This is a genomic window from Mesorhizobium sp. 113-1-2 (assembly GCF_016756475.1).
GTDB lineage: Bacteria > Pseudomonadota > Alphaproteobacteria > Rhizobiales > Rhizobiaceae > Mesorhizobium > Mesorhizobium loti_C.
In genome coordinates this window covers 7,454,350-7,512,020 of the sequence record NZ_AP023242.1, presented here as the reverse complement: position 1 = coordinate 7,512,020, position 57,671 = coordinate 7,454,350, and the positions used below count along the sequence as shown (strand labels likewise).

Sequence of the window (57,671 nt, the reverse complement as noted above, 5' to 3'; positions counted from 1 at the left end):
CGGCTCTCGCCGTGACTACACTCAGCTTACCTGGTACCGCCGGGGACCATATGGCGCTGCAAGTGGAAGGTTCGCTCCTCACCTCTCGCGCGTGAGTCCATGAGGATGGCGATCTATGACGGGCTGCGCTTCACGGCGATGTCTTCCGAGATCAAGGCGGCGATCGCGCGCGGAACCCTCTTTGGCTTGGCCAGCATCGCCATACTCGCGCTGCTGCCGCTGGTTGTCCGTGATCAGTTGGGGGGAGGACCACTCGCCTATGGCACCCTCATGGCTGGCTTCGGGACAGGCGCTGTCTTCGTCGGCATCTCCAATAGCCTGTTCAGACAGAGCTTGTCACAAGAACGGCTGATGACGCTGACGTGCATCGCCTGCGCGGCATGCTCTCTTTCCCTCGCGCTGACCTCCCCGCTGACAGTGGCCGCAATTGCGCCCGCCTTAGGCGGCGCGGGTTGGGTCACTGCCTGGTCCGGGGTTGGCGTGAGCGTGCAGCTGGCGAGCCCTCGTTGGGTCGCGGGCCGCACAATCTCGATCTACTATCCCTTGGTAGACGGCGGGATCGCGGCCAGCAGCTGGGTGTGGGGTACCATGGCTGAGAACCACTGCTGCGGATTCCGAGATCATCGCGCGCACCGTTCCGATTTGATCGCGCGCGGCATTCCGAACTGATGGCGCGCAGCATTCCGAGAATTACCCGCGCGGGATTCCGACACGATCGCGCGCAGTTCGGAGTTAGGAGAACGTGATCCTTGGGGCATGTTCCGGTCGGGCAACGACCGGAGGAATGGATGCCGACGAGGAGGGTTAGGATGCGCCACGTGCGCGAGATTTTACGTCTGAGCTTGGAAGCGGGGCTATCGACGCGGATGGCTGGCGAGCGTGCCGGGGTCGGGCCGACGACGGTCCGGGATATGCTGAAGCGGTTTGCACGCTCCGGGCTGAACTGGCCGGTCCCGGCCGAGATGAGCGATGCCGACCTGGAAGCTTGCCTATACGGCTTACCTGGGATGAAGCCCGGCCGGCGCAAACAGCCGGAACCGGACTGGTCGGCGGTAGCACGTGAGCTGAAGCGCAAGCATGTGACGCTGCAGGTTCTGTGGGAAGAGTATGTCGCCGCCCACCCGGATGGCTATCGCTACAGCCGTTGGTGTGACCTGTTCCGGCGCTGGGAGGGCCGCCTGCCTCTGACGATGCGGCAGAGCCACGCGGGCGGTGAGAAGATGTTTGTCGATTACGCCGGCGACACGGTGCCGGTTGTGGTCGACCGCCGGACCGGTGAGGTGCGCGATGCCCATCTGTTTGTGGCGGTGCTCGGCGGATCGAGCTTGTCATTTGCCTGCGCGACGTGGACCGAGCAGTTCGCGGACTGGATCGAGGCGCACAATGGCGCCTTCGCCTTCTTCGGCGGCGTGGCCCATCTTCTGGTCCCGGACAACGCGAAGGTCGCGGTGATTAAGGCGTGTCACTTCGATCCGATGGTCAACCGCAGCTACACCGACATGGCGCGTCATTACGGCACGGCGGTGCTCCCGGCAAGACCGAGGAAGCCACGCGATAAGGCGAAAGTCGAGGCCTGTGTCGGCATTGTCGAACGCTGGGTCCTGGGCCGCTTGCGCAACCGGATCTTCTACAGCCTGGCCGAGGTGAACGCGGCGGTCGCCGAATGCATCACCGATCTCAACGACACACGGGTGCTTCGCCAGTTCAGCAAAACGCGGCGCCAGCTGTTCGAGGAGATCGACGCGCCGAACCTCAAGCCGCTGCCGGCGGAACGGTGGGTCCACGCTGAGTGGAAGCGTTGCCGAGTCGGACTCGATTATCACATCGCGATTGAGCACCACCATTACTCGGTGCCCTGGCGCTTCGCCCGCCGCGAGGTCGAGGCTCGAATTACCACACGCACCGTCGAAATCTTCCTCGATGGCGAACGCATCGCCGCGCACATGCGTGGCAGCGGCAACGGGCGGCATACGACGATCCCCGAACATATGCCCTCGAGCCATCGGCGCTACCGTGAATGGACGCCCGTGAAGATCCGGGAGGAAGCGGCGCGGATCGGGCCGATGCTGTCGTTGCTGGTTGAAAAGATCATCGAGGATCGGCCGCATCCCGAGCAGGGTTACCGTTCATGCCTCGGCATCATCGGGCTAGCGAAGCGCTTCGGCGCCGAACGCCTGGAAGCGGCCGCGCGGCGCGCGCTGGAGATCCAGGCGCGCAACTATCCCTCGGTCAAATCGATCCTCGAGAAGGGGCTCGACAAGGTTCCGGCGCGCGAAGCCTCGGACCACACGCCGATCTTCCACACCAACATCCGGGGCTCCGGATATTACAACTGAAAGGACTACAATGCTCAAACATCCGACACTCGAACTGCTGGGGCAACTCGGCCTGGCCGGCATGGCCCATGCGTTCATCGAATTGGAAAGCAACAGCGATGCCGACAACCTCAGCCACGCCGAATGGCTTGCCCTGCTGCTCGATCACGAGGCGACATACCGTAATGACCGGCGCCTTGCGCTCCGCCTTCGTCATGCGCGGCTACGCCACCATGCCGTGCCCGAGGATGTCGATTACCGTGCTGCGCGCGGTCTCGATCGCCGGCTGTTCGACAAGCTGCTCAAGGGCGACTGGATCGCCGCCCATGAGAGCTTGGCCATCGTCGGGCCGGCCGGGGTCGGGAAGAGCTGGTTGGCCTGCGCCATCGGTCACAAGGCCTGCCGTGACAACCGTTCGGTCCTCTACACCCGACTGCCGCGGCTCATCGATGACCTGTCCCTGGCCAAGGGCGACGGCCGCATCGCCGCGCGCATGAAAAGCCTGGCCAGGGTCGATCTCCTTATCCTCGACGATTGGGGCCTCGAACCGCTCGACGGCAATGCCCGTCACCACCTGCTCGAAATCCTCGAAGACCGGTACGGGCGTCGCTCAACGCTGGTGACCAGCCAACTCCCGGTGGCCCGCTGGTTCGATCTGATCGGAGATCCCACCTACGCCGATGCCATCCTCGACCGCCTCGTACACAACGCTCACCGGCTCGAACTCAACGGCGAATCCATGCGCAGATCCATCATCTCCGCTGCCGCTTGACCGAACCGCAAATGCAGTGACATCTTCCCCGACGATCAGGTGCTCCACCTGCGCGCGATCAGATCGGAACGCTGCGCGGCATCAGATCGGAATACATGCGCGCCATCGTCGGAATCCGCAAACCACTGCCTCACCTTGGCGCTGGCGGGCTCCGCTGGAAGCCTACTTCTGGTCGCTGCAGCCGGGGTGCTGTTTCCTCTTCGCGAGCGCCGTTCCGAGCCCGATTCTTTGGAAGAATTCAACGCCCCGGCAGTCGCCCTCAATCTCACTCCAAGAAGCGGGCCCATCGTCGTCAAGGTCGAATATCTGATACCTGAAGAGAAGGTTGAGGCGTTCCTGGACCTCATGCGCGGGCGCCGGCATGTACAAAGCCGCGTCGGTGCTCGCAGTTGGACGCTGCAGCACAACCTGCCTGATCTATCATCTCACGGAAGCGGACAAGGAGCTGGGCGAACGTGTCCTCGAAATTACTCGCGCACCTCAAATGACGCTTTGGATTGAGCGACCGACAAGCTCCGCTCGCAAACCGAGCGATCGGCGCCTTATTTTCTCCGCCATTGACCTGTTCACGATCCGGCTAGTTCGAGTGTTGGCGCTATCAAACCGACGAACCGGTCCTTTCCTGAACGGTTTGCCACATGCCCAAATCTCTCCGATCGCCCCGTCAGCAGCGGTTTGGGGCCTAGCTATTTCGCTACGCAGGACAAAGGCCTGACCCAGGCGCATGTGGCTCAGAAGCTTGGTTGTCCGCAATCCTTCGTGGCCGCTTGACGCTGAGATTCTGTCCAGCCTTCGGTCGTAGCGAGCGCCCCCGCGCCTAAGGCCCGCGCTGGGTGCTCGTGAACTGAGCCCGCTTTTTCTTCGGCAAGCTCAGGCGGTCTCGGCCATTCGGCTTCGCCCCCTGTTGCGCCTTCCCGGCGGGCACGGGGTGGGCGGCACTCCGTTCTAGGCCCGCCGCGGCATCCCGTAACCCCTTCGCGGTCGCGCCGGATTCTCCTCTTCTTCCGGTCCTTCGGATGCGGTCCGCCTTCGACGGCGCCGGCACCCGAGCGCGAGCCTTATCAGGACCACCGACCGCATTGCTGAGCTGGAGCGTGGCACCGTGCAATCGGTCAAGCCTGGGCAGGCAAAGGCCGGCCTTGGGCTGCCCGAGGAATGCGGCCACCGGGCCTGATCCCCTGGGGCGCTGTCATCGAGAGCTCATACCACAGCCAAGCTGACGTTTCGGCGGGCGCTTATCCTTGGCGACAATGTCAGGAAAGGCAAGCGCGGCACGACGATCGTGCATGCCAACCGCTTTGTTCCGAAAGACGAGAAGGAACGCGCCAAGGCAGATGGCGAGAACCGCAGGAGGCGAACTCCTGGTCGGACACAATTATTCCCGGCTTGCCGCGATGGCCGACAGCTCCGTCAGTTCCCGGCAACCCGTCGCCCCGAGATCGACGTATCCGGGATCGCTGCCAGGCATTTACGCGTCACGTCGTCGACGATCTTGAGCACGCGAAACCTCCGGCCACAGGCGGACTGGTCATAGACGAAATTCAGCGACTATCGCGCATTCGTTCATAAGCCGGCCCCAGAATTGCCTTGTTCGTTTCAATTGCCGGAACGAATTGCAATAAACGTTGTGAAAATTCATGCGAATGTTAAAATCCTTAAGCGGTTATTTTAACCCTTCAAAATAGCGGCATCACGCAGTGGACGACCTAGACCGAAGGATCCTTACGGCGCTACAGAAGAGCAACCGGCTCTCCTTTGCCGAACTCGCGGCGCTTGTCGGTTCTTCGGCCGCCTCATGCATGCGTCGGGTGAACAAGCTGCGTTCTGATAGCGTGATCGTTGCGGACATCTCGCTGGTGGATCCGAAAGCTGTCGGCAAATCGCTCACCGTTGTTGTCACGGTTGAGTTGGACCGTGAGCGTCTTGATCTCGTCGACGATTTCAAGCGCGCGATGCGCGCGGCCAAAGAGGTTACCCAATGCTACATGGTTACGGGCGATGCCGATTTTGTGCTGATCGTGGCCATTGAAGACGTTGAGGCCTTTGATGTCTTCGTCAAGACAAAGCTCTACACCAACCCCAATGTCCGAAAATTCCGGAGCATGATTTCGCTCGATCGTGTCAAGTTTGAGCCCCGAGTTGCGGTCTAGCGGTTTAGCGTGGGTCGTTTGCGCTGAAGCCATCACTCCAGCCGCGTTTTGAAACCGCCGTTGCGCGTCCAGCGTCAGATTGAGCTTTTCGGCTAAGCAACTGTGCGATGTAGAGGGCGCAGTTGATCCTGCGTGAGGACGGTGTGAGTTGCCCGGACCGTTCGCCGCAGGCAAAGCAACCGTCGCCGACATTCAGCCGCGATCCGCGCCATGCGGAGAATCGCTTCATCGCGTTAGCTGTCCCTTTTGGATCGGTCGCCAACAAGGAGCAACTGGAAAGAGGCTTGCACGTCGCGATCAGCGAGACCGTCCGCATCCCGCCTAAATCGGTCGATCCCGCAATCAAGAACTATCATTGGCTCGATCTCGCGAAGGGTCTATTCGATGCCTATGACACGGGAGCGGAGGCAGCGCTGGTCCTGGATGCGAACGGGCACATTGCGGAGGAGCCCGGCTTCAATGTGTTCGTTGTAAAGGACGGATCCCTGAAGACGCCCGCTTATGGGGTTTTACCGGGCATCACGCGCCGAACTGTCTTCGATATTTGCGTCGAGATCGGGCTGTCGGCCACGGCTGCTTTAGTCGTGCTGAGATCAAAGGGGCTGACGAGGTGTTCATCACCTCGACTGCCGGCGGGATTATGCCCGTGACGCGGATCGACCAAGCCCCCATCGCCAATGGGCAGGTCGGACCCGTCACTAGACGGCTCATTGACCTCTACTGGCAAAAGCACACCGATCCGCAATGGTCGACTGCTGGGAATATCCGTGAGCGGAAATGAACCAAGCGACAGCAGCTTGGCGAGCGGCGTCGCGACGATGTCAATGAGCTGTCGTCACCCAAACTCGTGAAAGTCGAGCAGGCGCACCTATGATCTGGTGGCGCGGCGCCGTTACCACTCAATGATGAGCGTCCAGTCCTCACCGGTCATGTACTTGAGTAGGGCTTACTTCATGCCATTCCTGCGGAGTTGTCGATGAAGAATGTTTTATTCCCTATTTCTCGTCGGAACTGGCTGGGTTGAAGTCAGCCGGGCTATACAAATCCGAGCGCGTCATCACCTCGACGCAGTCGTACGAGATCGAACTCGCGGATGGCAGCAAGGTCCTGAATTTCTGCACCGACAACTATCACGGTCTCGCCGACAATGAAGATCTGGGGGACGCGGCTAAGGCTGCGCTCGACCACTATGGATACGGCATGGCGTCGGTTCATTTCATCTGCGGCACGCAGGAAGAGCACAAGCAACTCGAGGCGCGCGTCTCCTCATTTCTCAAGGTGGAAAATACGATCCTTTGTTCATCCTGTTTTGACGCCAATGCCGGTTTGTTCGAGACGCTACTCGGCGAGGAAGACGCCATCATTTCCGATGCGCTGAACCACGCTTCGATCATAGACGGCATTCGCCTCTCCAAGGCCAGGCGCTTCCGCTACGCCACCAACGACATGGCCTCGCTGGAGGAACTGAAGAAGGCCGAGGGCAGCCGCTTCAAGCTGATCGCGACCGATGGCGTGTTTTCAATGGACGGCATCATCGCCAACCTTGGCGGGGTCTGTGATTTCGCCGAGAAGTATGATGCGATGGTCATGGAATGGTCGACGACAGCCATGCGGTCGGCTTGGTCGGCAGACATGGGCGCGGCTCGGCGGAGCATTGCGGCGTCGAGGGCAGGGTGGACATCATCACCGGCACGCTGGGCAAGGCGCTCGGAGGCGCGTCGGGCGGCTACACGTCAGGCAAGCTCATCGACTGGCTTCGCCAGCGCTCGCCGCCCTACCTCTTCTCCAATACGCTGATGCCGGCATTGCAGGGGCTTCGCTAAAGGTGTTCGATCTCGTCGAACAAGGCGATGCGCTGCGCGAAAAGCTCTACGCCAATGCCGACCGCTTCCGCTCGAAGATGTCGAAGGCGGGCTTCACGGTGGCTGGCGCGGACCATCCGATCATCCCTTAATATTGGGCGATGCGAGCCTCGCGCAGCAGATGGCCGTGAAAATGCTCCAGCGAGGGATCTATGTGATCCTTCCCCGCGGTGCCGAAGGGCCAGGCGCGCATCCGCACGCAAATGTCCGCCGCACATTCGAGTACGGATGTTGACCGTGCGGTCGAGGCCTTCACGGAGGTGAGCGGGGAATTGGAAGTCATCTGATGCCAACATGATTGGAGCGTTCGGCGATGTCCGCGAGGAAGTAATCTCGGGACGGACCCTAGTCTATTAGTCTAGCATCAGGAAGAAGACCATGTCGGGTCACAGCGTGCAAACGCAGAGGCTATTGACGTTTCAGAGCGCGCTGGTTTCTGCAGCCCATGTTTCAGCAGCCAACGCTTTTTGGCGCAAACTCTCATTCTCTAACTACTACAGTTCGCAAATGCAAATCTTATCCGACAACGTATCAACTCACGGCAAGGTTATAAACATCCATCATTCCTTCTTGCCCCCTTCAAGGGCGCGCAAAGTCCTATCATCGGGCGTACGAACGCGGAGTAAAGCTTATCGGTGCGACCGCGCATTACGTGGCGCCCGACCTCGATGACGGCCCCATTATAGATCAGGAGACTGAGCGCAAGCTATGACTGCGGAAGATTTTCTAGCGCGGGTCGCGACATCGAAAGCCGCGTCCTTGCAGGGGCCGCCAAACCGCATCTCGAGCGGCGGATTATGCTCAACCGAAATAAAACAATCGTATCTTCTCAGCTTAGCTGGGAACGCCGCGATGTGAAAACTGTATCTTCCACCAAAGCCAAAATGGAGAATGAACATGGCACGCCCCCCAAGCCCCGGCAATCCGGGCCACACCCCGCCTGGGCCGCCCGACTGGGTCCCAGGGCCGCAAGAGGGCGTTCCGGGTCGTCCGCCCGGCGTTCCGCCTGGTCCTAAGGATCCACCTCAGCCACCGGACCGTCCTGTAGGATGACCTGGGTAGGCTATCCCGATCTGAAGGCAGGTATGCTCCCCCACTGGGAGCATACCTGCGCAGGACGATTCGATTTTGAACTCCGCGATCTCGTATTCTTCGCCCGAGACTCGCTGCGAATCGACGAAGAGCAACTGAAAAACGGGGTGCTCAGCGTCGAGTTCGAATGGCCGCTGGCATCCGGGGAAAGCCGCGCGCTTCGCGCAGTGTTCCCAGACAGCTATCCCTTCGTCCGCCCGCAAGTTGCCCTTCGAGGGAAACGGGAAACCTTTCCGCACAGGCACTGCTCGCCGACTGACGGCAACCTTTGCTTGTTGGGCCGCGACACGGGGCTCTGGTCCATCAAGTGGACGTTGGCGAAGCTTCTTGAGAAACAGCTTGCCAACGCCTTGAATGGGACGGGCGTGGAGGATCCGCAGGGCGAACCGATGGAATTCTGGTGGAACGCCATTGCCCCAGAATTCCCTGGCTATTCCGAAGGAAGCTACATGCTGATCGACAGCAAGTGGGACCTCGGTGGTGCCGTTGGCGGAACGATCAAAGCTTCGTGTTCGCTATTGAGGATTGGAGAGAAGCTCCAGTTTCGAGGCGTCGTTGATGAGGTTAGGGCGCACGACCAGACTGTGCTCGCGAGTCGAACGTTTCCGCTGCCTCCGCACCTACGAACCAAGAAGACTATCCGCACCTTCCCTTGGACCCGTGTGGGACGTTTCGCCCCTCCGCCGGCAAACGGCTGGCAAGAGAAGAAAGTCAAGGATCAGATTGCCTTCAAGATGCATGCCTTCACCGACGGCTCTCCAGCTTTTTCGATGTCTGTGACCGTTCAGTCGACGGAACTCAGCCACAATAAGAGTGGAGATACATGGCTTTTCCCTTTGCTTTACGGGCCAGCGAAATCCTTCCGGACGGCGAAACCTGGTAAGAAGTCAACTGCACCATCGGTCTTGATCATACCGACTTACCGCGCCGGGGCTACGGACATCGGTGACCGAGTTGCATCGGTGTGCATTTTGAAGAACAAGGTGATTGCCATCTTCGGAATGGGGGCCATTGGTGCCCCAGTTGCGATCGAGCTTGCCCGCAACGGCTGTTCTCATCTCACCGTCATCGACCATGACATCGTCGAGCCAGGAAACTCCATCCGATGGCCGCTTGGTGCGACGGCCTGGGGAATGCGAAAGACCACTGCCGTCAAGCAGCATGTGGAATCCGAATACACGGGGGTCGAAGTTGAGGCGATCCATCACCACGTGGGGATAGCCACGTCGGCGGACGGGAACGGGGGAGACCATTCAGTTCTACCGCGGATCTTTGGGAAGGCCGACATCGTCATCGACGCAACGGCTTCCTCCGGGATCTCACGATTGCTAGCCGATCACTGCAAGTCCGCAGGGAAACCGATGATCTCTCTTTTCGGAACGCTATCATTGAAAGGAGGGGTCGTTGCCGCCTACCACCCGAAATCCGGCTGCCCAACCTGCCGCGAATTCGCCTATGCGAAAGGTTTGATCAAGAAAGCTCCTGGGTCGGGAGAAACTTCCGGGCTGAATCAACCGGCTGGATGCGCGGAGCTGACCTTCACTGGGGCTTCATTCGATCTCAACGAATTATCCTTGGAAGCCATCCGCTTGACCGTGGACATTCTTTCCCGTCCAGACGACTTCAAGGAATCCTTGGTTCACACCCTCACACTGCATGACGGCATCAGGCGGGTGCCGCCGTCTTGGCAGGTCGATGGGTTGCCTCCGATGAGGGAATGCGGATGCAACCCGTAGTCTGGCTGCCTCAAGCGATCAAGCAAGACATGCAGACCGAAGCCGACCTCTGGTTTGATCGGGAAACGGGTGGGACCTTCATGGGGTACTGGGCCGAAAACAACGTTGCCGTCGTAACAGCTATGATTCCAGCCGGCCCGCAAGCATCTCACGAGCGAAGTAGCTTTCTCCCTGATCAAAGCTGGCAACAGGCGGAAATTGCAAAGCACTACGAACGTTCGCGCAGGTTGGACACATATCTCGGGGACTGGCACACCCACCCGAATGCCGTTTCGAACCGCCTGAGCTGGACTGATCGAGCATGCCTGAAAACAATCATCAGGACACCGACAGCGTGTACTCGAAAGCCCCTCATGGTCCTCATGTGCGGCAAGCCAAATGAATGGTTCTTGCATCCATGGCTCTGCCAATTGCGGACCTGGTTATTTCTCTTTGAAGTATTAGACGAGAAAGAGGCAACCATTTTAATCTACGCGAGTCGCGGTTCTGAGGCGAGGAATCGCGAAGCATGACTGTCTTAATACGGACAGCAGAATGAGGGCAAAATGAATCTCACGCACTACGATCTGCGGCAGTGTCGTCGTGGCCAAACTATCGAGGCCACGCTCACATCGGGCGCGATCGCCCGATTGCTTGATTTGACAAATTTGAGCAGCTACCGGCACGGGCAACGACATCAGTCAATTGCAAAAAAATATCCAGTCCGTGTACCGCACGCTCCTGGTAGCGCATCTCCTCGCCCGCACGGTGGATATTCATTTAATGACGTCGCGGAAAGGAAGTCATCCGCCTGCATTGCGCTGCTTGCAAATGTCTCGATGTGTCTTTGTTCGAGCAGGCACAAGGTCAGCGCGACGTGGTGCGGACTTCGCGGGTCTGCTTTTATGACGTGCTGCATTCCCGGCGAGTTAGGGCCGCTTGTCTACCCGCCGTTTGCCCGGCGGTATTCGCCGTTGCAGCCCTTCGCTGCCTGTGGATCGGGGGTGGGTTCAAGGTAGGGGCCAGATACGTGCAAGCTGTCTTCGAGAGATTTTTGGAACGGCTTTCAGCAAGCGTCGATGAGGCAGATCTCCGCAGCGCTTTGGCCGATGTCGCCTCTGGATTCGATCTACTCGCTTTTGCCTACCTCTCCTTGCCACCCCGTCCTAATGGAAAGCCCACGCTGATCTCAAATTATCCGGCGCCTTGGACAGCGCGCTATCTCGCGAACCGGTATGAGAGTGTCGACCCCGTCATTGTGCGTGCACGCGGTGGCGGATGCACCTTTCAATGGGGATCCGATCTGAGCGGTGCGGAAGGGGCTTCAGGGGCTCAGGTGTTCGAAGAAGCGGCGCAGTTTGGCATCTGCTGCGGTGTGACATTTCCGATTATCGATGGCCGAGGCAATTTCGCGGCGATGACGTTTGCCGGTGAAAAGCCTGTTCCTGCATTTTTCCGCGCGGCAGAGCGCTATGAAAAAGGTCTGTCGTATATCGCGACTTGTTTTCATGTGTTCGTTCGCCGCAAACTGACCGCCAATCGAATGATAGACGGTGTCTTGCTGACACCGCGCGAATACGAGTGCCTGCAGTGGGCAGCACAAGGCAAATCCGATTGGGAGATCGGCTGCATCCTGGGGATCACGCGGCGCACGGCCGCCTTTCATCTGGGCAACGTTCGCCGCAAGCTTGGGGTGACGACCACTAGGCAGGCAATTGGGCGCCTCGCGCGTTCGGATTTTTCGGTTCCCTGACAAGTTAGCTTCACCTGTGCAACTGCACAGGCTGCCCTGGCGCGAATGTTCGCCTCCAATGGCCGGGAATTCCCCGCGAGGAGGCCACGCACGGGCGCTCGAGTGCCTCAATGCCCTTTATGTTTGCCGCGGATTGCCTGCCCGCTTTTTTTCCGCCGGAAATACGCGGCCCGCGAGTGAACTTCGTTCTTCGCGCCCTCGACGGATCGCTCGCCGGAGCGTCACATCGCGAGATACTGAAGTGCTAATGGGGCAAAGGCCGCGTCCACACCCGACTGGACGAATCCTCTCGATCACCTCCGCGACGCATCGGCCACGCCGTCTCTCGCGGCCGTGCGCTCACGAATGGGGCTATAGTCAGTTCGTTGCCTGAAAAAATGACAGTCCGCGCCGCGCGTCAGCTGGCGAAGAGTTCCTTGTAGCCGGTTGTCACTATCCAGTTCGCCCGATCGATATGGCTGCGAACAGCCTGTCGAGCGCGCACTGGTTCAAGAGCCGGGTCGATGCCGAGAATGAGATCTGCCATCTCCTCTAGGCTAGCATTGTCGGCGCAGGCGTCGAGGATCCTCAGATAGACCTTGAAATGCTCCCGGTCATAGCTCGTGAGGCTCTCCGACCAGGGGACCTCGTCGCGCAGTGTTGAGCTTTGGGTCCCATCTGTTCCCGTTGATCGATTCATGTCTGCCGCGAACCTCGCATGTTGATCGCTGGATTCAAGACAGCATATCCCAAAATGGGATAATCCGGAACCGGGATTAGTGGCTGAGCCGGTCTTTACCTGACGGGTTCGCCTACATGCCCAAATCCCTTCGATCTCCCCGCCACCAGCGGTTTCTGGCCCAGCTGGTATCGCTGCGCAAGGCAAAAGGCATGACCCAGGCGCAGGTGGCTGAGAAGCTTGGTCGGCCGCAATCCTTCGTGGCCAAGTATGAGGGTGGAGAGCGGCGTCTCGATGTCATTGAGTTTCTCGACGTCACCGCGGTGCTTGATGCTGATGCGTGCGAGATTCTGTTGAGCCTACGGTCATAGCTTTCGCCGGCGCGCCTTGCGGAGCGCACCGGCTACCGCGGACCAGCCCGCTTTTCGTCGGGAAGCTCAGGCCTCTCGCCAATTCGGCTCCCAGCTTGGCGCGGGTCGTCAGACCCGCCCAGCTCTTCTCTGTTTCGCCTTTCCCGCCGCGCAGGGTAGGCGGCACTCCCTCCTAGGGCCGCCGCGTCATCCCGCAACCCTTCGCTCTCGCTCGGCCCTTCTCTTCGTTCCGGTTCTTCGGATGCGGTCTGCCTGGACGGCGGCCCTTGCGGTCGCAACTCGCCGCCCCCCGCTTCCGGGGAAAGCCGCGATCGGCGAGCGAAGATTAAACGATGCAGACAGAAGCGAACCGCTAGCGGAGACACAGGTGAGGGGCGGGCGCTCGGGTGTCAGGCTCTACCAGGAGATCACAGGCCGCATCATTGCCGAGCTGGAGCCCGACACCGTACCGTGTGTGCATGGGGCAGGGCGAAGGGCGGCCCTGGCTGTCGAGGAATGCTTCCCTGGCGCCAGGCAGGCGGCAGCAGCCAAACCTTGCCGATATTCCCCAGCCCGCCGATCGAGCCTTGGCCTGTGATGTTGGCATAGGTGCTGTTTTACCCCGGCGGATCATTCTGCCTCTGACCGTTGACAGGCCGGGATCATCGCGGCTCGTAGCGGAGCAGTTGGCCCATGGTCTCGGCCATCCACATCTCGGCCTCGAATGCGATGTCTCGCGAAAAGAAGATATCCTCGCGCTTTACGGCCGGGTCGAAGCGCAGTTCGCGCACATCGGCGTCCTCATCAATAATGCTGGGTGGGACCCACCATGGCCGCGACTGCCGATACCGGTGTCGATGGCTTCCGACGCGGCCTGGCGGTAAACCTGATTGGGCCGTTCGTCATGGATCGAGGCGGCGCGGCGGATGCAGCCGGGTGGTGTCATCGTCAGCCTCGCTTCGGTGGCCGGCGTGGTCGGCAATCCCAAACGCAACGCCTACGCAGCCTCGAAAGCGGGCTTGATCTCGTTGACGAAGTCGCTTGCACGCGAGTGGGCTTCCCGCGACATCCGCGTGACGGCGGTAGCCCCGGGCTACGTGCGCACGCCGATGGCGGCAGAACTGGAACGCGCGGGCAAAATAGACCTCTCGCGGCGGTACGCCGCCGCATGCCGATGGCGAGCAGAGATGAGCCGTGTTGCTTCGGGCGCGAGCTGTTCACGTTCTGTTGAAGACCCCGCGCGTTTCGGCTTCGAGACGTTCCGGAAACTCGCCGAGGCCGGCACGCCGGCGATGCGGTCGCGGCCATCGAAGCGCGTCCCGACATGGCGCGGGCGTAAGAAAACCGGCTTGCGAGGAAGGGGATCATGTCAGACCTTGAGCTGTTGCAGAAGAAGGTCCGCAAGCTGCAGTCGCGCGCGGGAGCCGCCAAGATGGAATTGCACGACCTTGCCGAGGACCTGCCGGTCAACTGGACCGAGATCAAGGCGGTGGCCAGGAAAGCCTTCGAGGTTTTTGCCGAGTTGGATGCGGCAAAGGAAGAACTCGCGGCGTTGGAGAATTCACAATGACGGGCGCTTTTGTCACCCGCGACGGCTCGCCATGGACGCCGCACTATCTGACGGCGATCGATGGCGCGACCTGCATCGGCTGCGGCCGCTGCTTCAAGGTCTGCTCGCGCGAGGTCATGCACCTTCATGGCGTCGATGACGCAGGCGAAATCCTCGGCATCTGCGCGGGCGAGGACGACGACTTCGACGGCGAGCTCAACCGCATGGTCATGATCGTCGACCATGCCGGCCGGTGCATCGGCTGCGGCGCCTGCGGCCGCGTCTGTCCGAAGAACTGCCAGACCCACCTTGCGGCCGACAAGCTTGCTGCATGACCTGGGGACAAGACCAGGAGAACGGCATTGCCTTGTAGAATCTTTTGTCGCGTCCTGTCGCTGGTCCTGTGCGCCAACGCTGTGATTGTTTACGTTGCCTCCTATTCCATCGGCAGAGCAATCGTGATCACGCTGGCTTCTTCACTGCTTCTTCAGCTGGCCTATTTCGCAAGCGTGCTCTTTCTGGTCTGGCAGTCTGGCTGCGCCCGCAAAGCTGGCAAAAGCGCAGATGCTAGTCTTTGGTTTCCTAGGCGATGGTCGCCTCATCGCAGCATGCCGACATGTGGATCGCTTCGTCTCAATCGCAAGGAAAGCGCTGGAAATCCCCAGGGCTCTGATGGGAGGTCGGAGAGCGCGGCCGACCAATCCAAGCAGCGCTTATGGAACGAGTTTTGCGTGGCTATTTCAGCTGAATGATCATCGCCGGAGAGAATATGCTGGAAAAATTCGAACGTTACCCGCTCACCTTTGGACCCACACCCATTGAGAAGCTCGACCGGCTCGGCAAGCATCTGGGCGGAAAGGTCGAAATCTATGCCAAACGCGAGGACTGCAACTCCGGTCTGGCGTTGGGCGGCAACAAGCTGCGCAAGCTCGAATACATCATCCCCGACGCGATCGCGTCAGATGCCGATACCCTCGTCACCATCGGCGGCGTGCAGTCCAACCACACGCGGATGGTCGCCGCCGTTGCCGCCAAGATCGGCATGAAATGTCTCCTGGTTCAGGAGAGCTGGGTTCCCCATGAGGATGCCGTCTACGACCGGGTCGGCAACATTCTCTTGAGCCGCATCTTGGGCGCGGAGGTGCGCCTGGTCGACGAAGGCTTTGACATCGGCATCCGCCACAGTTGGGAAAAAGCGCTCTATGAGGTCAAGGCAAGGGGCGGCAGACCCTATGCGATACCGGCCGGGGCGTCTGTTCACCCGAATGGAGGCCTCGGCTATGTGGGGTTCGCGGAGGAAGTGCGCGCCCAGGAGGAACAGCTTGGGTTTGCCTTCGACTACATGGTCGTTTGCACGGTCACCGGTTCAACGCATGCCGGCATGCTCGTCGGATTCGCCAAGGACGGTCGGCAGCGCAACGTGATCGGTATCGATGCCTCTGCTACCCCGGCCAAGACCAAGGCGCAGGTGCTAAGCATTGCCCGACATACAGCGACCCTCGTCGAGCTTGGATCGGAACTTGCCGAGGATGACGTGGTGTTGCTCAAGGACTACGCGCACCCGCGGTACGGCATTCCATCCGAGGAAACCAAGGAGGCGATCCGTCTGTGTGCGCGGCTTGAGGGTATGATTACCGATCCCGTCTATGAGGGCAAATCGATGCAAGGGATGATTGACCTCGTCCAGAAAGGCTTCTTTCCAGAAGGGTCGAGGGTCCTCTACGCGCATCTCGGCGGCGCGCCAGCGATCAACGGTTACGGCTACACCTTTCGCAATGGCTGACGCACGACAGCCCGCGTTGCGCCGCCCTGGCGTGCCGGCGATGCCAGTATTTGCCTATGCTCAACGTGTCCTGGAGCCGCATAATAGATCGCTTGGTGCGCTGCATCGATCGACTCGATTATAAGGCGGACGTTGTGGCGCGCCACAAGCCGCGCAAATCGGCACGGACGGCCGCAGAAGCAGCCTAATCATTGGCGGAAGCGTGGGGTCCAGCTCTCGAGAAGATCGTCTTCCTCGGAGATTTCCATCTCCTCGTCCTCCTGGCCTATTTCGGTGGATACGAGGATCATGAGTGCCGAACTGCCCTTTGCCCCCCAGTTTTCCTCCAGGAAACGGTCGTCGCTTCGCCGCGGTACGGATGACCTTATCCGGACGACGTTGGCTCTTCCGATTCTTAAGTCCAAATGCTCTCTGGCGTGAGGATCTCGAACGGAACAATCCGCTGTTCGATTAACCGTGTGTCTGTGCGTTCGATCATGCGCAGCATCACATCGATGAGTTCTTCAGGCATCCTGTCGACGGGATGGCACAAGGAAGCAGTAATCAAGCCTTCGCTCAATCCCTTGCGTGTCTCGGGCCCGATGTCGCGGCAGACGACCCGGATTTTGCACTGGTGCTCCGCAGCGAGCTCGCGCATGGCGAGCAGGACGCCGGAAATGCCGCCGCCATTGACGAAGATGCCCCTGAGCTCCGGTTCCTCCGCTATCAGCCTGCGAACGACTGCATAGGCGTTCTTCGGCGCCTCATGGGTCACGAGCGTTTCGCTGACGTGGAACTCGGGCGCGTGCTCGCGCATGTAGCAGCGAAAGCTCGCATCCGAGATGTCTTGGAACTGATAACGGCTGCTGCCGATGAGAGGAAACACCTTGCCGGGTTGACCGGACATCTGGCTGATAAACCATGCGGCGGTGCGGCCGGCCTTCCAATTGTCGGTTCCCACAAAACCGGCCCGGCTGGCGGCGGACAGGTCGGTGACGTAGGCGATCACCGGAACGCCTTTGACACGCAACTCGTCAATCGCCTGGCCGACGAGCGGGTGATCGGCCGAGATCACCGCGATTGCATGGGCGCTTTCGCCTATCTTGAGCAGATTGGCAGCGACCGCTTCGGGGGAAGGGTCGTCCTCGAAGAGCACTGGCTCAATAACCACATCTGTGCGTCGCGCGAAGGCACCTAGAAGCGCCTCGGCCCAGATCTGACAGAGCGGCCGGTGCGTTGCTGCATGAGAAAGCTCAAGCGCCGATGCGGGAAGATTGTCCCGCCTGCGTTCGTGCAGCGGTCCTGAACTGTGGAAGCCGATTTGCTGCGCTACGCCCAGGATGAGGTCGGCCGTCTGCGGTCGCAGTGTGCCAGTTCCGTGCAAGAGCCTATTGACCGTGGAAACACTTACGCCCGCGGCTTTCGCCAGATCGGCGATCGTTGGCCTGTTCATCAGCCGCCTCCCATATGCAATTCGTGAATGACGTCTTCCAAGTGCAAATGCCATGTCAGCGGCGAAAGAGGCGTAGGTCTCCGGCCTTCGAGGAGAGGCCTGACATGTTGCGCGAAATTCTCCGCGCCGCCTGACGCCCAATCGGCAAGATTGTTCGCCCGCGGCCGTTTTTCCCGATGGCACCACGCGCGCTGCGGCTGTGCGATCCGAAGCCGCGCGGCGCGGCGCAACGCGAAGGCGCCAATCTGGCTGACGTCAATGGGCACTGCTTTCTGGACCTCAACAATACTTTCGCCATTCTGACAAGACGCTGCCCAGTTCCCGACCCGCGCCAGGCTTGCTCGACCGCCAACGCAAGCTCCCGCGCGGTGGCAAAATGTCTGCCACCGGGGCCATCTACCCCAACGAAATCGGTGTCGCAAAATCCGCAGAATGCTCTTTCCCGGTCGCCTTCACGTCCCGACCAAAGGTTACAGCCGGCGAAACGACAAAATACGGCAGCCCGCCCGGCGTTTCGTCCTTCACCTTGAAGGGTGTAGAAAATTTCCTTGACCGCATATGGCATTGCTTACGCGGCCTTCGACTGAGCAAGGGAGCGCCTCTGCTGGCCTACGAGACGCGGCAAAAGGTGGGAAATGTCCCACTGCACGTTTTGCAGCTCGTTACACCATCGAGGCTCGTTGCCGAAAACCCACTCGCTCGAACTCCACGCAGAATTAGGTTTGAGCGGGGGAAGGCTGCGGGGAGGGGCCTCTCGCTCCTCGAAGCCTATCATCACCTCGAGAAACACCTCGATCACGTCGCTCATGGCGATGATGCCTTGACGAGGACGAGGCGTGAGAATCCTGGCGTCTCCTCGAAAGCCTGCCTCACAGCACGGAAGAACTCGCTCATCAGCCGCAAGCCGCGCTCCAGTATGAGGCGGTCGAGCGATGAGTATGTCGTGTGCGGCGGCAGGGCGCCGAGAAAATCCGCTATGTCCTGATCGGTGATCTGAAGGGCTTCATCGATGGTCATGCCGACGATAAATTCGGTAAACGTCGAGGAAGCGGTTATGGCCGAGCCGCGGCCGAAGGTCTGGAACGTTGCGGCGGTGATCGTCTCGGTCTTAGGGTCGAAACCCATCATCAGTTTAAGCCCATCGCCGCAGGCGATGGCACCGACCTCGCCGGCCGCATTGGGGGTTTCCAAAGCGCCGACATTGTTCGGGTTGATGAAATAGAGCTTGTCACTGAAGAGGTAGACGTTGTCGGTGTCGTCCCGCATGGGCGCCGATCCTTGTGATGGCGGCTAGCCGAAGGACTTGCCGCAGGCGCATTTGTCCCGCGCGTTGGGATTGTCGAAGACAAAGCCGGAGGACTCCAGGTCCGTGACGAAGTCAACGGTCATGCCGGCGAGATGGGGCTGGGAGCTTGCGTCGACGAATACCTTGACCCCGTCCGTCTCCATGACGGCATCCCCCTCGCGCGAGACGCTTTCCAGACCCATCAGGTATTTTAGGCCGGCGCAGCCGCCCGCCTCTACCATGATGCGAAAGCCCTCCGCCGGTTCGTCGGCGCGAGAAAGCGCGTGCTTGACGGCGGCGATGGCGTTTTCAGTGAGGGTGATCATGGGACTATTTTCTTGCTGATGCGTTTGCAAGCCACGCAGCACAGAACGTGCCAGAGAAGAAATTCGATTAAAACACCGGGTTTGCGGATTTGGCGCCCTGTCTCATATCCAACAATTGTCGGATGTCGGACAGAGTGAAACCTTGCGTACAAAAAGCGGCATTAGACACATCGCTAGTGTCGTCGCCTGAGCCAGCGTTCTCGATCATATGAATGTTGACCAGTGTAAGGGTGGAACTCTTAAGTCGAGCTGCGCTCCAAAAGCCGCGCCATCGTCACCACACAGTGCGATGGCGAATGCCGGGTGGTCGATAGCCGCATCGATCGCGCCTTCTCGAAGCAGGCGCGGTCGATTTCTGCGTCGGCCTGTGGGTGCCGAACACCACTAGCGTGATCGGCCCCGTGGCCTGTAGTGCGGCCGCCACTCGCGAGGGCCGACTGAGGCATTGTATATGCCGTGAAGCCAGGAGTTGGGCCAAAGCGCCGCCCAGGGAACAGCGCAATCACTGCCACTGCGCACGGCCGCTTTCCACTTGGACATGCTAAGTACAAGCTCGGTGTGCGCACCAAAAATCAGGTGGTGATGCTGCTGGCCTCCTCACGATCATCAATTCTCTGAGAAACAGAATCCCTCTTTAATCTACCTGTGCAAATGCACAGGTAGTCGCGGCATGAAGGTTCGCCTCCAATGGCAGGGTCATATCTGCGAGAAGACCATCATGATTGAGCTTATTGCGCCCGGCTGGTACGGCGCCTTTGCCGAAGAACTTCACGAAATGCACCGCCTGCGCTACCGCGTCTTCAAGGAGCGGCTCGACTGGAACGTGCGCACGACCGGCGGCTTCGAGATCGATTCATTCGATTCCCTAAAACCGCACTATCTATTGTTGCGCGATTCCGCCGGTCGCGTCGGGGGCGGTGTACGCCTTCTGCCCTCGACGGGGTCGACGATGTTGCGACATGTCTTTTCGAGGCTGTTGGAGGGGAGAACGGCACCCGAGGAACCGAGTGTCTGGGAAAGCAGCCGTTTCGCCCTTGATCTCCCACCGTCTGCACCGAAGGGCAGTGGGAGTATTGCTGTTGCTACCTATGAACTCCTTGCTGGCATGATCGAGTTCGGTTTGTCACGGCAGCTTACCCATATAGTCACGGTTACGGATTTGCGCATGGAGCGAATCCTGCGTCGCGCCGGATGGCCGCTGGCCCGGATCGGGCAGCCCCAGACAATCGGCACCACGCGCGCCATTGCCGGCTTCTTGGATGTCTCAGAGGAGAGCCTTGCTACGGTCCGCCACAATGGCGGTCTTGGCGGTCCCGTGCTGTGGGCGCCGGTACTCTGCACGGGCGCCTGACATGGTTATGATAGGTAATGACGCCGACTGGCCGGACTGGCAGGATGAGAAATCCTATCGCTACACGCAGCACCTGACGCGACGCGGCTGGGCTTGGGAGTTTCTGCGGCGCAATCCGGCCTTCCAGCGTGACTTGGGGCACGCGCTTGAGCAGGCAGAATTTGCAGAAAGGTGGTTCGACGTAGAAGTGGTGAGATCGTCGCTCGATCTGACGCGGTGGGGGCTCCTGTTTTGCAAGCTCGTTGAGGTGTGATGCGGCTGTGTTCTGGTACTCCCGCCAATGCCCTCATGTTCTGCCGGTCATTGCGGAAAAGGCATTGTCGCCCGAAACGCTTTCGTTTGATCTCGCTGCATTGCCATGTCGGGCCGCACTCGTGATCACGGCGGATGGTCGCCAACACGTCATGCTGCGAGATGCTCACCGGGACCTCCAGCTTGTCGTGGAGGGCGCGGATGTTTTGCGCCCCGTTCGGCTTTTCGTCGACGCGATCTGGCTCGCCGATCGAACGAGGCAGCACCTGAATGCGCTCGAATGCCTCAATGCTCTTTACGCGACTGGACAGCTTCCCCACAGGCTGTTTCCGCCCGAAGCGCGCGCCAGCCGTCTGCGGTTTGTCCTCCAGGCGCTCGACGGCTCGCTAGGCGGGGCGTCGCACCGTGAAATCGCAACGGCCCTGTTGGGCCAACAACGCGTCCAGGCCGACTGGACGGATCCGCGCAACCACCTTCGCGATCGCATCCGCCGTGCCGTCTGGCGCGGTCACATGCTCATGGATCGTGGCTATCGGGATTTCCTCGCCTGAAAGTAATGGAATAGCTCACCTGGAGCCGGTCAGCGCGCAAACAGTTCTTTGTATCCAGTCGTAACCATCCAGTTTGCCCGATCGAGATGGCTGCGAACCGCCATTCGGGCGCAGATGATTCGGGCAAATCGATGACAATGTGGCCCGTGATCCGCTGACCATCCGCGCATGGATATGCGCAAGTTGGTCGGACGAAATGCACGCAGGATCAGGGAGACGGCCGGCTTGACGCAGGAGCAGCTTGCCGAGATCTCCGGCTTCAGCCAGCAGTACATCAGCGGGCTGGAGAAGGGTAAAAGGAACCCCACCATCGTCACGCTTTATGAACTGGCACAAGCCCTCCGTGTCAGTCATATCGATCTGGTGCGACCTGACTGACCAGGATCAAGCGCAATTTGGAAATGACCGACGCGCCGCGGACATTGCGACCGCATCCACCATGTAGATGATGCTGCGCACACTCGGATAGGCGAACAGGCACGACGTGGTGCCAGTCGCGCCGCCAGCTTTGAGTGATCGCCGGGTATCGCCGGCCCAGTCCCCGGCCTCGAAGTCTTCCAGATCCTGCATGCCGGCTTGGAGTTCGCGCCACGGCAGATGACGCTGAGCATCGGCACGACGGCTTTGCAATCCTTCTGTGACATGAAATCAAGCAAATGGCGGATCAGGTGCACCATGCAGGTTAGCAATGTCGCCTGGGGAAAGGTGGCGCCTATCGCCTCCCGCTTGGCCAAGCAGTTCGCCAGCTTGCCGTCTTACCGGGACCTCGCCAATCTCGTTGCGTTCTTGTTTAGGCGTTGCAACAGATCCTTCAAGGAAATTCACGCAATCTTTGCGACCGCAAATCGCTGTCAATGGTACGCTCACCACAACTTTCGAGTTCAGTGGCGGCAGAAATCTGGTGTCGTTTTATGTTCCGCCGCCGAACAGCATTTTGCGGAGAGCCCGAAATGGCAAAGCCAGCAGGACGAGGGGTTCGGTTCTTCTATTTGGCGTCGTTCTGACCAATGATGAAACTTGTCGATCGCCTAATGACAGCAGCACATCTTGATCGCCTTCGGATCCTGGGCCTTTGCGCACATGCGGACCTAACGATCTGCGAGCTGGCGGAGATTCTCGATCTTCGCCGGGAGCGCGTTGCGCGACACGTCCAGATGCTGGCCAGAGCTGACTTTCTTTGCCGCAATCGACAAGGTCCTTGGTGCTCATATCATCTCAATGCAGGAGGCAAGGACGGAGGGTTGGTTCAATTCCTGGTCGATCTCCTGCCCCACGACGATGGGTATCATAAGCGGGACCTGGAGCGACTCGAGGCGGTACAAGACGCGCGGTCCAAGGGGACCTCCTCCTTGTCTTGAAATAGGATCAGTCCAATTGGAGCGCGAAACTGCCATGGACAATTCGGCCGGCGGCGCCATCACGGAGCCCGACACTTACAGGCGGCCTCATCTTGCGGCCGTAGATTTTCGCGTTCACGAATTGCTTCTAAGACAGGAGCGCCAGGAGCGGACAACTCTCAAACTTATCGCCTCCGAGAACTTTGCCTCCTCGGCGGTGTTGGAAGCGACCGGGTCGATTTTCACCAACAAGTATGCCGAGGGATACCCCGGTGCACGCTACTACGCCGGAAACGAGATCGTCGATGAGCTTGAGACCCTCGCGATCGAGCGCCTGAAAGCGCTATTTGGCAGTGAGCACGCCAACGTCCAGCCTTATTCGGGCTCACCAGCCAACCAGGCTGTCTATCGCGCGCTTTTGAGCCCCCATGACAAAGTCATGGGGCTGCCGTTGCCCGAAGGGGGCCATCTGACTCATGGGTGGTCCGTCAACTTTTCCGGCACTGATTATAAACGCGTCCCCTATGGGCTGCACGATAAGACGCAGCAAATTGACTATGACCGCTTGCGCGAGACCGCCAGGCGGGAACGGCCGAAACTCATTTGGGTCGGCGGAACTGCCTACCCGCGTGTCTTTGACTACGCGGCAATGGCAGAAATCGCTCTGGAGGCGAACTCTTATCTCGTGGCCGACATCGCCCACATCAGCGGCCTGATTGTCGCTGGAGCGCATCCGAATCCCGTGGTTCATTGCGACGTCGTCACCAGCACATCTCACAAGTCGATCCGCGGCCCCCGTGGAGGCTTTATTTTGTCGAAGAATGAAGATCGTTATCAGGCGCTCTATCATTCCACGAGCAAACACAATCTCGCCAAACGGATTGATCGCGCGGTGTTTCCTCAACTGCAAGGTGGGCCGCACATGAATACCATCGCCGCGCTCGCTGTTGCTTTGCAGGAAGCCGCGACCCCCTCTTTCCGCACCTACGGTCACCAGATCGTCAAGAATGCCAAGGCGCTGGCCGAGGCGCTTCTGGGTCGTGGTTATTATCTGGTCACCGGCGGGACTGACAATCACATGCTGATCCTTGATCTTCGGGACCGGCCGCTATCAGGCAAAGCCTATGCCGAGCGCCTGGCAAAGGCAGGCATCATTACGAACTTTAGTATGGTGCCGGGCGACCCGCGCGACCCGACGGTCACAAGCGGAATCCGCTTGGGGTCGCCGGCAGTGACGTCCATGGGCATGCGTGAAGGGGAAATGGTGCAGATCGCCGCTTTCATTGATTTGGTCTGCCGCCAGCCCGACGACGAGGAAGTTCATGTGAACGTGCGAAGAGACGTTGCCGACTTCTGCGCTGCGTTCGATGTTCCCGGCATCAGCGACCGGTAAGCCACCTCAATCCAGAAACTTCCCACCTTCCAACACTTGCAGCGAGGACATTCCATGACCAGGCAGTTCGTGTTCTCTTCCGAATCCGTCGGCGCGGGACACCCCGACAAGATGGCAGACAACATCTCGGATGCCATCCTCGATGCCATCCTCCGCACCGACCCGAAGGCGCGCGTCGCCTGTGAAACGTTGGTGAAGACAGGGATGGTCGTTCTGGCTGGCGAGATCACCAGCCACGCGGAGATCGATTACAGCCAAGTTGCCCGCGATACGATCCTCGATATTGGGTACGACGACGATGCCATCGGCTTTGATGGTCGACGTTGCGCCGTCGTTCTGGCTCTCTCCGAGCAGTCGCCCGACATAAGCCAGGGCGTTGATGAAGGACGAGGGCAGGACCTCGAGCAGGGGGCGGGGGATCAGGGCCTCATGTTTGGATTCGCATGCAACGAGACGGATACATTGATGCCCTTGCCGATCCAACTCGCTCACCACTTGACGAAAAGACAGGCAGAGGTCCGGAAAACGGGACAGCTTGGCTGGCTGCGTCCGGACGTGAAATCTCAAGTGTCCGTACGCTACGAGGGTCTCCGCCCGGTGGCGCTGGAGACTATAGTCCTGTCAACGCAGCATGACGAGGCGGTCTCCCAAGATACAGTCCGCGAAGGCGTCATTGAGGAGATCATAAAACCGGTCCTGCCAACCCATCTGGATACTTCGGAGATCAGATTTCTGGTCAACCCAACAGGGCGGTTCGTGGTCGGTGGGCCTGCTGGCGATTGCGGGCTCACTGGACGTAAGATCATCGTCGATACCTACGGTGGAACGGGGCGTCACGGCGGCGGCGCCTTTTCGGGCAAGGACCCATCTAAGGTTGACCGCTCGGCCGCCTATGCGGCGCGGTATGTCGCAAAGAATATCGTTGCCAGCGGACTTGCGGAGGTCTGCGAGGTTCAGCTTGCCTACGCGATCGGCGTGGCCAGTCCGGTTTCTGTCATGGTCAATACCTTCGGAACCGCAAGGATTGACGAAAAAAGGATCGAGTGCCTTGTTCTTGAGCTGTTCGATCTCCGGCCGAAAGGCATCATCAAGATGCTTGATCTCTTACGCCCGATATACCGCCCGACGGCGACATACGGACACTTCGGCCGTGAAGAGCCTGAATTCACCTGGGAGAAGACGGACAGAGCCGATGACTTGCTGCGTGAAGCAGGACCGGCAGCTGCGTGAGGGCCGCTGGGTCAAGCGCATGCGGCAACCCATTTCAACTCGCTAGACCCGCGCCCGGGCGGCATAGCAGCAAGCCGGTGGGTAGTTGGCGGAGACATTGATGCCGGATTATGACGTGCTTTGCATCGGCAATGCCATTGTCGACATCATCGCCCAGTGCGACGAGGACTTCCTCGAGACCAACGGCATCATCAAGGGCGCGATGAACCTCATCGACACCCAGCGCGCCGAACTGCTCTACAGCCGCATGGGCCCGGCGATCGAGGCGTCCGGCGGCAGCGCCGGCAACACGGCGGCCGGTGTTGCCTCCTTCGGCGGCCGCGCCGCCTTCTTCGGCAAGGTCTCCAACGATGCGCTGGGCGAAATCTACGCCCATGACATTCATGCGCAGGGTGTCGCCTTCGACACAAAGCCACTCAAGGGCGAGCCGCCGACGGCGCGCTCGATGATCTTCGTCACCCCCGACGGCGAACGCTCGATGAACACCTATCTCGGCGCCTGCGTCGAACTCGGGCCGGAAGATGTCGAGGCCGACAAGGCGTCGGGTGCGGCGGTCACCTATTTCGAAGGCTATCTCTGGGACCCGCCGCGCGCCAAAGAGGCGATCCGGCAGACGGCGAAGCTGGCGCACGCAGCCGGCCGCGAGGTCTCGATGACCCTCTCGGATTCGTTCTGCGTCGACCGCTACCGCGACGAGTTCCTCGACCTGATGCGCTCGGGCACCGTCGACATCGGCTTCGCCAACAGCCACGAGATCAAGTCGCTCTACCAGACATCGTCGTTCGACGAGGCGCTGGCGCAGATCCGCAAGGATTGCCGGATCGCCGCCGTCACCCGCTCAGAAAAGGGCTCGGTCATCGTGCGCGGCAACGAGACCGTGGTCATCCAAGCGACGGCGATCCGGGAACTGGTCGACACGACCGGCGCCGGCGATCTCTACGCCGCCGGTTTCCTGCATGGCTATACGCAGGGCCGCGACCTCAAGACCTGCGGCGACCTTGGCTCACTGGCGGCCGGATTGGTGATCCAGCAGATCGGCCCCAGGCCACGGCAGAATTTGCGCCGCGAGGCTGAGCAGGCGGGGTTGATCTAGCCGGACGACTCAACGACAAGCTGCCCGTCTCCCTCCTGCAGGCTGTGCGGGTAAATTGCGCGTAAATCGAAATGTCGGATGCGCATCCGCGTGAGGCGGCAGCCCGGGGCGTGTCACGATCGAAACGGTTGATCGCGGTGCCGCCCTTCAGCGCGACCCTTTTGCCGTGCGATATGGGGAACGCGTTCGGATCAGCAGGTCGACCTGTCGCATATTGCTCATCCGCCATCGTCGACTTCGTGTGGCAACAGGTCGGCCGGGATCGTGATGCGATAGAGCGGGTGAAGCGGCCAACTGGTGAATTGACATCAATGCATCGCCCGATTGAGATTATCCTGCCGGGAGGCGCAATGAGGTGTTCAGCCGAGTCGAGACGATCATGGGAAAATATAAAGACCATCGTGAGCCACGCCGGCATCGTCATGACGATGACCCGGTTTCTTTTGCGGAACGGCCTTCCGAGCTAAGCTACTTTCAGCGTTCGTCCACTGTAACCGCGGATCCTGTCGACGCCGAAGTGGTGTGGTTCAACACCAGCAAGGGTTTTGGCTTTGTCAAATTGCCGGAGGGCATCGAGGCCTATCTGCACATCCGGGTGCTGGAGGCGGCCGGGAGCCGCGGTGTTTCCGAGGGAACGCGTCTCAAGGTCACAACGGAAGAAAGTCCAAGAGGTCATCAGGTCGCGCAAGTGCTGGAGGTAGGCGGTCAGACCGCGAAACCTCAGGTGCATACGCGTTGCGCTGGAGAGTCCACCGCCGGGACGAGCGCCCAGTTGGAGAGCGAGGCCACGGTCAAATGGTACAATCCCCAAAAGGGCTTCGGCTTCATTGCACCTGAAAACGGTGAGAAGGACATCTTCGTTCATGCCACCGCGCTGACCCGCTCAGGACTCAGCATGCTGATGGAGGGTCAGAAGGTGTTTGTCCAATGCGGGCAGGGCAAGAAAGGCCTGGAAGTTCGGAGCATTCGCCTCGCTTAGAGCCAAATGCGTTGGCCTACCGAAATCGCGCCTCAGACAAAGAAAAAGCCCGCTACCGGGAGGAGGTGGCAGCGGGCTCGATTTAGAATGAGACGCGGGAGGAGGTGCGCCTCATTCAGCGTCGGCACCACATCTGGGAGGAGTAGATGGCCGACACCATGATCATACCGATCGCCCCGGATATTGCAACGCACAAATTTTATCTCGCGAGTGCGAAATCATGCCTGATCCGCCTAGCCCATCCTGAAAAATTGCGGTCAGGCTGCGGCTTTCTTGCGGGCACGCTTGGCAGGTGCCGGCGCTCCCGGTTCCTTCGGCTTGCGGCCCAGACCCATGGTCTTGGCCAATGCCGAGCGCGCCGCAGCGTAGTTCGGCGCCACCATGGGATAGTCCGCCGGCAGCTCCCATTTTGCGCGATATTCGTCGGGCGTAAGGCCATAGTGGGTAGCCAGGTGACGCTTGAGCGACTTGAACTTCTTACCGTCCTCAAGGCTGACAATATAATCGGGTGTAACCGATTTTCTGATCGGTACGGCAGGCTTGAGAGCTTCCGATTTTTCTGGTGCGGCACCACCAGCAGTGCCTTTCAATGCGATGTGGATCTGGCCGATAAGCCCAGGCAGTTCACCGACGGGAACCGGATTGTTCGAAACATAGGCTGAGACGACATGGGCGGTGAGTTCGATGAGGTTGTCGGCTTTGCTCTCGGTTTCTTCGGTCATGAAAACGCTCCTGCGGAATTAGAGTAGCCGGGTAAGAATCATCTCGTAGCTTAATAGTGACGACCGCGTTTGATGGCAACCAAAGCCATTGCATGATGTGTTGGCGGATCGCTGCACGCCCGGTCGCCGTCGCGGATCTTCCTCTTGAACCGTCATCGCCCTGACAACACATTGTGTCAGGGTCGCCTCGCGTCGATGCGGCGCCTCTTCACACAAATTGGCTATTTGGAAGGTTGGAGGAACGAATGAACGCTGAGGCTTTCAGCAGCCCGCTTTTCGTGAGGCGCGCAACGCACATCATCCAAGAGATCGCCGGCCTTGCGGATGCAATCGATTTTCTCAATGAATGGCCGGAAGATCGCAGAGACATGATCCACGAAGCCGCCCTGAGGGCATGCTACGATGCGTACGATGGGCGCAAGCCGGTAAGCACGGCGCGCAATGCCTTTTTCGGCTTTGCGAAGCGGGTCGCCATCTTGGAAGATTCAACCTCCGCGATGCAGTGGATCGCCGCCTGCAGATCGGGCAGTGGAAAAGTGCAGGTGTAGACTTCGACGGCATGTTTGAGACTGGCGCGAGACGCGTCAAACAGTGCAGTATGTCCAGGTTTCACAGCTAGACCACGCGAGTGAGAAGCAGTTCCTCACCACCGACTACAAAACCGCAGATCGCACGCAACCTGACCATGGCCAGACGCAGCTCATGGCGATCGCTTGGTCGGCAATGGCCAGGTTCGGCGGCGCAGATGCAGCGGTGGCGTTCGGCTGAGTAAATAAATGCGACCCGGGGCTGTTTGCCGCATAGTGGCTGTGGAGGAGGGGAGAGATGACCGGCTTGATCAGATTTGAGAGGCCAGTCGTTGTTCAGGTTAGCCGCCGCAGCTCGGAGCGTATCGTGTTCGACGTCAACGACGCGGCCGCTATATTGCTGCGGGATCTGCATCATAAGACCGATAAGCGCAGAATTGCGATGGACACCTGTCTGCAGGTGTTACGCGGTAAGACCCATCCACCAGCCGCTCGACGAGCTTTCGTCGCAGCCGCGCTCGAAGCACGCATTCTACGCAGCGATTGAGATTTAGGGCGCCGCTCATGAATTTCGGCCATCTGCACATCGCTATTGAGCGCGCTCCGAATACCCCTGCCGGCATCGCCAGGTGCAAGCCAACCCCTCTCCTTCCGCGACGGCTTTCCTGGTCCGGCGCCTGATCTTCCACCATCGAAGCACAAGGGTCCGCCAGCCAGCTGCGGCCGCTCGGCTTCGCCGTCGCGGTGATCGTGATTGCAGCCAGAGGCAGACGGAGCCATCAAGCGGGAATTGGCCCGCTGCAGATGGCGGAGCCTCGATGCCGCCTCAACAGTCTCCACAAGTGCCGTTTGAACCTTCCCCAGCTTGGCCCTGTATCCGGTTCCCGGAACACGCTCCGCGGACCAGCGCGTGATCGCCGATGCTTCTCCCGATGGTCGGGACTGGGGTTTCGGCGACCAAGGGCGGGGAGACGATAGTGATTTCGATTATCCCAATACGGAATAATCCGAAACGGGCTGGCGGAGAGCCGTCTCGTTTCTGGCCGGCTCATTTGAGGCCCAAGCCTCCTCGATCGCCCGCCAACGGAGGCCTCTGGAACAGCTGACTTCAACGCGCCGTAACAAGGGCCGCGGCCAGGCCAAGCTTGCCGAGGCGTTTCGTCACCGGCAGCTCGATTGCCTTGGGTGCGCCGGATAGACTCCCCCTCGATGCCCGGTGTGGCGTTGCCGCTCACCGCCGGCGAGGGGCACCGAGCCCTACGCGGTCTGCGCTTTTTCCCGAATTGCGCGTGCTGCAGCCACCATGTTCACCAGGGCAGGGCGGACCTCCTCCCATCTGCGCGTTTTGAGACCGCAGTCGGGATTCACCCACAGTTGGCCATCCGACAATCGATCGCGCGCAAGCATGATGAGGTTGGAAATCTCGCCCACTTCCGGGACCCGCGGCGAGTGAATGTCATAGACACCAGGACCGATCTCGTTCGGATACTTGAAGGTTCGCAGCGTATCGAGCAGTTCCATCTGCGAGCGCGAGGTTTCAATGGAGATCACATCGGCATCCATTGCAGCAATCGCGTCCACGATGTCGCCGAACTCGGAGTAGCACATATGGGTGTGAATCTGGGTCGCATCGCCAACCGCCGTTGAAGCCAGCCGGAAGCATTCGACGGCCCAGTCGAGATAGGTTTCCCAGTCGGCCTCACGAAGCGGCAAGCCCTCGCGCAGTGCGGCTTCGTCGATCTGGATCATCTTGGCGCCGGCCTTTTCGAGGTCGCTCACTTCATCGCGAATGGCGAGCGCGACCTGGCGGCAGACGGCTGAGCGGGCAAGGTCGTCTCGGACGAAGGACCAGTTGAGGATCGTCACCGGGCCGGTAAGCATGCCCTTCACCGGCTTTAGCGTCAGCGACTGGGCGTATCGCCACCAGTGTAGTGTCATCGGATTTTGTCGCGACACATCGCCAATGATGATCGGGGGTCGCACAAAGCGCGAGCCATAGCTCTGCACCCACCCATGCTGCGTGAAGGCAAAGCCGCGGAGCTGCTCGGCGAAATACTGCACCATATCGTTGCGCTCGAATTCGCCGTGGACCAGCACGTCGAGTCCGATCTCTTCTTGCCAGCGAACGGCGGCTTCTATCTCTTTCTTCAGGAACGCCTCATAGTCGACGTAACTCAGCTCGCCTTTGGCATGGGCTGCCCGCGCCTTGCGAACCTCGGCTGTTTGCGGGAAGGAGCCAATCGTCGTGGTGGGGAAGGATGGCAAGCCAAACGTGTCGGCCTGAAGCTTGGAGCGCACGTCGAATGCGCTCTTCCGGCGCGTCATGGCGACCTTGATGCTGGCGACCCGACCTTCGACGAGCGGATCATGCACCTTAGCGGATGTCGCGCGAGCGGCGGCAGCCTCAGCCGACGCCTCTAGTTCGGCGGCGACCGCGTCCCGGCCTTCAGCCAGGGCACGGGCGAGCACGACCAGCTCGTCGGTTTTTTGCGCCGCGAAGGCGAGCCACGATTTCACGTCCGCATCGAGTGTCGTCTCCATGTCCAGGTCGATCGGCACATGCAGCATCGAGCAGGACGGGGCGATCTCCACGCGGTCCAACGGCCAGTCGGCGACGATCGGCTTGATGCGGTCAAGTATGGCAGGCAGGTTCGCGCGCCAGACGTTGCGGCCGTCGATCAGCCCGAGCGAGAGCACAAGTTCCTTCTGCGCGAGCCGGCCGACGGTCTCCAACTGCTCTGGAGCGCGCACGAGATCGACGTGCAGTCCCGCCACGGGCAGAGAAATTGCGGTCTCGAGATTGTCTCCCAGCGATCCGAAATAGGTAGCGACCATGATCTTCAACTCGGGTGCTGCTTTCGCCAGCCGGCAGTAGGCGAATTGGAGCGCATCCCGTTCGTTGGGAATCAGATCCAGCACGAGCGCCGGCTCATCGATCTGTACCCAATCGGCTCCCGCGAGCTTCAGCCTCCGCAGGAGCTCCTCGTAGACGGGCAGCAGCCGTGGCAGGAGCGCGATAGGGTTGAAACCTTCCTCAGGTGACTTCGCCAACTTGAGAAAGGTAACCGGTCCAAGCAGGACCGGGCGCGTGTGGATGCCGAGCGCCTTGGCCTCGAGGAAATGATCGACCGGTTTCGCCGACGAGAGGGCAAAGCTCTGATCGTCGGTAAGTTCCGGCACAATGTAGTGATAGTTGGTGTCGAACCATTTGGTCATTTCCATCGCGGCAAGGCCATGCCCGTTGGCCGCATGCTCGTCACCGGCATGTCCGCAATCAGCGGCCTGATCTTGGTTGCCGCGCGCCATGGCGAAATAGGTATCGAGTGGGACCTCGCCGTCAGTCCAGGTGTATCGTGCCGGCACGGCGCCGACCATGGCGACGGTGTCGAGCACATGGTCATAAAGCGAGAAATCGTTGGACGGGATTTTCGACACGCCGCGATCGTGCTGCTCCCTCCAGCTGGCGGCGCGTAGCGCCTTCGCCGTCGCGAGCAGGTCGGCAGCGGGAGATTTTCCGGACCAGTAGCTTTCAAGCGCGAATTTGAGTTCCCGCCGTCGACCGATACGCGGCACGCCGAGCGTTGCCACTGGAATTTGTTGAGAGACAGTCATGCCATACCCCGATGGTTGGGGCGTGGGGACAAGGAACGCGCGAGTAGGCGGCACGAAGCCAGGCTACCGCGGCCACCGAGACACCCCGCCCGTGGACGTTGTTCGTCGTGGCAGGTCTCCTGGCTCGCGGGTCAAAGCCTCTGCCCGTCTTCCCGAGGCCGTTCGCCTCAGTGACACCAATGGGCTTGGCTCGCCGCTAACAGTTGCGGGGGCAGCGCCGGCATCGCACCGGCTTCCCTCTTAGCTCCGCTACGGCAGTGCCGCGCGGAGAACCACGACATGCGCACAATCACAGCAGCTTCGCTCCTTGTCAATACATATAACGAGATGTTTATGTGATGATGCGAATAATGCCCTTGCGCTGATCGGTCTCTTTCGCCCAAAGCCGCTTACGATGCCGCCTCTTATCAGTGCAGGCTCGGAGAGGTCTTTGTCCCATCGGCACGAAAAGAGCGTGTCGCAACAGGCGTTGTCGCATGCGGCCGACGTTGCCAATGCCGCTGATGTGCGAGCCTTCCAACTATCTCAACGAGAAAAGGAAAAGCTCCGGCCTCACCGAGGCCACCAAGAACGAAGCGCCGTGGATCGGCGCTGATCCGCAAGACTTTGCAACCGTCAGATATGCAGCGGGCGGTTCTTACGCGAGGCCGCGAACGCGGCTTTGGGAACCCAATCGCGGGCGAGGATTGGTTGGAGCGGGTTCGTGCCGATAGTGAATTTCCTACCCTTCGCCCACATTATTGAGCATGTGCCCGAGCGAGCACACAAGGCCGCATCAAGAGAAAGCCCGGTCAACTGTAGGGCTTCTTCATTCTTGATTTCATTGGATACGCCCGGCCGCCCTGAGTTTCTTGATTCGACTATTTTTCAGCTCAGGAGGCAAAAAGTTAACGCGATTGTCCAGTTTAGTCATGAATTGCTCGAAATCCATATTGATCTGATTTATAAACAGTCGATTCGAGTACATCTTCCGAACCTGATGATCATCTCTTGGAAAGACAGTGTACCAAGGGATGCCTCGGTTTTTCTGCCTGATTGAGTATAATTCAGCACCAATGTCCATATCACTGAAAGAATATCCAATGAGTAGGACGCAGCTGTTCTCAAATCCGCCCATGGCTTTTGATATCATCTTTCGATACGATGATATCATTTCAAAATAATCGAATTGAGTTATAACCAAGCCACCTTTACCGACCGGCTCGTGGGCGTAGGTTAAACTTCCGTGCGGCTTGTAGAGCGGCATGCGACCGCTCAAAGCTTGCCTATCATCATAAATTATGTCCGGGGGGAGAGAGCTACTCGATTTGTAGCCAAGCTCAACTAGCTCATCGTAGTTGGTCGTGAATATCGACCGCGCTCCCAGATTGGCCAGTGCAACATGCTGCCACAATGGCAGGAAGCAGGTAAAATGTTCGACCAAGAACTCAGACATCGGCGTTCGGCCGGTCTTGGTTTCGATTATCGCGGCGGCATGCTCTAGGCTCATGAGCTTTAGGCTCTCCGGGTCAAACGCAGTCGAGCCGTCATGCTTGAAACGCTGCCATAGCGTGTTTCGCAGAGCATATGCGTTGGGAAGATCCTCGCCCAATTTGTTCTTGGCGCCTATCGAAGCTCCTGCGCCTAGAAAAATTGTCAACCGTCCGCGAAACAAATCCCAATTGGACACGAAGTCTTCGAAGTTGTCGTCGATTTTGCCCGGCACGCGTTAGAACCTTATGTGGGGAAGTGATTTTGTGTACTAGACGCGGAGTGCGACTCATAGTCTTAAAGCAACATGGTCACAAAAATATTAGGCGGACGTTACGTCCTCAAAAGGAAGCTGCTGCCGGGTAGTGTCGAGCGGGGCGAGCCTGAGTTATGGCAAGCACAGGACGCCGGTGACGTGTACTATGTCAAATTGTGGCCTCGTCGCAGCGGCGACGAAATGGACATCCGGGCCTTGTGGAATCGAGAGGTTAGAGGCCTCAGGCGGCTTCAAAGCTATCCTGGAGCCAGCCAGAGGTTCATGACCCTCCAAGATCTCGGCATCACTGACGATTATTTTTTTATCGCGCTGGAAGGCGGGCGACGCGGAATCCTATCGGAATTGCTTGAGCGAAGGCAGAACGTCCACTGGCTGCTTAACTTGACAGTGGCATCGAGGAGACGACCGCTGTGGGAGGGGCTTTTACGCATATCCGAAGCCTTACGCCTTTTACATGACGGCGGCACGATCCACCGGACGCTTTCCTCGGCTTCAATTTTCGTTGGCCCTGACGGCAGCAACGACTTTCGATTGAGTGGTTTCGAATGGTCGCTGCGAATTGCAGGTAACGACGGTGCTTCAGCAAATCCGGCCAAGCAACGCGTCGCGAGGCCACCGGAACTTGAGCGCGGTCCTGGTGAGTTCTCGACAGCCACCGATTGGTTCGACTTCGGACTACTAGCTGCGGAGATGTTTGGTGCGCCGGTCAGAACTGTAAGAAAACTCAGTGCGCTAAAAAAAGCGATTACCGATCTCCCAACTCTGCGAGAGCGAGAAAAGACGCTTCTCCTGTCGTTACTTGAGGAAGAAGCAGATCGCCGTTTGGTGGATGGTGAGTCCGTGGAGCGGGCCATCCGCGATATTGTTGTCGGCCTAGAAGCTGTTGCATCCGCGTCCAGCAATCCAATTGTTGTTGCGGTGCGCTTAGGGCCCCTTACGGACCTGTCTCGCGCCATAGAGCGTATCGCGGGAGACCAGGCCCGCGCCGACGCCGTCGAGAATCAAAGAAAATGGATCGAAAATGACTTACGGGGTGACATCCGCGTGATCGCTCGGAGCTACCCGAGGCGTCGATTTATCCTGAAAGGCTCGAAGCTTGAGTATCGAGTATCTCAGTGGGATTTGCCTCAGGGGGGCGCAACTTGGGATGTAGGATATTGCGATTCAGTTGAAGAATATCCGAAGTCTTTCCAAGGGGACGACATTCTTAACACTGGTGAACGAAAATTACAGATTCGCCTATACCCCCACGTACGCAACAACATTAACTCGATCCGGGACAAAAGTCTTCCTTGGGATAAGGCATTTCCGCCTAGGGTGGTTGACGCAACCGTAGAACCACACCTTCAAGATGTCCACGATTTCTTCAGGGTCACCCAGCAGATAGACACTCTTTTGATTGCTGCTCAGATTTGCCCCGTTCGAGTGATAGAAGTCGATACGATGGGGGGCATCACCTATATCTCGGTGACCCCCGTCAAGGAAGTCGAACGTAATGAGCTGTGTACGTTCCTCAAGCTTTCGCCGCCTGCCGATCAAGTTGCAGACTGGTTTGGCTTGGGTGCTGAAGAAATTTCAGATGATGACGAACAAGAGCCGAGCAGAGATACCTACTATCTTCTTGATAGAAGGACGATCTCGCGTGACCCGCAGGGGGCCGTGCAATGGTCATTTGACCGCAGAGAGATGAATTCTGGAGGCCCCCGCTACCATTTTGTTACGGAGCAAGGCGCCGTAACACGTGCTGGTGCAACGCTCTACTTGGCTCGGAACTTCGGTGGAACCATTGCGCAGATTCGGAGGCGTCACAAAGCCATTGAAGATTTGCGCCAGCACACTTCGTTGTTGCGACTAATCGCGGACCCCTACATTGCGAGCAGGCGCGGGTTAGACCGGGCACCGGCAGGAAGAGCAGCAATCGATCTTGACGAATCGAAAAGAAAAACAATCGAGCAACTTTGGCAGGTTTATCCATCCTTTGCAGTCCAAGGGCCGCCGGGGACTGGCAAGACAACTCTAATCCAAGCGTTCTCTGATCGCCTGCTTACTGACGACCCAACGGCGCAGGTTCTTCTTACGGCCCATTCTCATCACACCGTTGACGATGTGCTCCAGAAGACCTCAAAGCTTTTCAATGAGCTGCCCCCAAACAGTCGCCCAATCCTTCTCAGGCTGGGCGCCCGGCAAGGGTCTGATTTCGATATTGATGCCACGACCAACGTCATTTTGGATTCCCTCGCGGCTAGTGAAATGGCGCAGGCCGCGCCAGGGTTTCTTAAGGAGAAGCTGGCGGAGGCCATATCGTCTCCGGATGAACACATGAGCCCAAGCGTTGAACGGAAGGCAATGCAACTGCTCATCCAAGATGCGGCGAATCTAACGTTTGCCACGTCCAACGCGCCTGACTTAGCCGAGCTTTCCAACAGGGGGCGGCGGTTTGATTGGTCTGTAATTGAAGAAGCGGGCAAGGCGCATGGCTTCGATATGGCGGCGGCGTTGCAGGCAAGCCATCGCATTTTGCTGATTGGAGATCACCATCAGCTCCCTCCCTACAACGCAGAGACATTTGAGGACCTTTTAGGGGAACCTCTTCGAGTACAAAAGGCTGTGCAATTGGGTGCTCAGTTCGCTCCCGGACTGGTTGACCCCGCTCTCGTCGATGAGGATCCTAGCAAAGATAGCTTTGCCGACCGCTGCACCAAGTGGAGATCAATGGTTCGCTTTTTCGGCCGCTTCTTCGAGCAAAGCATGGGAGAAGGCATAGGATTAGACGGGCCAGCCTCCACGCTGACCGATCAGCACAGGATGCATCCAGACATCGCGGACTTGGTGGGCCGAATATTTTATCCAGATGACAGCGGCACTCTCCTGAAAACTCCTGACGAGGCGAAGGTGAAATTTGAAGGCCTACCTCCATACGACATAACCGGCTCTTCTTGGATGCCGGAGGCGCGGATAATTTGGCGTGACGTTCCCTGGATACAGAAGGAAAAGTTTTCGGTCGGCGAGCAAACGGGACTTTTTGTTTCGGACAGCGAAGCCGAAGCGGTTGTTGACACTCTTCAACAGTTTCGGCCGCGCGGAAGCCAAAAGTGTCACATCCAGATTTTGTCGCCATACAACGATCAGTTGAAGCTTATCCGAAAAAAGATCGAGGCTGCGAGGGGGGCTGGGACACTTGACTTGATGTTCCAATCGCCTTTCGATCTTACGGTCGACAAACGGCTTGGTGCGACGGTTGATGAATTCCAAGGAAGTGAGGCTGATATTGTCATAGTAAGTCTCGTGCGGAACAATGCGTTGGTTCCGTGGAAGAGCCTTGGGTTTCTTAAGCAAGAGACGAGAATGAACGTTTTGCTTAGTAGGGCAAAACAGAAGCTTGTAATTGTAGGAAGCTGGGATTTTTTTTCGAGCAGATGCAACGATTTCACCCCAGAAGAGGCTGATTACGCCTACATCGGACGAATGATGGCGTTCATGGAGAGAGCGCAGGTAAATAGAACGTTGGTTCGGACAGGAGGCCACTCGTGACCTCACTCTACGTTCCAGTCTTCCGCGTTGCGGTGAACTATGTGGTGAATTTTGGCCGGCGGTGGAGTGTTCTTGAGCAGATGTTGCTGCTCGAATTGGCTTCTGGGCGACACTCTGTGCGTGAGTTAGCCCGAAAATCTCTGGTTCCGGACCGTCTTGTCGTGGAGGGCTTGATCAATCTAATGCGGGTGGGTTGGATTGAAGTTCGATCCACATCAGCAGGGAATTTTTTCACGGCTACCACCGCCGGCAAAAGACGGGCCGCCGACGAAAGTCTGCCTGCCCAGCTACAGCGCGGCGGGCGTTGGATATCGCTATGTTTTGATCGATTGTCGGGAAGCTGGCTTAGAGCAGACGATCTTGATCTGGTGTATGAAAAAGACCTGCCGGAGAACCCAAACCTCCTTGAGCCGATTGAACAAAATTACGATCCGAACGACGCGACCATTCGCGATCTTCTATATTTAGGCGTTGACGAGGATCTGGAGGACGAAGAGCCGAAGTTACGGACACCGTCCAGGCCCTACGCTCGGATTTATCTTGACATGGGGGAGCTCACAGGTCTCCCCGACTACGCCCCTATGCGTCTCAGGGAAAAGCTACGCGCACAACTCATTAAACTTGGGGCCGTCCCAATGAAGCGGGCCGCCAAGATCAGCACCGGCATGGGCGAGGGAGTCGGGCGTGCGTCCTTGGATTCAAGTAACTTTATCGTTGGTGGGGAGGAACACTTTGAATTTCTTCAGAGTGCTCTGAGATCTACAAAATCATACATTGCGTTCCACTCTTGCTTCGTTCATCCAGAGACAGTCAAAAGACTTCTGCCATCATTTTCAGAGGCGGCTAGGCGCGGCGTAAAAGTTGATCTGTTGTGGGGATTGCGCGTAGACGCTGAAGACCCGAAGCCTGCTGCCCCCATCGGGGAAGTGCAACAGTTGCTTGCAATGCTGCCCCAATCTGCAAACCAACGTATACAGCTATCTCCAAATTCATCAGGTTCTCACGCCAAGATCATCATCTTTGACGACAAAGAGCTCGGCTGGACTACCGTCGTGGGATCCTGCAACTATTTGTCTTCATGGTACAGCGCCAAGGACGTGTCGCTTCGGACCACCTCGCGAGTAGTTGGGCGCGAGGTGGTGGGTCAACTCATCAGCGCCCAGGTTCCCTCAGCGGGGAGTTGGCCCGCTGTAGCTAGAAGACTGCGCAGTGTTTGGCAGGCAATTCGCAGTTTCGATCCGCAAACAGAGGCAGGCGAGTACTCTATTGAACTCTTGGTTGACGAGGACCATTACGCGTGCATTACGCGAGCGCGGGATGAGGCCAAGTCCCGAATATTGATTGGGTGTGATCTCTTCGGCTTGGCAGCCGAAACCTCGGTGGTGGTTCCGATGGAGGTTGCGGCTCGAGACGGTTGCCGAGTAGAACTCATGTACAATCGGCCCAGCAAGACTATGACAGAGCAGGGCCGGGCACCCAGTGTGAACGAACTTGCCGCACGCGGCTTGGAATTGCACCGCGATCCGTCACTGCACGGCAAGTTCCTTATCGTTGATAACGACACCGTGGCGGTGACGAGCTTCAACTGGCTCTCCACTTCGGTTTCCGGCGCCCGATCGCGCGGCGCCGAGCTTGGTTTGCACGTACGAGGGCCGGGGGTTGGCTCGTGGTTGGCAGAGAAGTTGACTGCTGAGCAAAGCGCCGGATCAGAACGGGCTCCCTAAACAATTCGGGATCCCACTTCGTGGCACGGTCTATATGCAGACACGCGGTGCCGTCAATGCGCTCGGGTTTGACCCGGAGGCAGATCGAAGTGGGGCCGAATGGTTCAAGCGTTCAGCGGGTGGCGGAGAGGTGGTTGCGGGGGCGCGCTGCAGACCCAAAGACCGGCCATCCCGTGGACATTGCTCCCGAGGAAGCAGAATCCGCGTACGGGCTTTGGCGCATCTGGCGCCCTGTGGCGGCGAGAAAGACGCGCGGTAGTTGCGGCGCCGACGGCACGCGCGACCACAAGGCTCGTCCGGGACGATTTCGGCTTGTGCCCACAGGTGCGCCACCGCGTCGGCCTTATAGATCGAGTTCCAATGGACGATCGCCGCGGTGAGGAGGTTTCAAGCCCGACGCCCGGTATTGCTGGGCCTCATGCCGCCAGCGTCTCGAACAACTGCGCGGCGGTCGCCTCGACCTGCTGCGCGAGCAACTTCACCCTGCGGTTGCCGAAGGCCAGCGCGTAACTGGGCATGCTCGCCCCCCTCGCGCGAGCGAGCCGAGATCCGGGGTGAATGCCGCACTCTCTAAGCGACGGAAGGGCGGAAGGTGACCGGCAGGCGCTGCGGGCAGCGAATGACGTAAGACGGCATGTAGACGACGTCCTCCGCGGCGATGGCCAGCGCCAGATCCTCCAGCCGCCCGAACAGCGCGGGGAAGGCGCAGCGCAATTCCAGGCGCGCCAGCGCAGCGCCCAGGCAGGAATGCGGCCCCTCGCCGAACGACAAATGCGGGTTGTGCCGCCGGGTGACATCGAATCTGTCGGCGCCGGGACCGAAGGCCTTTTCGTCCCGGTTCGCCGCATGGAACGCCATCAGGACGGCATCGCCGCGGCGGACCAGGCATCCGTCGATCTCCACGTCCTGGGTGGCATAGCGGAACGGCAGATTGGCCGCTGAGCTGCCCCAGCGCAGGATCTCCTCGATCGCCTGTGACCACGGAACTTGGCCGCTGCGCACCAAGTGCAGTTGCTGCGGATGCGTCAGCAATGCCAGCACGCCATTGCCGATGACGCCGGCGGTGGTCACGAAGCCCGCAGAGAGCACCATGAACAGCATGTCGATGAGCTCGGTGTCGGAAACGAGCTCGCCTTTGTCACGCGCGACGATCAGGGCCGAAGCCAGATCATCGCCGAGCTGGCCCCGCTTGAGCGCGATCAGGCGACGGAAGAACTCCGGGATGCGCTGCCGCGTCTGTCGCACCTCTTCGGCTGTGGCGGAGGTGTTGGCCAGGCTGTAGGTGAGCGCGACGATCTCTTCGCGCTGTTCGTCCGGCAAACCGAACAGTTCGGCGATCACGTTGGTGGGCAGCGGAGCGGCGAACTCGCACATCAGATCGGCACTGCCGCCGCGCTGCGCTATCTCGGCCAGGAGTCGATCGACGCATTGTTCGACCCGTGGCGCCAGCAAGGCGATACGACTGGGCGCGAAGCTGCTGGACAGCAGGCCGCGCAAGCGCCGGTGATCGGCGCCGTGCGCCGTGGTCATGTTGTCCACTTTGCATATCCCGATCAGCGGATGATCCTCGGGAATCTCGCCGTCCTGCAGCGCCCGCCACTGTCGCCAGTCCTTGTTGAAACGCTGGTCGGAAAGCATCTGCCTGAGCGTCTGGTGACGGGCTGCCGCCCAGGTCACCACATCGCCTGGCAGCGACACTCGCGCCATCCCCCCCTGCCGCAGAATCGCAGAAGAAAGACGATCAAGTTGCGTGGGAGCGGCCGGCACACCGATCACGTCGCAATGATCGTTTTCTACGCGCATGCCAACAACTCCTTTAAGAACCATCGCGGGTCCACTTCTCGGCACGGATGATCCGCGCGCGGACTTCGAAAAGTGCCCCGTGCTTCGTCCTCAGAAGCGGTAGGTGAGACCTGCGCCTATCACCCAGGGATCGAGCTTGGCCTTGCCCGTGAGCTTGGCGCCGGCGACAGTGACGTCGAAGTCGGGCTTGAGGAAAAGCTTCTTCACGTCGAAGTTGACGCCCCAGTGCTGGTCCACCATGTAGTCGAATCCGACCTGCAGCGCGGCGCCGAATGTGTTCTTGACCTTGAGATCATCGGCGCTGCCGGCTTGCTGATGATAGAAGATCGTATAGTTCACGCCGGCGCCGATATAGGGCTCGAAGGCGCCGAAATCGGTAAAATGATACTGCAATGTCACCGTTGGCGGCAGCAGCCAAACCTTGCCGACCTCGCCCAGCCCGCCGATCGCACCTTGGCCATCGATGTTGGCATAGGTGGTGCCGAGTATGAGTTCGGCGGCGATGTTGTCCGTGAAGAAATATGAGATATCGAGTTCCGGCGTCACGGTGTCCGAATACGAAAGACCGGAGCCGGGCACCGCATTGACATAGCCCGAATCCTCGGTGATCACCCCCAACGCACGCAGGCGGATCTGCCAGGGGCTTGGCGCTTCCGCGACGCAGGCTTCTGCCTGCGGGAGGCTCGCGGCTTGCCCAACATCTGCCGCGCCGGCCTGTCCCGCAACGATGAGGACGACAGCCGCTGTCATTGCCCGCGCCACGCCAATTCGCGCTCTCGCCATACTTTTCTCTCCTTGATCTTCAGAAGCGACGCACTGCGCCTTGATTGAATCCTGCTCGCATCAATCGAGATTGACGGAGCGCTCATGCGGGATAGCCCCCGCATATGTCGTGCCAAATGAGAAAATCATTGGAAAACAATGCGGTCACTCCGATAGCGCTGTGTCTCATGTCCGACTTCGTCGAAGATCCGACAATGAGTGCAGCCGTAGCCGCCCCTGGTAGCCGTTCGTCAACATCGGCCGGCAGTTCGTTGGCATGCTCGTACTCGGCTTCGAGTTTTGGCGTATTCTGCGTTCAGCGCTTTGATCGGCGCCTGCTGCTTCGCCGTCAGGCCGGGGAACGTTCCAGCCAGTTGGCGCAGTTCGTGGGCATGTCCGTAAGGCGTCTCGACCGCGACCGATATGGGCGGGAAATCCTTTGGCAGCATGCGCCAGCCGCCATCTGATCGGGCCATGTAGCGGATCGCGTTCAAGACCTCGCGCAGGTCCGTCACCACGCGCCGCCCGGTCTTGGCCGCGCCCGGCAGGAACGGTTTATCCGCGACCATTCCTCATGCGTCAGATCGGAGGGGATAGCGCTTGGTCTTCTTCTTGATATCGGCCACACGGCCACGCGTCGCTCGGGTCCACATCCCAAGCTTGAAACACGATTAATCCCGCCAATCCGCTGCCCGCCCTGCAGCAGGCCCCTCTTCGGGCGGCAATTAATCCTGCTTCGGTTTGAAATTCGCTACGAGAGCACGATATCGTTGTGACGACCGACCTGGATTGATCATCAAGTGGCCGATACCGCCATAGAATGCGACGAAAAGGCGCGTGGCCGTTCTGAACCCCCGGGGCGGCCGCCGCGCAATCGTGCGGTGATGAAGCACTCCGATGTCCTTGGCGGGCTCGATTACCTGGCGGCGGATTATCACCGGCAGGATTTCTCCAAGCATGTCCACAACGAGTATCTGATCGGGCTGATCGAGCGAGGCGTCCATGATGTTTGGTGCCGAGGTGAGGTTTGGCACGCCGGTAGCGGCACCGTCGCGACCTTCGCGCCCGGGGAACCGCATTTCGGGGGTGCTGGTGACGATCTTGGCTGGAGCCAGAAGATCTTTTACATGCCCGAAGTCCTTATCCGGCAAGTCCTTGAGGACAGCGGCCAAAACGAACCCGGAACGATCGACTTCAAAAGCCCGTTCCAGGAGAATGCCCCAGTTGCACACGGCCTCAGCGCGTTTTGGCGTCTGCTTGAACATGAGCACAGCTCGGCACTGGAGATCGAGGAGTATCTGTTCCGTTTCCTGCCCCACGTCTTCGCACAGGCCGGCAGGTCGCGCGTTGCTGAGCGAAAATTCGTGCCGCCGAGGTTCCGCGACGTATGTGACTTCATCCATGCCCACTTTGACGAAGTTCTGCAGCTCCCCGCCCTGGCCGCCCTCGCCGGATGCTCCAAGGCGACGTTGATCGATGGCTTCAAGGCGCATTTCGGGTTGCCCCCCACCCGCTACCTGATCCAGGTCCGCATCGACGAGGCGCGACGGCTGCTGAGGCGAGGTCAGCAGGTCGCCGAGGTCGCCGTCGCGGTAGGGTTCGCGGACCAGAGCCACCTGACCCGGCACTTCAAGGCGGTGTTGGGGGTGACGCCGGCGCGCTACCTCTCGGTTTGAATATCGTTCAATAAAGCGCGCGGCGAACCGTCTAGCTTGGACGCTCAATGGATGAAACGAGCGTCAAGACCATGAACGAAAGCAAGCAGACCCGCCCCCGCGACTTCACCAGCGACAACATCGCCGGCGTCTCCCCCGAGGTGATCGCAGCCATCACCGCATGCGCGTCAGGTCAGGCGCTTCCCTACGGCAACGATGAGCTGACGCATACCGTCGAGCGCCAGCTCGCCGAGGTGTTCGAGCATGCGGTCGACGTGTTCCTCGTTTCGACGGGGTCGGCGGCGAACGCGCTGGCGCTCGCGGCGATTACGCCGCCATGGGGCAGCATCCTCTCGCACGCCGACGCGCACATCAACCGCGACGAGTGCGGCGCGCCGGAGTTCTACACCGCCGGTGCGAAGTTGGTGCAGCTTCCAGGCGAGGCGGGCAAAATCGACATCGACGCCTTGGCGGCCAATGCAACGCGCATGGTGGGCGATATCCACTCGGTCCAGCCCTCCAGCGTCAGCATCACGCAGGCGACCGAGATGGGATCGGTCTACGCGCTCGACGAAATCAAGGCGATCGGACATATCTGCCGGTCAGCGAACCTGCCGCTGCACATGGACGGTGCTCGCTTCGCCAACGCCCTCGTCACTCTGCGCTGCTCGCCGGCCGAGATGACGTGGAAGGCCGGCGTCGAACTTGTGTCATTTGGCGCCACGAAGAATGGAACGTTTGGGGTCGATGCGGTCGTCTCGTTTCGCAGAGATCTCGCGAGCACGATCGCCTTTCGCCGCAAGCGGGCCGGCCAGTTGAGTTCCAAGATGCGCTTCATGGCGGCGCAAATGGACGGCTATCTGAGGGACGGTGTCTGGCTTCGCAACGCGACCCATGCCAATTCGATGGCATCGGCGCTCGCGCAGGGGTTGGCCCTGGTGCCAGGCGTGAAAATCCAGCAGCGTCCCGAGGCCAACATCCTGTTCTGCCGACTTCCCACGTCCCTGATCCGAGGGCTGCTCGACATGGGATTCCGCTTCTACCATGACCGGTGGGAGCCCGGAATCGTGAGGTTCGTCACCTCTTTCGCGACGACCGGGGCCGACGTGTCCGACTTGATCGGCGCGGCAACCAGCCTCTGCGCACCGGTCGGCTCGGCTCGTGTTCCGGCTGGTGCCGAATGAGTGTGGCGACCGTCGAGCGCTCTCGCCGCCCGTCACGGATGTCCTCTTTGCTCGACTGCATTGTCCTAGCGTACTGGCCGCACGGGCATCTCAGGCTGTATCGTTTGTCCTAGGCCCTTTTAGACCTGCAACTTCATCTTACCTCGGCAAGGCGGCTTCACCGTGCGGTCACGAAGTAACCAGGTTGATTTGCAGGCCCCCCTATCTGCGCAATTCACCTCAAGTCATCGGTATCCTGTTGCTTGTAATATTTATTTTGCAATTTTTTATCATATTTTTGATGAAAAATGCTGTTCACTCGTCCGAGTTACTTAAAAGAGTGAGTCGGATCTGCGTGGGGTGGCAGCATCAATCGGGATTTTGACCACTAGCAGGAGAAAATATGCCTTCCATATCTACGCGCCGCGCCAACGCAACGGACGCAGGGACGGTCGTCCGTTTTATTCACGCGCTACTCGATGCACTGGCGGGAAAGCGCCCGCGCCCGACGACGTGAGACAAAGCGCGCAGATAATGCTTGCCGACGCTGGCGTGGTCGCAGTGATCGCAAGTGCAGATGACGAGCCGGTCGGCATCATGGTGCTGAATGAATGCACGGCGATCTATGCAGGAGGTAAGTTCGGCTATATTTCGGAGCTGTATGTTCGACCCGAAAAGCGCTCCAAAGGGATTGCCCCTCAACTGCTTGAGGTCGCCTCGCGGGAAGGCCGTGCGCGTGGTTGGAAGCGACTTGAGCTTGCAGCGCCCAGGCAACCAAAATGGAAGCGCACGCTCGATTTCTACCTGCGCAACGGGTTCGAGGAACTCGGCCCTCGGCTCTTTCGGATTATCTAGACTAGAGAGTTTGCTATGGGCTGCTCAAAGCAACCTGCACGATCTCAGCGGATTGAGGTCCGGCGTGGTCGCTGCCTGCCGCTGCAATCGAACCAGCATCGTCGTCGTAAATGTGTGTCTCGGATAATGCAGGGTTCCCGTCACGCCGGCCGCCCGGAACGCATCGGCAAAAACCGCCGTCAATCGGGTCACGCTAACGGCGTTTCCTTGAGTGTTGAGGAACAGAGCCGAGGGCGGCAATTTTGCCAACCTACAGGGGCGCTGCATGGACGACCGCACGTGACGTGCACCCGGCACGCTGCGTATAGCCGAATGGCGGATGATTCCCATGAGGGTAGTCCTATGAAATTGTACGCGAAAGTCTTTGGTGGAGCGGCAGCGTTGCTCGCTGCCTGGCCGGCGATGGCCAGCGACGCGGTGGCGAGCGAACCGGCGCCCTACAATCCCAATTTCTCTTTCGTTGGCGGCGTCGGCGTCATCGACATCGAGGCCAACGAGCTGGTCTATCAGGCTCCCGGCAGCGGCTCGAAGCTGAGCCACCTTATCTGGGAAAGCACCTCTGCGGTCATTTCAGCCGAGATGACGGCGCGCAGCGAGGCCGGCTGGACCGCCAAGCTTTCCGGCCAGATCGCCTTCAGCGGCGACAGCTACATGGAAGACTATGACTGGAACCCGTCATTCTCGACCAATGATGGCTGGAACGACTGGAGCAACCGTTCGCGCCATTGCGACACCGATCTTGATTACTTCTATTCGGCAACCGTCGCGCTCGGCCACGATTTCCAGTTCAGTGACCAGCTGCTGATCAACGTCAACGGTGGTTTCAAGTACACCTCGGTCAAGTGGACTGCCTATGGCGGCTCCTATGTCTACAGCGTTGCCGGCTTCCGGGATTCGGTTGGCGACTTCCCAGGAGACGCAAAGGCCATCAGCTACCAGCAGAAATTGCCGGTCGCCTTCGCCGGCATCGATGCGACCTATGTCCAGGATCGCTGGAACTTCGGCTTTGCGCTGAAGGGCGGCACGACCTTCTCGGCCGGCGCTACCGATCATCACTGGATGCGTGACCTGCGCTTCGAGGATGATTTCGAATCGGCGCCGGTTCTGATGGTCGGCGGCAGCGTCGGCTACCAGTACAACGAGCGGACCAGCTTCTTCGTCTCCGGTTCCTACGAAAAGGTTTTCACCGCTCGCGGCGACTACAACACCTATGACATTGCGACCGGCGCAGAGACTGGCGGCGAAGACGACTGGATCGGCGGCGATTTTGCCGCGGCGACGGTGATGGTCGGCATCAAGACCTCGTTCTGATTGAACGAGTGCGACCGGAACGCCAAACCGATGTCCGCACGGCGCAGAAATCTGACGCGCCCGCGCGCCTGACGGCGCGTGCCGGGTGCTCGTGAACCGAGCCCGCTTTTTCTTCGCCGGCTCAGGCGGTCTCGGCCATCCGGCTTCGCCCCCTGGCGCGGGCAGCCTGTCGGCTGCTGACGGTCGCCGCCCTGCCGGCCGGCGCGGTTTGTCTGTTGGCCTTTCCCGGCGGCGCGGGGTGGGCGGCACTCCCTTCTAGGCCCGCCGCGGCGTCCCGCAACCCTTCGCTTGCGCTTCGGGTCCTCCTCTTCGTTCCGGTCCTTCGGATGCGGTCCGCCTCCGACGGCGGGCCTTTCCGGTCGCGTCTCGCCGCCCACCCCACTTGCGGGGAAAGGCGCGGGATTGAAGAGCGGAGGACCAGACGATGCGTGCAAAACACCAGCGTTCCGACAGCCGAGAGGCTGGCGCGGGCAGGGGCGGGCGCCCGGGCGCCAGCCTTTATCAGGAGATCACGGACCGCATCATTGCCGAACTGGAGCGCGGCACCGTGCCATGGGTCAAGCCATGGGGCAGCGCAAAGGCCGACCTCGGCCTGCCCAGCAACGCGGCCACCGGGCGCCGCTATTCCGGCATCAACATCCTCATCCTGTGGGGCGCCGTCGTCGAGCGCAGCTATCCCGGCCAGAACTGGCTGACCTTCCGGCAGGCGCTTGCCCTTGGCGGCAATGTCAGGAAGGGCGAGCGCGGCACCACAATCGTTCATGCCGACCGCTTTGTCCCAAAGGGCGAGCAGGAGCGCGCCAAGGCCGATGGCGACGAACCGCAGGCGGTCCCTTTCCTGAAGCGCTTCACCGTCTTCAACGTCGCGCAGTGCGACGGCCTGCCCGAGCACCTTTACCGCAACGCAGAACCGCTGCCCGAACGCGAGATCGTCCCGCAGGCCGAGGCGCTTATTCGAGCAAGCGGCGCGGATTTCCGCATCGGCGGCGATCGCGCTTTCTACATGCCGGGCAGTGACTCCATTCAGGTGCCGCCGCAGCCGGCATTCTTTCAGCAGATCGACTATTACCGCACCTGCTTCCACGAACTTGGCCACTGGACCGGCCACCCGGCGCGGCTGGCGCGCGACCTCTTCGGCGCCTTCGGTTCCAAGACCTATGCGCGCGAGGAATTGGTTGCCGAAATCACCGCAGCCTTTGTCTGCTCGACCCTCGGCATCGAGCCGACCGTGCGCCATGCCGACTATATCGGCACATGGCTGAAGGTGCTGCGCGATGACAATCGCGCCATCTTCCGCGCCGCCAGCCTTGCCTCCAAGGCCACCGATTTTCTTCTGGGCTTCAACGCCGAGGCCGAAGGCGCGCAACAAGACGAGATCGCGGCATGAGCGCGCGCGATCCCGACACCCTGCGGACCGAGCCAACGCCGCAAGGCGAGCAGACGCTCATTCCCGGTGTCCAGCCACCACGCGCGACCGCCTCGCCCTTTTGGCCGACGCGCCGATGCGCCCACGCGCGGCGCAAAAGCCGCTCGATATCGGGCTGTTCGATGACGCCAGAAATCAACTCGACCTGTTTTGTGAGGAGTTTTCCCATGATCCTGATCACCGACGAGCTTTGCGCCCTGCTGCTCGCCAATGGCGCAACCGACACCGAAACCGACCATGTCCCGGTGGTCAAACTGTTCGATCCTACCGGCCTAGCGACCTGGCTTCTCACCGAACTCGACACCGACGGCGACACCCTTTTCGGCCTTTGCGACCTCGGCTTCGGCTTCCCCGAACTCGGCAGCGTCAGTCTTGCCGAGCTTGCAAGCGTCAAGGGGCGGCTTGGCCTCGGCATCGAGCGCGACCTTGGATTCAAGGCGCGCTTTCCGCTCTCCGTCTACGCCCAGGCAGCGTACAGCGCCGGCCACATCACCGAAGCCGACCGGCTGCTGCGACAGGCGGCAGAAGCCCTTGGCAACGCCGATTCCAAGCTTCCGCCCGACACGGCGGAACAGACGCGCCGCTAGGGCGCGAAAACCGTCCCGCCGCGCCGGCTTGCAGCCTCTGCGGCGGGGCAATCCCACCCCGCAACGAAGGAGACAAACCATGCAACTTGCCCACATTCCGCTTGATAAGCTCAACATTTCCGCGCTCAACATGCGCCATTCCAAACGCGCGCCCGACGTGTCGGACATCCTGCCGTCGGTTCGCGCGCGCGGCGTCCTGGTGCCGCTTTTGGTGCGGCCCAACGGCACGCCGGAAAGCTTCGAGATCGTCGCCGGCCGGCGCCGCTATTTCGCCGCCAAATCGCTCGCCGACGAGCGCGGCCAGGGCAATGCCTTGCCCTGCGCCATCATGGAAGACGGCGACGACGCCGACGCGCTCGAGGCCTCGCTGATCGAAAACTTCGCCCGGCTCGATCCCGACGAGGTGTCGCAGTGGGAGACGTTTTCGCGGCTGATCAAGGAGCGCCGCGGCGTTGCCGACATCGCCGCCACCTTCGGCATCACCGAGCTTCTGGTCAAACGCATTCTGGCGCTCGGCGATCTTCTGCCCAAAATCCGCGAGGCCTATCGGCGCGCCGACATCGACGCCGAGACGGCGCGCCATCTGACCATGGCCTCCAAGGCGCAGCAGAAGGATTGGCTGGCGCTTTATGCCGACCCCGAGCAATACGCTCCGCGCGGCCACCAATTGAAACAATGGCTGTTCGGCGGCCAGTCGATTTCTACCAAGGTGGCGCTGTTCCCCATCGAGGACTATCCGGGCCTGATCGTCTGCGACCTGTTCGGCGAGGACAGCTATTTCGCCGATGCCGACCTGTTCTGGCAAAAGCAGAACGAGGCGATTGCCGCCAAACGCGATGCCTATCTGGAAGCCGGCTGGCCCGAGGTCGCCGTGCTGGAACCGGGGCAGCATTTCCAGTCATGGGACCATGAAAAGACGCCGAGGAAGAAGGGCGGCAAGGTCTTCATATCGGTCTCGCATCGCGGCGCGGTCGAATGCCACGAGGGCTGGCTGTCGCGCAAGGAAGCCCGCCGCGCCCGCGCGCAAGGCGAGGGCGGCGCGCACGACGAAACGCCCGCCAAGCCGTCGCGACCGGAACTCACCGGGCCGATGCAGAACTATGTCGATCTGCACCGCCACGGTGCCGTGCGTACCGCCATGCTCGACCATCCGTGTGTCGCGCTGCGCCTGATGGTGGCGCATGCCATCGCAGGCTCGGGCCTGTGGCAGGTTCGCCGCGAGCCGCAGCGCACCGCCAATGAAGCGGTGGCGGCAAGCATTGCTGCGTCCAGGGCCGAAGCCGCATTCGCCGAAAAACGGCGCGCGGTGCTGGCGCTGCTTGGGCAGGCCGACGAGGAGGGCGCGATAGCCGGCGGCAATGGCGACGCCTTTGCGCTTGCCGCAGTCTTTGCCCGTTTGCTGGCACTTTGCGACGACGACGTCATGCGCGTTCTCAGCCTTGTCATGGCCGAGACGCTCGAAGCCGGCAGCGCCGTCGTCGAGGCGCTCGGCAACCATCTGGGCATCGACATGGGCGCGTGGTGGCAAGCGGACGACGCCTTCTTCGACCTGCTGCGCGACAAGGAGATCGCCAATGCGATGCTGGCCGACCTCGCCGGCAAGCCTGTCGCCGACGGCAATGTCGCCGAGAAGGTCAAGACGCAAAAGAAGATCATCCGCGATTGCCTGTCGGGCGAGAACGGCCGCGAGAAAACCGACAACTGGATGCCCAACTGGATGAAATTCCCGGTCGAAAGCTACACGAAACGCGGCGGCTTCCGCACCGCCGATCAATGGGCGAGCGTGCAGCCGCTGTTCGTCCGCCAATAGGTGCCAAGCCGGGCGGCGGCTCTTTTTAAGCGCCGCCGCCCCGTTTGCCTGCCGCTGGAATATTGGCTGATGCGCACGGCGATCCGAACAGCATGTGCCACGCGCAAGGCTATTGTGCGTTGCACAAAAACCGACGCGCGGCTACACGTCCTTCCGTTGCGGGAATCGGGCTTGGACCAGCGGCGAGGCAGTGAGAACCGATGCTTCGTCGATATCATATTGCATTCATAGCTGAGGACCCTTCATGACCCTTTCGAGCCCTGACAAATCCGGCGCCGCCAGTCTCGAGGCCATCGCGCGAAACGGCGGGCGTGCTGCGCCGCATCGCCGTGCGCATTCCGACCTATCTGTCGGACATTCGCGAGAACCCAGCATGGCTGCCGATGTTCGTGCTCGCCCGCACCATGCCGGCGCGCCGGATGCACTGGCGTGGGGCAAAGCCGGTTCGCGTGTCGCAAAAAGCCCACGACACGATGTTTGCCGGCGTCGATCGCCAGGAAATTGTCGAGGCGCTGCGGTCGGACGGGTTGTTTTGCGGGCTCGTCCTGCCGACTTCCATCCATAAGGAGATCGCCGCCTTCGCCCGCTACACGCCTTGTTTCGGCAATTTCGATCGCCGTCTCGAATTCATGGCTGAGGACCATGCCGAGGCCGAGAAGCGTTTCGGCCGCCCCTTGCTCAGCGGCCACTTATTCGAACACATCCTCGGCTGCAAGGCAGCGGTCGCCATCCAGAACGATCCGCTGCTGCTCGACATCGCCGCGCATTATCTGGGCGCTCAGGCGAAATTGATCACCACACGCGTGTGGTGGAGCTTCCCGACCAGCGAGGCTTCCGACGCCGACAAGAACCGTGCCTCGCTCGGCAAGTATCATTTCGACCTCGATGACTGGCGGATGCTGAAATTCTTCTTCTACCTGACGCCGGTCGACGAAGGCACCGGCCCGCATGTCTATGTCCGTGGCAGTCATAACCGCCGCGCCATCAAGCATCAGCTGACGCTGCTTGTCGGCCATCCGGCGCAGGAGGTTCTCAAGGTCTATGGCGACGACAGTCCCGTCACGCTGACCGGCGAAGCCGGCCTCGGCTTCGTCGAGGATCCGTTCGGCTTCCATATGGGCACCGTGCCTTCGCGCACGCCACGGCTGATGATGGAAGTCGGCTTCGGCGTCTCGCCGCCCTCGCGCCGGCGCTTCCATGGCGAGCCGGTTATTCGCTGATCTCGCAAAAAGTCCTTAATAGCCTTCCCCAGATCAGACGCCTGGTTCTCCCTTGGGCTGGCTGGTGCCATGGCGTCGTCATGGGATCAGCTGGCACGACTGGATTGGATCGATGTCATCTGACGCCGGTTCCGCCTCGACTGACCCAGATCAAGGCCACGCCCTTGTCGGCGTGGTTTGATCGCCCAGTCCTTCACGGGAAAACGCATGGGCTGACCGACAGCCTGGTCGTCGCTCCCATCATCTTGACAATCCAGATCATACAGCAGGCAAATGACGCTTCACCAGCCAGGAACCGACGTGAGAACCGCGCTTGAGGCGATGCGGGCAATAGATCACAGCGCAATCGATGCACGACCTGCGGCTCGACTCCCCCAACATCTCACGAAGAGAACCGACGCGCTGGCGGCACGCTGATGGCCGGCTGTGACGACAGCTTCGACATTATTGTCGTGGGCGCCGGGCCGGTCGGACTTTCCTTCGCCGCATCGCTTGCCTATAGCCAGCTCAAACTGGCGGTTGTGGAAGGGCAGGCCCTGGAAAGACTGGCAAGTCCGGCTTTCGACGGCCGCGAGATCGCGCTCACCCACGCCTCGATTGGAATCCTTCGCGAGCTCGGAGCCTGGGATGTTATCTCCGCTTCGGACAAGTCACCGCTTCAAGGCGCACGCGTCCTCAACGGATCGAGCCCGTTTGCGTTGTGTTTCGATTCCCCCGGCGGATCCGCGGAACCACTGGGCGTTCTGGTCCCGAATTGCCAGATCCGCGATGCCCTGTTCAAGATCATCCGCTTGCGGGGCCATGCCCGGCTGCTGTGCGGCCACTCGGTCGTGCGTGCAACAAACAGCCGTCAAGGAGCAGTGATAACGCTCTCCAATGGCAGGCAGCTGAGCGCTCGCCTTCTCGTTGCAGCCGATTCGCGTTTTTCCGCCACCCGCAATCTGCTCGGCATCGGCGCCGATATCAATCGGCTTGGCAACTCGATGCTGATTTGCCGGGTGAGGCACGAGCGCCCCCACCACCAGATCGCGATCGAATGGTTCGATCACCATCAGACGGTGGCGATGTTGCCCCTCGCGCCAGGCGTGTCGTCGCTGCTTTTGACTTTGCCCTCAAACGAGGCCGACGGACTGCTTGCCCTCGACGACGAGTTGTTCCTGAGGGAGTTGACAAAGCGCTGTCGAGGGCGCCTCGGCAACATGAGCCTGGCAAGCCAACGCTATATCTATCCGTTGGTCACGACCTGGGCGCACAGGTTCCGGGCGCCGAGCGCCGCATTGATCGGCGACGCCGCCATTGGCATGCACCCGGTGACCGCGCATGGCTTCAACATCGGCCTTGGCGGCCAGAAGCAGCTCGCCCGCGGTATAGAGACCGCATGGCGCGACCGTCGCGACATTGCCGACCCCGACATGCTTCACAGATATGAAAGCCGACTGCGCCTGTCGGCGGCGCCGCTCTACCATGCTACGAATATCCTCGTCGGACTCTACTCAAGCGAGCATCCGGCGGCACGGCTTGCAAGGCATGTGGGGCTGCGCCTCGGCCAACATCTTCCCTTTGTCCGTCATGGCATTGCGGCCATGCTGAGGCGGTAAACCCCAGTCACCATAGTGTCAGCATCAGCGTGCGGCGTCGTAGCAGGCGGGCGCGTGTGGTTCGATGGGAGCGGTCGCGGCTGCGCGGGATCAGCTTGATGAAGACGGGGCTGCTGAATGCCGCGAGCCTCTTCCATCGCGGATCGTCAACGTGTCAATCGCCGTGTGTGTGCGAATCCACGCCCAATTCCGCCTTCGATGTGTTCACTGCGTGGATGGTTGTCATCCAAACAATCAATTTTGCCAATCCTGCGGACCCAATTAGGAGCGTGACCGAAATCAACTGCCTCGGCCCGCAGTACGGTCCCGACCCTACCGACATCTGACGGCATTTGCAGCGCCGGTGATTGCTGCCTTAGCTAGGTGCGAATTTGACCCAAATCGATCATGAACTGCTGAATCGAGAAATGGCCGCAGACGATCCATGGCGGCTCGATGGCAACCCGTTCGAGCGGGAGCGCCACACCCAAATTCTCCGGTTGTCACTTGCGCAAGGTCGAGTCGCGAATGCGCTCGAAGTCGGGTGCGCTGCCGGCGCTTTTACGGAGCGGCTAGCCCCCATTTGCCAGCGGCTCACTGTGATCGATGTCGTGGAGCCAGCGATTACCCGAGCACGTTTACGCATGAAGGAGACGCCGCACATCAGCTGGATAATTTCCGATGTTCAACAGTTTTCGAGTGATGAGCTGTTCGACCTGATCGTCGTTGCGGAGGTTCTTTACTACGTCGGAGACCTCGTTCAGATCCGCGCGGCAGTCCGCAACCTGGTAGGTCTGCTTGCGCCAGGCGGGCAGCTGGTTTTCGGGTCGGCACGTGACGCCAATTGCCAACGCTGGGGGCACGCTGCTGGTGCAGAGACCACCATCGCCATGCTGAACGAATCGTTGACCGAGATCGAGTGCATCGAGTGCCGGGGCGCGTCGATCAATGAAGACTGCCTGCTGGCTCTCTTCCGAAAGCCGATTTCCGCTGCCTGATAAAACACTGGGAGACACTGTGCGCTTCTGCGGTGTCAAGCTGACCCAATATGCGGACGTATAAGAGCGCCCGATGCAACAAGTAGCTGGATCCGGTTGATGGTAACAACCGCTGACTACATCCGGCTTCTTCATGCGGCTCGATGTTCAGCGCCGCGAGCCTCGAGGGGTTTTCGCCCGCTTCCACCTCAACGGCCCCAGACGTCGGCCGAAGCCTTTCCGGTCCAGACATCAGGTTCGGAAGCGGCGGGGCGACCGTTCCCCACCTCTGCCATTTTGCGTAACGGCTTTACCCAATAAATGACCCATAGATGCCCACATGAAGCGAAGTCCTTATTTTGCATGGCTCCCTATGCGGGACGGGCTCTACGGCTGCCGCCACCGAACCTCAAAGGTGTTTCGGCCCAGGTAGGTGACGATCCCTAGCCGGGAAAGCGGCACTCCTCGTCGGGGGCCGTCGGTCCCGTGTCCGAGCGCCGGAAAAACCGGCAAGGAATAGAATGGTGAAAGTCCATTTCAGTGAAGGAGTAGCAATCCACATTGGCTCCGAGCCGTGCGCCAACGCCCGCGAGGTCGTTGGTGAAGCGTCGGTAGGAGAAAGCACAGGCCAGCCATTGAGCCGCGTAAGGGACCTAATCTCGAGTGCCGACGGCGTGGATGCTCCGGAAGGCAACATGGTAGGGCGCGTTATTGCGAGTGCCCGACCAACTCGGCGTGGTCGTAGAACCTGGCATGTGCGGAAATTCCTTGTTCGGGAACCGGGAGATCTCACGATTGACCAAGGCGGTATCACCTTCCTTGGTCCGTATCGGGAAAGCGAAAGCATGAGCCGATGATGAACGATCGTGAGAAGTCAGACGTTGCCGTAGTAGCTATGAAGCTGACGAACAAGGCCGGGGAACCGGCTGCGGAGTCGGTGGAGCCAAGGGCAGCGACCAAGGGAAATGCGGACCAGCAAACCACGCGCCGGGCTCAGGACCGGGAAAGCGTGTCACATGCGCTGGAACGCATACGGCAAGTCGCAAGACTTAGGAAGCAGGAGAGGTTCACCAACCTCTTTCACCATCTCAATCTAGAAACGTTGAGGACGGCATTCTACGCTTTACGGCGTGATGCAGCCCCCGGCGTCGACGGGCTGACATGGCGAGCCTACGAAGCGGACCTTGATCACCTGATCGAGAATCTGCGCGATAAGCTTCAAAGAGGTGCATACCGGGCAAGCCCCGCACGGCGGCAATACATACCAAAGCCGGACGGACGCCAACGCCCGCTCGCAATCGCCGCCCTTGAGGACAAGATTGTCCAAAGAGCGACGGTCGCGGTGCTCAACGCGATCTACGAGGAAGACTTCCTCGGGTTCTCGTATGGGTTCCGGCCCGGACGCGGCCAACACGATGCGCTGGACGCACTCGCGGTCGGGATCGAAAAGCGAAAGGTGAACTTCATACTGGACGCTGATATCCAGCAGTTCTTCGACCGGGTCAGTCAGGAATGGCTGGTCAGGTTCTTGAACCATCGGATCGGCGACCAGCGCATCATCCGTCTCATCCAGAAGTGGCTGAAGGCGGGTGTTCTGGAAGAAGGGATTGTCACGACGTCTGAACAGGGAACGGGTCAGGGATCGGTGGCTTCGCCACTGCTCGCGAACCTCTACCTGCACTACGTCTTCGACCTTTGGGCTAACCGCTGGCGACAGCGGTCCGCCACGGGAAACATGATCATCGTGCGCTACGCGGACGATATCGTGGTGGGCTTCGAACGAGAAGCCGACGCACACCGTTTCCAGATCGAGATGCGAGAACGGTTGGAGGAGTTCTCTCTGTCACTGCACCCTGAGAAAACGCGCCTGCTAATGTTTGGCCGCTACGCGGCCAGTCGGCGACAGGAACGTGGTCTGGGAAAACCGGAGACCTTCGACTTTCTCGGCTTTACCCATATCTGCGGCAAATCACTGCGGGGAGACTTCATGCTTCTGCGGAAGTCCCGCCGCGACCGCATGAGGGCAAAGCTCCGGGAGATCAAGGACCGGCTGCGATGGTTGAGAAACCGGCCAATTCGCGAACAAGCGAAATGGCTCAGGCAGGTCGTGCGCGGATACTATGAGTATCACGCCGTGCCCGCCAACCTGCGATCACTTCAGGCATTTCGGGAGCATGTCATCTTCCTCTGGAAGTTGGCTCTGAGACACCGTGGCCAGATGGACACGACGTCGACGTCCCGAGTGGAAAAGCTAGCAGCGCAATGGCTTCCGAAACCAAGAATCCTGCATCCCTGGCCGGCAATCCGCTTCGCCGTCAAACACCCAAGGTAGGAGCCGTATGCGGGAATTCTGCACGTACGGATCTGTGCGGGGGGCGCTCAGCAATGAGCGTCCCTACCGCGATCGCCTTATGCGGCGCTATGCTGACACTCCTACGGCTGCCCTTTTAACCGATCTCGTCGTTGCAGTCAGTCCCGCGTCCCGGCCCTTCGGCCGGCGCAAGTGCTGACGCTCCTTAGGCTGCCTTTCTGTGTGCGGCGATTTTTGATCCCTCGCACGGAATGAAGACTTAGGGGCCAGCTCCTTCGCGCACTTCAGGCCTCAGGTGCTCAAGCTGTGTGTTCCAGTCGGCCAAAACCTCAAACAATTCGTTCGAAGTAGCGCCATCCGGGCGCGCCCTCCTTCCCGCTCTCCAGGTGCTTTCACCGACAGTCCGGTTGACTGGCAACACTCGAAAGCATTGACCAGACGATTCCTGTTGGCGAGCGCGATAGAGCTTCGCGGAACCTGTTTGCCGCCGGCGATCCAGAGCTGCGCGATCGCCATGCATCATCGCGTGCGCCAACGGTCGCCGCGTTTGCTGACGCCTAACAGTCGGGCCGTCCTCCACTTGATCGCTGCTTCGGCACGGGCGCAGCCACGCGCTGGCGGCCGCTCTTGAATCAGGTTGTGTCACCGACAGCTGCCATCGGTGCCGCCGCTTATCGGGCCAATCGAGCACGACCAGAAGGTTCAGATCAGGCTTTGAAAGGCATGGTTTTAACATCCATAGCGTGGATGCTCGCGATCTAAACAATCAATTTTACCAATCCGGGAGGGCCGTTCATAGACCCATGACATGCACCGCCATTGCTCTACCGCGTGAGGTGCACAAAAGAACCCGAAAAAGAGGAAGTCTTCGCATGCGCCCTGACGTGCAGTGGAGGTTATGCTGGGAAAATGAGTTGCAGCTTCCCGATCACCTCGAACTCTCTGAGTTCTTCCGGAAGACCTATGAGCCGACCGGAGCCTTTAATGGGAAGCAATTCGCAGGCGGTCGAAGTTGGGCCGGTGCAAGGCCGGAGCTCCGCGTAATCGGCCGTGATGTGCACGGGGTAGCGGCTCACTTGGGCCTGCTGCGCCGATACATCAAAGTTGGCGACGATGATCTGCT

General features: G+C 60.0%; 48 protein-coding genes, 10 pseudogenes and 1 riboswitch (2 of these 59 only partly in view). Of the genes and pseudogenes, 45 read left to right on the top strand and 13 right to left on the bottom strand.

Annotation, left to right across the window (positions count from 1 at the left end; all coding sequences use genetic code 11):
* The 5 genes and pseudogenes from JN279_RS36075 to JN279_RS38875 all read left to right on the top strand — a co-directional run.
* A pseudogene (locus JN279_RS36075) lies at window positions 1–603 on the top strand (MFS transporter) (its annotated part extends 73 nt beyond the left edge of the window); the annotation flags it as partial.
* Between the two features lie 206 nt (window positions 604–809).
* Window positions 810–2,336, top strand: a complete 1,527-nt coding sequence (istA, locus tag JN279_RS36070; protein ID WP_202350295.1) for an IS21 family transposase — start codon at window positions 810–812, stop codon at window positions 2,334–2,336.
* Window positions 2,337–2,346: 10 nt separating this feature from the next.
* Window positions 2,347–3,087, top strand: a complete 741-nt coding sequence (gene istB / locus JN279_RS36065) for an IS21-like element helper ATPase IstB (RefSeq protein ID WP_202295168.1) — start codon at window positions 2,347–2,349, stop codon at window positions 3,085–3,087.
* Window positions 3,088–3,126: 39 nt separating this feature from the next.
* Window positions 3,127–3,588: an MFS transporter gene (locus JN279_RS36060; RefSeq protein ID WP_244734310.1), complete on the top strand. Its 462-nt coding sequence runs from the start codon at window positions 3,127–3,129 to the stop codon at window positions 3,586–3,588.
* Between the two features lie 685 nt (window positions 3,589–4,273).
* Window positions 4,274–4,390 (top strand): annotated as a pseudogene (locus JN279_RS38875) (hypothetical protein); the annotation flags it as partial.
* Here JN279_RS38875 and JN279_RS36050 read toward each other — a convergent pair.
* Window positions 4,374–4,635 (bottom strand): annotated as a pseudogene (locus JN279_RS36050) (hypothetical protein); the annotation flags it as partial. The pseudogenes JN279_RS38875 and JN279_RS36050 overlap by 17 nt on opposite strands.
* A gap of 149 nt (window positions 4,636–4,784) precedes the next feature.
* Here JN279_RS36050 and JN279_RS36045 point away from each other — a divergent pair.
* From JN279_RS36045 to JN279_RS36010, 8 genes and pseudogenes are all read left to right on the top strand, one after another.
* The gene (locus JN279_RS36045) at window positions 4,785–5,237 is read left to right on the top strand and encodes an Lrp/AsnC family transcriptional regulator (protein WP_202351538.1); all 453 of its coding nucleotides are present in this window, start codon (window positions 4,785–4,787) and stop codon (window positions 5,235–5,237) included.
* Between the two features lie 182 nt (window positions 5,238–5,419).
* A pseudogene (locus tag JN279_RS36040) lies at window positions 5,420–6,018 on the top strand (aminotransferase class IV); the annotation flags it as partial.
* A 209-nt stretch (window positions 6,019–6,227) separates the two neighbouring features.
* Window positions 6,228–7,386, top strand: a pseudogene (locus JN279_RS36035) (glycine C-acetyltransferase).
* A 220-nt stretch (window positions 7,387–7,606) separates the two neighbouring features.
* A pseudogene (locus JN279_RS38505) lies at window positions 7,607–7,923 on the top strand (formyltransferase family protein); the annotation flags it as partial.
* Between the two features lie 225 nt (window positions 7,924–8,148).
* On the top strand, window positions 8,149–9,927 hold the full coding sequence (locus JN279_RS36025) for a ThiF family adenylyltransferase (protein ID WP_202351537.1): 1,779 nt from the start codon (window positions 8,149–8,151) through the stop codon (window positions 9,925–9,927).
* Window positions 9,915–10,439 carry a Mov34/MPN/PAD-1 family protein gene (locus tag JN279_RS36020; protein WP_202351536.1) on the top strand — a complete coding sequence of 175 codons (525 nt, stop codon included), beginning with the start codon at window positions 9,915–9,917 and terminating at the stop codon, window positions 10,437–10,439. The genes JN279_RS36025 and JN279_RS36020 overlap by 13 nt, the downstream gene beginning before the upstream one ends.
* Before the next feature lie 33 nt (window positions 10,440–10,472).
* Complete coding sequence (locus JN279_RS39015) at window positions 10,473–10,925, top strand: DUF1883 domain-containing protein (protein ID WP_202351535.1); 453 nt, start codon at window positions 10,473–10,475, stop codon at window positions 10,923–10,925.
* Window positions 10,926–10,936: 11 nt separating this feature from the next.
* Window positions 10,937–11,659, top strand: a complete 723-nt coding sequence (locus tag JN279_RS36010) for a LuxR family transcriptional regulator (RefSeq protein ID WP_202351534.1) — start codon at window positions 10,937–10,939, stop codon at window positions 11,657–11,659.
* Between the two features lie 397 nt (window positions 11,660–12,056).
* Here JN279_RS36010 and JN279_RS36005 read toward each other — a convergent pair whose 3' ends face one another.
* A complete protein-coding gene (locus JN279_RS36005; RefSeq protein ID WP_202351533.1) occupies window positions 12,057–12,338 on the bottom strand; it encodes a DNA -binding domain-containing protein in 282 nt (93 codons plus the stop codon).
* A 116-nt stretch (window positions 12,339–12,454) separates the two neighbouring features.
* Here JN279_RS36005 and JN279_RS36000 point away from each other — a divergent pair, with 116 nt between their 5' ends.
* From JN279_RS36000 to JN279_RS35975, 6 genes and pseudogenes are all read left to right on the top strand, one after another.
* Window positions 12,455–12,688 carry a helix-turn-helix domain-containing protein gene (locus JN279_RS36000; RefSeq protein WP_202351532.1) on the top strand — a complete coding sequence of 78 codons (234 nt, stop codon included), beginning with the start codon at window positions 12,455–12,457 and terminating at the stop codon, window positions 12,686–12,688.
* Between the two features lie 458 nt (window positions 12,689–13,146).
* Window positions 13,147–13,812: pseudogene (locus JN279_RS35995) on the top strand (SDR family oxidoreductase); the annotation flags it as partial.
* A 221-nt stretch (window positions 13,813–14,033) separates the two neighbouring features.
* A complete protein-coding gene (locus JN279_RS35990; protein WP_202351531.1) occupies window positions 14,034–14,237 on the top strand; it encodes a CCE_0567 family metalloprotein in 204 nt (67 codons plus the stop codon).
* Window positions 14,234–14,551 carry a ferredoxin III, nif-specific gene (fdxB, locus tag JN279_RS35985; protein WP_006333844.1) on the top strand — a complete coding sequence of 106 codons (318 nt, stop codon included), beginning with the start codon at window positions 14,234–14,236 and terminating at the stop codon, window positions 14,549–14,551. The genes JN279_RS35990 and fdxB overlap by 4 nt, the downstream gene beginning before the upstream one ends.
* Window positions 14,552–14,632: 81 nt before the next feature.
* Entirely contained in the window at window positions 14,633–14,968 is a 336-nt protein-coding gene (locus tag JN279_RS35980; protein WP_274608716.1) for an exopolysaccharide production repressor protein, read from the top strand.
* A 17-nt stretch (window positions 14,969–14,985) separates the two neighbouring features.
* Window positions 14,986–15,999: a 1-aminocyclopropane-1-carboxylate deaminase gene (locus JN279_RS35975; RefSeq protein ID WP_202351529.1), complete on the top strand. Its 1,014-nt coding sequence runs from the start codon at window positions 14,986–14,988 to the stop codon at window positions 15,997–15,999.
* Window positions 16,000–16,393: 394 nt separating this feature from the next.
* Here the strand turns inward: JN279_RS35975 and JN279_RS35970 are convergent, their stop codons facing one another.
* The 4 genes and pseudogenes from JN279_RS35970 to JN279_RS35960 form a co-directional block, all read right to left on the bottom strand.
* Complete coding sequence (locus JN279_RS35970; protein ID WP_202351528.1) at window positions 16,394–17,431, bottom strand: LacI family DNA-binding transcriptional regulator; 1,038 nt, start codon at window positions 17,429–17,431, stop codon at window positions 16,394–16,396.
* 301 nt (window positions 17,432–17,732) lie between these two features.
* A pseudogene (locus JN279_RS38495) lies at window positions 17,733–17,996 on the bottom strand (7-carboxy-7-deazaguanine synthase); the annotation flags it as partial.
* A gap of 239 nt (window positions 17,997–18,235) precedes the next feature.
* Window positions 18,236–18,697: an iron-sulfur cluster assembly scaffold protein gene (locus JN279_RS35965; RefSeq protein WP_202351527.1), complete on the bottom strand. Its 462-nt coding sequence runs from the start codon at window positions 18,695–18,697 to the stop codon at window positions 18,236–18,238.
* A 24-nt stretch (window positions 18,698–18,721) separates the two neighbouring features.
* The gene (locus JN279_RS35960; protein ID WP_202351526.1) at window positions 18,722–19,042 is read right to left on the bottom strand and encodes a HesB/IscA family protein; all 321 of its coding nucleotides are present in this window, start codon (window positions 19,040–19,042) and stop codon (window positions 18,722–18,724) included.
* Window positions 19,043–19,553: 511 nt separating this feature from the next.
* Here JN279_RS35960 and JN279_RS39010 point away from each other — a divergent pair.
* The 5 genes and pseudogenes from JN279_RS39010 to JN279_RS35940 all read left to right on the top strand — a co-directional run.
* Window positions 19,554–19,660: pseudogene (locus JN279_RS39010) on the top strand (LuxR family transcriptional regulator); the annotation flags it as partial.
* Between the two features lie 100 nt (window positions 19,661–19,760).
* Window positions 19,761–20,393 carry an acyl-homoserine-lactone synthase gene (locus tag JN279_RS35955; protein ID WP_202353878.1) on the top strand — a complete coding sequence of 211 codons (633 nt, stop codon included), beginning with the start codon at window positions 19,761–19,763 and terminating at the stop codon, window positions 20,391–20,393.
* Window position 20,394: 1 nt separating this feature from the next.
* Window positions 20,395–20,646, top strand: coding sequence for a transcriptional regulator domain-containing protein (locus JN279_RS35950; protein ID WP_202351525.1), 252 nt, complete (start codon window positions 20,395–20,397; stop codon window positions 20,644–20,646).
* A gap of 64 nt (window positions 20,647–20,710) precedes the next feature.
* Window positions 20,711–21,196: a DUF2285 domain-containing protein gene (locus JN279_RS35945; RefSeq protein ID WP_244734309.1), complete on the top strand. Its 486-nt coding sequence runs from the start codon at window positions 20,711–20,713 to the stop codon at window positions 21,194–21,196.
* A 168-nt stretch (window positions 21,197–21,364) separates the two neighbouring features.
* Complete coding sequence (locus tag JN279_RS35940) at window positions 21,365–21,574, top strand: helix-turn-helix transcriptional regulator (protein WP_202351523.1); 210 nt, start codon at window positions 21,365–21,367, stop codon at window positions 21,572–21,574.
* On the opposite strand, the gene JN279_RS39005 is transcribed toward JN279_RS35940, so the two are convergent.
* Complete coding sequence (locus JN279_RS39005) at window positions 21,547–21,873, bottom strand: hypothetical protein (RefSeq protein WP_446720440.1); 327 nt, start codon at window positions 21,871–21,873, stop codon at window positions 21,547–21,549. The genes JN279_RS35940 and JN279_RS39005 overlap by 28 nt on opposite strands.
* Here JN279_RS39005 and JN279_RS38490 point away from each other — a divergent pair.
* The 5 genes from JN279_RS38490 to JN279_RS38780 all read left to right on the top strand — a co-directional run bounded on the left by JN279_RS38490 (window position 21,794) and on the right by JN279_RS38780 (window position 27,228).
* Entirely contained in the window at window positions 21,794–22,207 is a 414-nt protein-coding gene (locus JN279_RS38490) for a hypothetical protein (protein WP_244734308.1), read from the top strand. The genes JN279_RS39005 and JN279_RS38490 overlap by 80 nt on opposite strands.
* Window positions 22,208–22,588: 381 nt before the next feature.
* Window positions 22,589–23,926: a serine hydroxymethyltransferase gene (locus JN279_RS35930; protein ID WP_202351521.1), complete on the top strand. Its 1,338-nt coding sequence runs from the start codon at window positions 22,589–22,591 to the stop codon at window positions 23,924–23,926.
* A gap of 54 nt (window positions 23,927–23,980) precedes the next feature.
* Window positions 23,981–25,156 (top strand): methionine adenosyltransferase, encoded by a 1,176-nt coding sequence (gene metK, locus JN279_RS35925; protein WP_202351520.1) that lies wholly within the window; start codon window positions 23,981–23,983, stop codon window positions 25,154–25,156.
* 100 nt (window positions 25,157–25,256) lie between these two features.
* On the top strand, window positions 25,257–26,249 hold the full coding sequence (locus JN279_RS35920; protein WP_202351519.1) for an adenosine kinase: 993 nt from the start codon (window positions 25,257–25,259) through the stop codon (window positions 26,247–26,249).
* Window positions 26,250–26,628: 379 nt separating this feature from the next.
* Window positions 26,629–27,228 carry a cold-shock protein gene (locus JN279_RS38780; RefSeq protein WP_202351518.1) on the top strand — a complete coding sequence of 200 codons (600 nt, stop codon included), beginning with the start codon at window positions 26,629–26,631 and terminating at the stop codon, window positions 27,226–27,228.
* 257 nt (window positions 27,229–27,485) lie between these two features.
* Here JN279_RS38780 and JN279_RS35910 read toward each other — a convergent pair whose 3' ends face one another.
* On the bottom strand, window positions 27,486–27,950 hold the full coding sequence (locus tag JN279_RS35910) for a MucR family transcriptional regulator (RefSeq protein WP_202324086.1): 465 nt from the start codon (window positions 27,948–27,950) through the stop codon (window positions 27,486–27,488).
* A gap of 245 nt (window positions 27,951–28,195) precedes the next feature.
* Here JN279_RS35910 and JN279_RS35905 point away from each other — a divergent pair, with 245 nt between their 5' ends.
* Together JN279_RS35905 and JN279_RS35900 are read left to right on the top strand one after the other, a co-directional pair.
* Window positions 28,196–28,498, top strand: a complete 303-nt coding sequence (locus tag JN279_RS35905; protein ID WP_202308690.1) for a DUF982 domain-containing protein — start codon at window positions 28,196–28,198, stop codon at window positions 28,496–28,498.
* 277 nt (window positions 28,499–28,775) lie between these two features.
* Window positions 28,776–29,024: a DUF982 domain-containing protein gene (locus tag JN279_RS35900; protein ID WP_202351517.1), complete on the top strand. Its 249-nt coding sequence runs from the start codon at window positions 28,776–28,778 to the stop codon at window positions 29,022–29,024.
* Window positions 29,025–29,734: 710 nt separating this feature from the next.
* Here JN279_RS35900 and metE read toward each other — a convergent pair.
* Together metE and JN279_RS35890 are read right to left on the bottom strand one after the other, a co-directional pair.
* Entirely contained in the window at window positions 29,735–32,065 is a 2,331-nt protein-coding gene (metE, locus tag JN279_RS35895) for a 5-methyltetrahydropteroyltriglutamate--homocysteine S-methyltransferase (protein ID WP_202353877.1), read from the bottom strand.
* A 116-nt stretch (window positions 32,066–32,181) separates the two neighbouring features.
* A riboswitch (cobalamin riboswitch) is annotated at window positions 32,182–32,381 on the bottom strand.
* A gap of 528 nt (window positions 32,382–32,909) precedes the next feature.
* Window positions 32,910–33,794 carry an SIR2 family protein gene (locus JN279_RS35890; protein ID WP_006328768.1) on the bottom strand — a complete coding sequence of 295 codons (885 nt, stop codon included), beginning with the start codon at window positions 33,792–33,794 and terminating at the stop codon, window positions 32,910–32,912.
* Between the two features lie 303 nt (window positions 33,795–34,097).
* Here JN279_RS35890 and JN279_RS35885 point away from each other — a divergent pair, with 303 nt between their 5' ends.
* Window positions 34,098–37,367, top strand: a complete 3,270-nt coding sequence (locus JN279_RS35885; protein ID WP_244734307.1) for an AAA domain-containing protein — start codon at window positions 34,098–34,100, stop codon at window positions 37,365–37,367.
* Window positions 37,364–39,091 carry a phospholipase D-like domain-containing protein gene (locus tag JN279_RS35880; protein WP_202351515.1) on the top strand — a complete coding sequence of 576 codons (1,728 nt, stop codon included), beginning with the start codon at window positions 37,364–37,366 and terminating at the stop codon, window positions 39,089–39,091. Before JN279_RS35885 ends, JN279_RS35880 begins: the two co-directional genes overlap by 4 nt.
* 570 nt (window positions 39,092–39,661) lie before the next feature.
* Here the strand turns inward: JN279_RS35880 and JN279_RS35870 are convergent.
* The 3 genes from JN279_RS35870 to JN279_RS35860 form a co-directional block, all read right to left on the bottom strand.
* Window positions 39,662–40,894, bottom strand: coding sequence for a cytochrome P450 family protein (locus JN279_RS35870; protein ID WP_202351514.1), 1,233 nt, complete (start codon window positions 40,892–40,894; stop codon window positions 39,662–39,664).
* 90 nt (window positions 40,895–40,984) lie between these two features.
* Window positions 40,985–41,677, bottom strand: a complete 693-nt coding sequence (locus JN279_RS35865) for an OmpW/AlkL family protein (protein ID WP_202351513.1) — start codon at window positions 41,675–41,677, stop codon at window positions 40,985–40,987.
* Between the two features lie 230 nt (window positions 41,678–41,907).
* Entirely contained in the window at window positions 41,908–42,225 is a 318-nt protein-coding gene (locus JN279_RS35860; RefSeq protein WP_069091149.1) for a transposase, read from the bottom strand.
* 231 nt (window positions 42,226–42,456) lie between these two features.
* Between JN279_RS35860 and JN279_RS35855 the strand changes: the two genes are divergently transcribed.
* From JN279_RS35855 to JN279_RS35800, 12 genes and pseudogenes are all read left to right on the top strand, one after another.
* Entirely contained in the window at window positions 42,457–43,332 is an 876-nt protein-coding gene (locus tag JN279_RS35855) for an AraC family transcriptional regulator (RefSeq protein WP_202351512.1), read from the top strand.
* A 47-nt stretch (window positions 43,333–43,379) separates the two neighbouring features.
* Window positions 43,380–44,495 carry a threonine aldolase family protein gene (locus tag JN279_RS35850; protein WP_244734306.1) on the top strand — a complete coding sequence of 372 codons (1,116 nt, stop codon included), beginning with the start codon at window positions 43,380–43,382 and terminating at the stop codon, window positions 44,493–44,495.
* A gap of 513 nt (window positions 44,496–45,008) precedes the next feature.
* Window positions 45,009–45,329 carry a GNAT family N-acetyltransferase gene (locus JN279_RS35845; protein ID WP_244734305.1) on the top strand — a complete coding sequence of 107 codons (321 nt, stop codon included), beginning with the start codon at window positions 45,009–45,011 and terminating at the stop codon, window positions 45,327–45,329.
* 342 nt (window positions 45,330–45,671) lie between these two features.
* Window positions 45,672–46,640, top strand: a complete 969-nt coding sequence (locus JN279_RS35840) for an omptin family outer membrane protease (protein ID WP_202351511.1) — start codon at window positions 45,672–45,674, stop codon at window positions 46,638–46,640.
* Window positions 46,641–47,064: 424 nt separating this feature from the next.
* Window positions 47,065–48,027, top strand: coding sequence for an ArdC family protein (locus JN279_RS35835; RefSeq protein ID WP_202351510.1), 963 nt, complete (start codon window positions 47,065–47,067; stop codon window positions 48,025–48,027).
* A gap of 206 nt (window positions 48,028–48,233) precedes the next feature.
* A complete protein-coding gene (locus JN279_RS35830; RefSeq protein ID WP_202324054.1) occupies window positions 48,234–48,653 on the top strand; it encodes a DUF2958 domain-containing protein in 420 nt (139 codons plus the stop codon).
* 79 nt (window positions 48,654–48,732) lie between these two features.
* A complete protein-coding gene (locus tag JN279_RS35825) occupies window positions 48,733–50,463 on the top strand; it encodes a ParB/RepB/Spo0J family partition protein (protein ID WP_202351509.1) in 1,731 nt (576 codons plus the stop codon).
* 200 nt (window positions 50,464–50,663) lie between these two features.
* A pseudogene (locus JN279_RS35820) lies at window positions 50,664–51,683 on the top strand (hypothetical protein).
* A gap of 416 nt (window positions 51,684–52,099) precedes the next feature.
* Window positions 52,100–53,281 (top strand): 5-demethoxyubiquinol-8 5-hydroxylase UbiM, encoded by a 1,182-nt coding sequence (gene ubiM, locus JN279_RS35815; protein WP_202351508.1) that lies wholly within the window; start codon window positions 52,100–52,102, stop codon window positions 53,279–53,281.
* 371 nt (window positions 53,282–53,652) lie between these two features.
* Window positions 53,653–54,258: a nodulation methyltransferase NodS gene (gene nodS / locus JN279_RS35810; RefSeq protein WP_010913819.1), complete on the top strand. Its 606-nt coding sequence runs from the start codon at window positions 53,653–53,655 to the stop codon at window positions 54,256–54,258.
* Window positions 54,259–55,093: 835 nt separating this feature from the next.
* A complete protein-coding gene (gene ltrA, locus JN279_RS35805) occupies window positions 55,094–56,569 on the top strand; it encodes a group II intron reverse transcriptase/maturase (protein WP_244734261.1) in 1,476 nt (491 codons plus the stop codon).
* 851 nt (window positions 56,570–57,420) lie between these two features.
* A protein-coding gene (locus JN279_RS35800; protein WP_044549143.1) for a NodA family N-acyltransferase crosses the window boundary here: on the top strand, window positions 57,421–57,671 show its 5' end (the start). Its footprint extends 343 nt past the window's final position; the window shows 251 of its 594 coding nt (coding positions 1–251); the start codon lies at window positions 57,421–57,423; its stop codon lies beyond the right edge, outside the window.

Coding starts and splice junctions, on each gene's coding strand:
- JN279_RS35950 (WP_202351525.1), top strand. CDS start 20,395: ATGGTTATGATAGGTAATGACGCCGACTGGCCGGACTGGCAGGATGAG.
- JN279_RS39005 (WP_446720440.1), bottom strand. CDS start 21,873: ATGGTGCACCTGATCCGCCATTTGCTTGATTTCATGTCACAGAAGGAT.
- JN279_RS38490 (WP_244734308.1), top strand. CDS start 21,794: ATGACGCTGAGCATCGGCACGACGGCTTTGCAATCCTTCTGTGACATG.
- metK (WP_202351520.1), top strand. CDS start 23,981: ATGACCAGGCAGTTCGTGTTCTCTTCCGAATCCGTCGGCGCGGGACAC.
- JN279_RS35970 (WP_202351528.1), bottom strand. CDS start 17,431: ATGAACAGGCCAACGATCGCCGATCTGGCGAAAGCCGCGGGCGTAAGT.
- JN279_RS35900 (WP_202351517.1), top strand. CDS start 28,776: ATGACCGGCTTGATCAGATTTGAGAGGCCAGTCGTTGTTCAGGTTAGC.
- JN279_RS35905 (WP_202308690.1), top strand. CDS start 28,196: ATGAACGCTGAGGCTTTCAGCAGCCCGCTTTTCGTGAGGCGCGCAACG.
- istB (WP_202295168.1), top strand. CDS start 2,347: ATGCTCAAACATCCGACACTCGAACTGCTGGGGCAACTCGGCCTGGCC.
- JN279_RS35940 (WP_202351523.1), top strand. CDS start 21,365: ATGGATATGCGCAAGTTGGTCGGACGAAATGCACGCAGGATCAGGGAG.
- JN279_RS35835 (WP_202351510.1), top strand. CDS start 47,065: ATGCGTGCAAAACACCAGCGTTCCGACAGCCGAGAGGCTGGCGCGGGC.
- JN279_RS35930 (WP_202351521.1), top strand. CDS start 22,589: ATGGACAATTCGGCCGGCGGCGCCATCACGGAGCCCGACACTTACAGG.
- JN279_RS35920 (WP_202351519.1), top strand. CDS start 25,257: ATGCCGGATTATGACGTGCTTTGCATCGGCAATGCCATTGTCGACATC.
- JN279_RS35990 (WP_202351531.1), top strand. CDS start 14,034: ATGTCAGACCTTGAGCTGTTGCAGAAGAAGGTCCGCAAGCTGCAGTCG.
- JN279_RS35955 (WP_202353878.1), top strand. CDS start 19,761: ATGATTGAGCTTATTGCGCCCGGCTGGTACGGCGCCTTTGCCGAAGAA.
- JN279_RS35860 (WP_069091149.1), bottom strand. CDS start 42,225: ATGGTCGCGGATAAACCGTTCCTGCCGGGCGCGGCCAAGACCGGGCGG.
- JN279_RS35870 (WP_202351514.1), bottom strand. CDS start 40,894: ATGCGCGTAGAAAACGATCATTGCGACGTGATCGGTGTGCCGGCCGCT.
- JN279_RS35960 (WP_202351526.1), bottom strand. CDS start 19,042: ATGATCACCCTCACTGAAAACGCCATCGCCGCCGTCAAGCACGCGCTT.
- JN279_RS36020 (WP_202351536.1), top strand. CDS start 9,915: ATGCAACCCGTAGTCTGGCTGCCTCAAGCGATCAAGCAAGACATGCAG.
- JN279_RS38780 (WP_202351518.1), top strand. CDS start 26,629: ATGGGAAAATATAAAGACCATCGTGAGCCACGCCGGCATCGTCATGAC.
- JN279_RS35825 (WP_202351509.1), top strand. CDS start 48,733: ATGCAACTTGCCCACATTCCGCTTGATAAGCTCAACATTTCCGCGCTC.
- JN279_RS35910 (WP_202324086.1), bottom strand. CDS start 27,950: ATGACCGAAGAAACCGAGAGCAAAGCCGACAACCTCATCGAACTCACC.
- JN279_RS35840 (WP_202351511.1), top strand. CDS start 45,672: ATGAAATTGTACGCGAAAGTCTTTGGTGGAGCGGCAGCGTTGCTCGCT.
- JN279_RS35845 (WP_244734305.1), top strand. CDS start 45,009: ATGCTTGCCGACGCTGGCGTGGTCGCAGTGATCGCAAGTGCAGATGAC.
- JN279_RS35865 (WP_202351513.1), bottom strand. CDS start 41,677: ATGGCGAGAGCGCGAATTGGCGTGGCGCGGGCAATGACAGCGGCTGTC.
- JN279_RS36025 (WP_202351537.1), top strand. CDS start 8,149: ATGACCTGGGTAGGCTATCCCGATCTGAAGGCAGGTATGCTCCCCCAC.
- JN279_RS39015 (WP_202351535.1), top strand. CDS start 10,473: ATGAATCTCACGCACTACGATCTGCGGCAGTGTCGTCGTGGCCAAACT.
- ltrA (WP_244734261.1), top strand. CDS start 55,094: ATGAACGATCGTGAGAAGTCAGACGTTGCCGTAGTAGCTATGAAGCTG.
- JN279_RS35975 (WP_202351529.1), top strand. CDS start 14,986: ATGCTGGAAAAATTCGAACGTTACCCGCTCACCTTTGGACCCACACCC.
- JN279_RS36005 (WP_202351533.1), bottom strand. CDS start 12,338: ATGAATCGATCAACGGGAACAGATGGGACCCAAAGCTCAACACTGCGC.
- fdxB (WP_006333844.1), top strand. CDS start 14,234: ATGACGGGCGCTTTTGTCACCCGCGACGGCTCGCCATGGACGCCGCAC.
- ubiM (WP_202351508.1), top strand. CDS start 52,100: ATGGCCGGCTGTGACGACAGCTTCGACATTATTGTCGTGGGCGCCGGG.
- JN279_RS35850 (WP_244734306.1), top strand. CDS start 43,380: ATGGATGAAACGAGCGTCAAGACCATGAACGAAAGCAAGCAGACCCGC.
- JN279_RS36000 (WP_202351532.1), top strand. CDS start 12,455: ATGCCCAAATCCCTTCGATCTCCCCGCCACCAGCGGTTTCTGGCCCAG.
- istA (WP_202350295.1), top strand. CDS start 810: ATGCGCCACGTGCGCGAGATTTTACGTCTGAGCTTGGAAGCGGGGCTA.
- JN279_RS35885 (WP_244734307.1), top strand. CDS start 34,098: ATGACCCTCCAAGATCTCGGCATCACTGACGATTATTTTTTTATCGCG.
- JN279_RS35965 (WP_202351527.1), bottom strand. CDS start 18,697: ATGCGGGACGACACCGACAACGTCTACCTCTTCAGTGACAAGCTCTAT.
- JN279_RS35830 (WP_202324054.1), top strand. CDS start 48,234: ATGATCCTGATCACCGACGAGCTTTGCGCCCTGCTGCTCGCCAATGGC.